Here is a 55,462-nt window from a genome sequence, read left to right on the forward strand (position 1 = left end):
GTCACGCGTCGATCGCGGATGGACCCTGTTCGGTCGCGTGCGGATGACCTCGCAGGAGCTCGGCGATGGTGTCGAGGGCCCCTCCCGCCTTCTCAGCGAGAGGTGAGTCGGTGGAGACGAGGGCGACGATCATGTCCCGCGCCGCGCGACCGCGCGAGGTGATGTCGATCACCCGCTGCCGCTGATCGGTCGGCGACGTCCTGCGCTCGACCAGCCCCCGCGCCTCGAGCTGCTGGCACATGAACGTCACGTTCTGGGGCGTGCAGTGCGCACGGAGGGCGGCCTCGCGCATGGACGGGGCCGGTTCGTCCGGGTCGATGACCCACAGCAGGTGGGCGGTGGTCGCGGTGATGCCGTACTCGCGCAGAGCGGGAGCAAGCGCCTCATCAGTGCGCGCGACGACGTCATAGACCGCGAACAGCGCCTCGGACAGCTGCTGCTCTCGAGAGGACGCCATGCGGGCATCCTACCGCTCTTTACTTCAAGCGCTGTAGTACCTACCATCAAAGCTTCAAGACTTGAATGGAAGGTCGATCCTTGTTCCAGGAGAAGCACGTGCTGTGGGTGGCGCTCTGGCCCAGGCGATGCTCGCCATCGACAGCACGGTGATGAACGTCGCGCTGCCTGCGATGCAGGCGGAGCTCGGATTCGCCGACGGAGCCCGGCACTGGGTGATCACGGCCTACGCGTTGACCTTCGGGGCGCTCCTCCTCCCCGGGTCTCGGGTGGGGGCGAGGATGGGAGCACGCCGCGCCCTGATGTGGGGAGGCACGCTGTTCGCCGTGTCGTCGCTGGCAGGTGGCATCGCAGAGTCGTTCGACGTCGTGATAGCCGCTCGCGCGGCGCAGGGCACCGCAGCGGCACTGATCGCCCCGGCATCGCTGACGGCACTCGGCGCGGCGTTCCCCGCTGGCGCGGCACGCGTTCGGGCGTTCGGGATCTACGGAGCGGTCGGCGTCGCCGGAACGGCTGCCGGGCTGTTGCTCGGTGGTCCGCTGACGCAGCTCCTCTTCTGGCGGTCGCCTCTGCTGATGCTGATGATCCTGGCGGCGGTCGTGATCTCGGGCGCCGGGCTGACGCTGCCCATCTCCACGTCGAGCCGTCCTCGTTCACTCCCCGTGCGCAGCGCGGCGCTGAGCACGGCGGCGCTGTTCGCGGTCGTGCTGTCGTTGTCGTCGTGGGAGAGCGCGGGCCCTGCGGCAGCCCTCGGGCTGTTCGCGGGCGGATCGCTCCTGTCGGTCCTCTTCGCCCGATCAGAGAGCAGGGGATCCGATCCGCTCCTGCCCCCGATCCTCTTCAGCGATCGGTCCCGTGTCGGCTCGCTCGTGGTCCTCGGCGTGGGCGCGGCGGGGCTCTTCTCCGTGTCCCTGTTCGTCGTGTACTTCCTGCAGGGCCCGCTCGGACTCGATCCGATCGGGTCGAGCCTGGCGATCCTGCCGTTCCCGGTCGTCGCAGCGGCGTCGTCCATCTTCGCCGCCCCGCGTCTGAGCCGCTCCATGGGCACGGAAGGGGCGCTCGCGTCGGCGGCGCTGCTCGCCGCGGGAGGAATGGGATGGGTAGCGGTCGGAGCTCACGACCCGGACTACGCGACGTCCCTCTTGCCGGGCATCGTCCTGGCTGCCGCGGGAATGGGGGCCATCTTCGCGATGGCGCCTGATGCCGCGACGATCGGACTCACAGCACCGGATCAGGACGCAGGCTCGTCGATGGTGCACGTCGTGCAGCAAGTGGGTGGAGCGCTCGGAGTCGCCGTCCTCACGTCCATCGCGTCGCTGGTCGACACGGGTACCCCCTCCGGCGTCTTCCCGCTGGTCTTCACCGCTAGAGGCGCGGTCTTCCTGACGGCCGCGTGCACAGGGGCACTCGCCTTCTGGCTACCCATCCACCGGCGCGACACCCGTCGCACTCCCGCTTGACAGCAGAAAGGTCATCATGCCTGCATCACGACTCGACGGACGAACGATCCTGGTCACCGGCGCCAGCAGCGGCATCGGCTACTTCGTCGCGGAAGGGCTCGCCGGGCTCGGCGCACGCATCATCATCGCTGCACGCTCTGCGGAGAGAGCACGAGCCGCCATCGAGCTGCTTCCCGAGCCGGGCCGGCACCGTCACCTCGAGCTGGACCTGTCGGATCTCGAATCGATCCGGTCAGCGGGGACCCGTGCCGGTGACAGCGGCGCGCTCGACGGGCTCATCATGAACGCCGGGATCATCGCCGCCTCCCCCGCCTACTCGACGGGCCCGTTCGGCGTCGAGGCGACCGTCGACGTGAATGTCCTGGCGCACCTGGAGTTCCTGCGCCTCACGCTGCCCGCGCTCCGACGGTCACCGTCCGCGCGCATCGTCAGCACCGGCAGCATGCTCACGAAGAAGGTCCCGTTCGACATCGACAACTGGGTCGCGCAGAGCTCGTACCGTCCACGCATCGCGTATGCGATGTCCAAGCACGCTGCTGAGATCCTCGGATTCGAACTCGATCGTCGTCTCGTCGCCTCCGGCTCGCGCATCCGATCGGTCGTCACGCACCCCGGCGGCGCCATCGATGCGCTCACCCCGGACAGACCCCCACTCCACCGACGCCCGTTCCCGATCCGCCTGGTCGCGGCCGCTGCTGCGCCCCTCTTCTCACCGCTCGTGCAAGGCAAGCAATCCGCAGCCCAGTCCGCCATCGCAGCCCTCACGGCACCATCGCTACCAGCGCGGCCGTACATCGGCCCGCGGCGCGGCGCCAGCGGTGAGCCGGTGTTCGCCGATCCGGTGCCCAGCTCGATCGATGGACGGCTGGGCGGAAGGCTCTGGACTCACGTCGAATCCCTGCTGGCCAACCCGGTCTTGACGTCGTAGGGGTCCCTGCCCGGACGTGACCATCACGACCACCAGGAAGGCATCCCGGACTACGAGCTCGATGCCGTTCGCCGGCGTCCGACGGAGCCCGTATCGACCGGGTGCATCGCGGGCCGCGCATCGCATCGCCGTGCGGGCGCGACGCGGAGATCGCTTTCGAGGGTGCGTGCCAATACCGTGCTGCGGGGCGTCTTGGGTGCACGACGGCGGGGGCAGGTGCGTTCCTAGAGCCCCCGTCTGCCGGTCGCCCCGTAGGGCCTGCTCGAGATGGTGCGGCGATCGAGGACCTGCCCGTCGAGGAGGGTTCGACGTCGTCTCTGGATCGACTGAGCGTGCCCGAGCAGGTGAGCGCCAGCCCTGGGCGCGACAGCTCCTTCCTCCACTGCGGCATGCAGCCACGCCTGCAGGGCATCTCCGGTGACACCCGTGGCACCGACGAAGCGGATGCGCGGGAAGAGGGGGGCGAGGCTGGCGATGGCCTCTGCCGGCACTTCGATGACCGCGAGGGCCTGGTGAGCGTCACGCGCGAGCGCGTCGATGGTCCCGAGGGTCGAGCCGTCACCGAGGCAGAGGCGCCCGTCCTCTGCTCCACGGAGGGGTGCGTGTCGTCCGGCGAGCAGCGTGATCTCGGCACCTGGCCGGAGGCCGCGAACCCAGCTCGTGCCCGGTCCGTCTGCTTCGGTGGCGGCGAGGATGCTGATTCGATCGTGGGTCACTCCGCTCACGGTGTGCACGGTGTAGCGGCGTCCCTCAGTGGGTGTGACACGGAATTGGATCTCGTGTCCGGCGTGCCAGCCCCTGCGGGCGCGTCGGCGCGCAGGGCGATGTTGGGGAACCCGGGCGCGAGCTCGGTGGTGGTGAGGACTCCGGCACGACGGCCGAGGCTTGCTTCCAGGAGATTGCCGAGGAGTGCGGATGATCGTGGCACGGAGGTGCTCCTGTCGCTGCTCGCGGGGTGAGGGAGCGCGCCGGTGCCATCCAGCCCGGCGCGCTCCCTGACCCTCAGTGGACGGGCTCCGGCTTCTTCGCCCCGGGGAGGAAGAGCGCGAGGACGAGGGGGACCGCGCTGAGGGCGAAGGTCCACCAGAACGCCCCGGAGTAGGCGGTGGCGGTCGTGCCCGCTCCGTCGGCGAGGCGCTGCAGGATCACGGCGATGACCGCGACGCCGAAGGGGGCGCCGACGCGTTGCACGACGCTGAACGCGGCGCTGCCGCGGGGTGCTTCCTCGTGGCTGAGGCCGGCCAGGGCGAGCGTCATGACGGGGAAGGTGATGGCGCCGAAGCCGACGCCCTGCAGGATCTGCCCGGCCAGGAGCAGGGCCGTGCCCCCGTCTGCTCCGGCCAGGGCGAAGGGCAGGATGCCCATCATCGTGAGCACGACGCCTCCCGCGACGACGATGCGGCCGTCGAGTCGCGCGACGAGCCCACGCAGCAGGACGAAGAACAGCATCGTGCCGAGCCCCTGCGGGATCAGCAGCAGGCCCGTGCTCAGCACCGATTCGCCACGGATCTGCTGGTAGAAGAGCGGGAGCAGGAACATGACGGCGTAGACGGAGAACCCGCTCGCGAACGTGATGACGCTGGTCAGCCCGAAGCTGCGACGGGCGAAGATGCGCACATCGATCAGAGCCGACTGGCGGGCACGAAGCGAGTGGATGATGAACCCGGCCATGAGGACCGCGCCGATCGCGAGCGGCAGCCAGGTCCGAGGGGCGTCGAATCCCGCCTCAGGCGCCTGGGTGATCCCGTACGCGATGGCCACGAGCGCGGGCGGCAGCAGCACGGACCCGAGCACGTCCAGGCGGTGACCGCGCACCCCGGCGGTGACCGGGAGGAAGACGGGGCCGAGCACGAGCGCCGCGACACAGAACGGCACGTTCACGAAGAACAACCAGTTCCAGTTCAGCGACTGCAGGATGACGCCGCCGAGGACGGAGCCCAGGATCGGTGCGATCTGCGCCGGGAGCGCGACCGCGACCATGGCGCGGCCGATCTGCCCCTGGCCGGCCGCGCGAGTCAGGATCGAGATCGTGATCGGGAGCACCATGCCCCCGCCGATGCCCTGCAGCACCCGGAACGCGATCAGCGCCGGGAGGGATGTGGCGAAGCCGCAGAGGATCGATCCCAGGAGGAACGTCGCGACCGCGAACATCCACGTGCTGCGGGACCCGAACCGTTCCGATGCCCACCCGGTCACGGGGATCACGGCGACGAACGCGAGCAGATAGCCGGTCACGACCCACTGCGTCTCCGCTACGGACGCCCCGAACACCGTATGCAGGTGGTCGAGCGCGATGTTCACGATCGTGGTGTCGAGGAGCGTCGTGAACGCGCCGAGGACCAGCACGAAGCTGATGATGTCGAGTCGGCGCTTCGCCAGAGATGCTGGCGGATCGGCCTTCAGTGTCGTTGTCATGCGAACAAACTAAACCGTTTAGTACAGCGTTGTCCATACCGTACCGTTCAGTTCGCTTCGGATAGGGTGGTGGCCATGAGAGCGAGTGCGGGCACGGACCGGGCAGTGCGAGAGGGATCCCAGCTGAAGCGTGCCGCGATCCTCGAGGCGGCACGAGAGCTGTTCGCCCGGCTCGGGGTGGACGGGGTGAGCATGGACGCCGTCGCCGCCAAGGCGGGCGTGTCCAAGGTCACCGTGTACGACTACTTCGGCGACAAGAAGCGCTTGTTCGCCGCGATCCTCAGTGCCGCGTCCGAGTCCCTGGACACGTCCGCCCGGAAGGTGCTGGACCAGCACATCTCGGACACCGCGGGCATCACGACCGTCGCCGAGCTGGAAGCCGCGCTCGTCGCCGTCGCCGTCGATCTCGGCACCACGGTCGTCGCCTCAGCGGAGTACGCGACCGCATTCGCTCTGGTGGCTCAGCAGCGGATGCAGACCGGTTCAGCAGAGGACGACGTCGCGACCGAGGGCCTCGAGGATGCGCTCGCGGAACGCATGGCCCACTTCGCCGGCATCGGACTCCTCGACACCGAGCATCCCCGCGTCGCTGCCGACCACTTCGCCGCGCTGACCGTCCTGCTGGCGTACAACCATCAACCGGTGCCGGCGAAGGCGACGCCGGAACGCATCCGCGGGATCATGATCGATGGAGCTCGAGCGTTCATCCGCGCCTACGCGACCCGACCGGACTCACCGAAGCGGGTCTGACACCGGAGGAGCCCGGCACCGGCGACGGGCGGAACACCGCCGCCTGACAGTGGCCACGCGGGAAGGGAGCCGCGGCGCATCCCACCACGAGCTCCGCGCCCACATCCTCGCCACGCACGGCACGCTCATGCGGCTGGCGCAGCCCTCCGCCACCTCCTGCCCATCGAACGGAGACACCCATGACCGTGCCGCTGCCGGGCCTTCTCGCGGACCGCGTCCCGGTCTTCGCCGCGCCGATGGCCGGCGGGGCCTCGACACCTGCGCTCGTCAGCGCGGCCGCGCAGGCTGGGCACCTCGGCCAGCTCGCCGCGGGCTACCGCACTCCCGCCACGCTGAAGCAGCACATCGACGCCGTCCGAGCGCGGACGGCGGTCTTCGGCGTGAACCTCTTCGTCCCGAATGCCTCGTCGGTGTCGGCGCAGGAGTTCGAGCGGTTTCGGGCGAGCCTGCAACCGACGGCGGAGCGCTTGGGGGTGCTCCAGCTGCCTGACCTCATCGAGGACGACGACTCCTGGGAGGAGAAGGTCGACCTCCTCCTCGCCGATCCCGTGCCGCTGGTCAGCTTCACGTTCGGGTTCCCCCACCCGGACGTGGTCCGAGCCATGCGTGCTCGCGGGACGATCACGGCTCAGACCGTGACGTCTGCTGCGGAAGCGCGAGCGGCGGAGGATCTCGGGGTCGACGTGCTGATCGTGCAGTCCGCCGATGCGGGAGGACACTCCGGGGTCATCGACCCGCTGGGGGCGCCGTCCGCGCTGTCCCTCCCGGAGCTCGTGACGCAGATCGCTCACGCGTCCGACGTGCCTCTCATCGGCGCGGGCGGCATCTCGTCGTCAGCAGCGGTCCAGGCCGTCCTGGGCGCCGGTGCGAGCGCTGTCGGGGTGGGTACCGTGCTGCTGCGCACCCCGGAGAGCGGAGCGTCGTCCGTCCACAAGGACGCCCTGGTCGATCCCGCGTTCGATCGCACGGTCCTCACGCGGGCCTTCACCGGGCGCCTCGCGCGCGCACTCGCCAACCGCTTCATCGAGGACCACGCGCCCGATGCCCCAGCTGCCTATCCCGCCCTGCACCACCTCACCAAGCCGATCCGCGCCGCAGCAGTCGCGGCCGGAGACCCCAGCGCCGTGCATCTCTGGGCAGGCGCTGGCTGGCGGCAGGCCGATCGCCGTCCCGCTGCCGAAGTGCTCGGCTCCCTCGCCGGCCGGCTCTGACGGCGACCCGTCGCGCGCGAGCCGGCAGGCGAGTCGAGGACGGGCTCGCCGTGGACATCGGCGGACACCGCACCCACCCCATCCCGGCATGGTCGCAGTGGTCCCCCGACGTATCGACGATGGAGTGCGTGCTCGCCCAGGTCGCCGAACGCGACGTGCCAGAAGGCCCCCGTGAGCACGTGCTGGGCTCAGCACATCCTGTCGTCCGTCCGGAGGGCCCGAGAGCTCCTGGACCGGCATGCCGGCGACGCGCGTGGACGAGTCGGACAGTCCGTGCCCCGGCACCTCGCCCACCCGCCTCGAGCCGTGGGGCGCCGCGGAGGACGCCCTCGATCCGGCTGCCCCGCGCCGCCGGCACGCCTGGCGGCCCTCAGCCGCTGCTGATGCCCGCTGGACACCGTGCATGCATCTCGAGGGGGAACGGCTGTGCGGCTGCCGCGTCTTCGGGCAGGAGCTCCGCCCGTAGGATCGACGGCATGAGCCACTCGCACCGGAGACATTTCGTGGTCGGCGGCATCGTCCTCGCCGTAGCCGGTCTGCTGAGCGGCGCCGGTCTCGTCCTCGATCTCCTGACCGCCGCGAATCCGGATGCGAACATCGGGGCGGGGATCCTCGTGCTGGCCGGTCTGCCTGTCGCTCTCATCGGCCTGCTGCTGCTGCTCGTCGATCTGGTCCTCCACATCCGGGCGCGGGCCAGCAGGGGGACCGCGTCTCGTTAGGACCTGGGCTACCGGGCATCGCCATGGACCCCTGGCCGTGCGCTCGGTGGAAGCGGACTCCGGCGGAGTCGAGCTCGCCAGAGAGCACCCGGATGCTCGTGCGCGTCTCGTCGCGGTCCGGAGCTCAATCCGGCCCCCAGGTGCGCGCGATGGACATGCCCTCCTCGGACGGGGTGATCGCTCGGACGCGACCGCCGGGCTCGAGATCAGGGACGTCCACCGGCTGATCCTTCCTCATGTCGACGCGACACGGAGGTCGTGCCGGGCAGCCGAACGGGCGTGCCCGATGCGCACCTGTCCGGCCGACCCGACCTCCTGAGGCTGGATGCGTGGACGAAGCCAGCCACGAGCTTCAGCGTGCTGACGATGACCTCGGCGTGCGGGAGGGTCCCATCTTCGACGGATTCGGCAGACCCCGTGCATTCACTCGACGCGCTCGTGTCGGGGGCCCAGCAGCAGACCGTCGACCGCGACCCGTCACATGGGAGAGCTTGTCGCGATCGATGGAGATCTCCACGGTCGAGGAGCCGAAGCGGACACGACGACCCCACGTCCGCTGGCTCGGTGGACGACATCGGTCATCACGGTGACGCCCCGGAGGCCGGCCGTCGGCGTGAACCGGTCCGCCTTCGTCCGCTCGATCGCCTCGCGCGTGGCTTCCCGCGGCACGACCGGGTCCAGCGGTCACGCCGTCGACCGGCGACCCGGATCGGCCCCTGGCCCACCCCGCCGGACGGGCCCGAGGCATCTCCCGGACGAGATCGGGTTTGCACGTGCCGCGACGTCATGTGTTCTGCTCGATGCATACCCCGTTCCGATCCGAGAGGTCAGCCATGCACTCGTTCCCCACTCCGCCCCGAGAGGTCCTGATCGGCGACGCCGCGGCGTTCGTCGGCATCACTCCCCGGGCGATCCGCCACTACCAGCAGATCGGCCTCCTGCCGGAGCGGGAGCGGGGCGGTGACGGCCGACGACGGTACGGCTACGAGGAGATCATCCGGCTGCTCTGGATCCGCCGCATGGCCGACGCCGGGATCGCCCTCGACGACATCCGCGACGCCTTCGACGGCGCCGCACCAGGCGGTGCCGACGGCGAGGACGAGGTCGCCGGCGTCCTCGCGCGGCTCGAGCGCACCCTCGCCGCGCAGGACGACGAGCTGCAGCGGCAGCGGGCCTCGGTGCAGCGCATGCGAGCCCTCGGCGGCCGGCTGGGACTGCTCGACGGTCTCGTCTCCCGTCGCCTCGAGGGCGCGCCCGCGGGTTCACTGCGCCAGGACGACCTGGACGTCTTGCTGGTCACCGAGCGGATCTTCGGTCCGCTCGGCGCGGCCGTCCAAGCCGGCCGGTTCCTCGCCCTGGCCGCCGATCCGGCGCTGCGAGCGGAGTCCGACCGGATCGACGCCGCCGAGGAGGCCCTGGACGACACGGTTCCCGTCGACGACCCACGGGTGGCGCAGTTGGCGGCCGAGCGGGCCGCCTTCGAGACCGCTCTCATGGGCGCCATCGAGGAGTCCGGTCAGCCGGAGGAGGATGACGCGCTCTTCGACGCCTGGGACGAGCAGCACCCGACCGAGGACGCCGACGCGGCGACCCGACCCCGGTCGACGGACGGCTCCCGCGCCCGGAACGCGGCGGACGTCATCCGGAGCATGCCCTACGACTTCTCCCCTGCCCGCGTGCGCTGCATGGAGCTGGCGGTGCGCCTCGGCGCGGAGTCCGCACCGACGACCTGAGCGGAGCCCGCACCCTCGACGAGTCGGCGTCCGGCAGGGGATCCCCTGCCGGACGCCGACTCGTCTTCCCCCGCACCGGTGCGAGGCTCAGCGCATGACCGAGCGGTCGGCGGCCGGCTGCGCGTCGGCTCCGCCCGCATCGGGACGCCGGCCTCCTGCCGGGCCGACGGACCCGCTCGATCGTCCGCGAGCTCACCTCGAACCGCTCCGCGACCTGGATGGCCGCGCGGTACAGCCGCGCGGCGGTCCCGAGAGCTCCGCCCGTGCGGGATCGTCTCCCGCGACCACGGCACGAGCCGGAGGGACGTGGCGCCGGACGCTGGTCGTCCAGGATCCAGATGCAGACAAGACCCTCACATCCTCTTGCCAGGGCCCTCACGATCCGGCCGTAGCGTCGAGCCCCATGGACATGACGAGACCCGCTACCGCGTCGCCGCCGGCGCGCTCCCACCACCGTGGCAGGCGCATGCGTCGCATGTGGCCGACCCTCCTGGTAGCGCTCAGCATCGTGGGGTTCGCGGGAAGCGCCACCTCCGGCGCGACCGCCGGCGAACGGGAACCGAGGCGATCGGCGACCACGCTGGACTACGACTTCGGGCCGAGGTCCTTCTCCGTCCCGGACCTGACCGACTCGACGGGCCGCCCGTCGCCCATGGAGCTGCAGGGACGCGTGCACCTGCCACCCGGTGCGGCGAAGGGCCTCCACCCTGTCGTCGTGCTCGTTCCCGGCTACTGGCCGACGTGCGCTGACGCCGAAGCCCAGAGGATCACCGAAGATCCGAAGAGCTCCGAGGAAGCCGTCGTCGCCGCATACGACCGCCTGAATCAGTGGCCCTGCGCGAAAGGCATCTCACAGATCCCCAGCCACCGGGGATTCGACCACCTCGCCCGCGCGCTCTCCGACTCAGGCAACATCGTCATCTCCATCGGCGCCAACGGCGCCAACGCCATCGACACCCGCAGCTTCGAGGGCGACCAAGCGCGCGCCGCTCTGATCACCAAGCACCTGGAAATGTGGCAGGAGTTCGTGGCGACGGGAAAGGGCCCCCTGTCGGCGGTCCTGCCGGCAGACATCCGCACCCACGTCGACATGAAGGACGTCGGGCTCGCCGGTCACTCTCGCGCCGGTCGCGCTGTCCTCCAGTACGCGGCCGACGCCAACCGAGCCAAGTGGCCAAAGGGGGTCACGATCCGTGCTGTCCTGGGTCTGGCACCGGCCTCCGCCTTCGGCACCGATCCAGCCACCCTCACCAACACAGGCACCGACGTCGGGATCATCGGGGGTTCGTGCGACGGCGTCAGCAATCCGCCCTTCGACCCGTACTTCGCAGCCGCGGTCACCGGCAGCCACCACCCCGCGTACCGGTGGATGTTCCGGGGGGCGAACCACAACTACTCCAACATGCAGTGGTCCCCTTCCAGCGGCCAGGTCGCCGCACACGACGACGCCGTGCACCCGCCGGGCCAGCCCGACCGGTGCTACGACGCATGGAGCACCGTCGAGCAGCTCTCTGAAGACCGACAGCGGCTCCTCACGCGCAGGTACGTCAGCGCCTTCTTCGCCAGCGCGCTTCACGACGACCGCCGCGGGATCGCCCTCCTCGACGGGAGCCGCCCCGCAGCCGGGGTCACGACGGAGAAGGCGGGCGGGAAGCAGCACTCTCCGACGACATCCCTGTGACCCCGTGCGCAGGGGTCAGGGTGGCGATGCGCCCCGGCCGGAGCGCGTGGTGTGCCGGTCGGACTGCACCAGGGCGCTGCGCCGGATGACGGCCCACCCTCCGGCCACGTGGGTACGGCCTCTCACCTGCGTCCGACGGGGATCCCCACCCGGACGGCCTCCCTCACTCCCGTGAACGGCTCGCGTGCGCGCGGGCCTTCATCCGATTCCCGCACGTCGCCATCGAGCACCACTTCGCGGTGCCGGGCCGGCTGCGGTCGAGGAGGAAGAGGTTGCACTCGTCGTTCGCGCACGCACGGAGACGCCCCGGGAACCGTCCACTCACGTTCGACCACGCGAGGACGACCTCCACCGGGAGACGGTCCTCCTCGGGTGCTCGCAGCTCCCAGGTGATGCCGTCGGAGGTCAGGCACGGTGTGCGCACGGCTTCCCCGATGACGTCCGCGAGCTCGTCCACGGCGGCGGGCGCGTCTCCGCGGACGACGGCCTGGAGCGCATCGCGTGCACGACGGAGCCGCACGATCTCGCGCTCCGTGCCGGCCCCACCCCAGCGGCGCACGAGCTCCCGACCGGACTCCCCGTCGAGGACGTCCCTCGGTCGGCCGTCGACCACGGGGGTGCTGTTCAGCACCGCCAGCAGCAGCTCCTCGTCGTGTCCCACCACTCCCCGATCCCTCGCGCCGTGCGGCTCGATGGATCCATGCTACCGTCACGCTAACCAGTACAACAACTCAAAGGGGTTAGCCATGGCCATCGTCCATCACCGCACCGTCTCCGTCGACGGGCTCGACGTGTTCTGGCGGGAAGCCGGACCCGTCGATGCCCCCGTGCTCCTGCTCCTGCACGGGTACCCGACCAGCTCGCACATGTTCCGCCACCTCATCCCCGCCCTCGCAGAGCGCTATCGCGTCATCGCCCCCGACCACATCGGCTTCGGGCGCTCGTCCGCACCCTCCGTCGACGACTTCGACTACACGTTCGCGCGCCTGACCGAGATGACCCGCCGCTTCCTCGAGACCATCGGAGTGTCCCGGTACGCGATCTACGTGCAGGACTACGGCGCACCCATCGGCTGGCGCCTCGCCCTCGCCGACCCCTCCGCCGTCGTGGGCGTCATCTCCCAGAACGGCAACGCCTACGAGGAGGGCTTCGTGCCCGGGTTCTGGGACCCGATCTGGGCCGACGCAGCGGAGCGGACGACCGCGACCCGCGACGCGCTCCGTCCGGCCCTCGGTCGCGAGGCCGTCGAGTGGCAGTACACCCACGGCGTACCGGACCCGACGACCGTCGACCCCGACGCCTGGGAGCACGACCTCGCGCTCCTCTCCCGCCCCGGGCAGGACGACGTGCAGCTGGCCCTGTTCCGCGACTACGCCACGAACCGCGAGCTCTACCCCGCCGTGCACGAATGGCTCCGCACCTCCCGGGTGCCCGTCCTCGCCATCTGGGGACGAGACGACGAGATCTTCGCCGCGGCCGGAGCCGAAGCGTTCCGTCGTGACGCAGCGGACGCCCGCGTGGAGCTCGTCGACGGCGGGCACTTCCTCCTCGAGTCGAACCTCGACCACGTCGTCGACTCGATCACCGACTGGCTCCCCCGCGCGTAGGACAGCCGCAGGTCGGACGGACGAGCCGGGGCGCTCGCCTGTCCGGCCGGGCATCCGCACCCGGACGCCGCGTGCGTCAGTAGCGGATCGCGTCGATGACGGAGACGCGCACCGCCACGAGAGCAGGGAGGAGGCCCGCGATCGCGCCGACGGCGAGCGAGGCGCCGAGGCCGAGGAGGGCCGCCGAGAGGGGGAACGGCGGGAAGTCGGTGACGCCCGAGGCGACGAACGAGAGGATCCACGGGTTCTTCACGATCGCGACCGCCGCCATCACGCCGACCACGCCCGCGGCCACCGTCGCCACGACGCTCTCCATCATCACGGCGAAGAACACCCGGCCCGCGCTCGCCCCGAAGCTGCGCCGCACGCCGATCTCGCGGATCCGCTGCTTCACCGTCACGAGCGAGATGTTCACGAGGCCGAGCGCGCCCAGCAGGAGCACGAGGCCCGCCACTCCCCCGACGAGGATCTTCACCGACAGCAGCGGGTCGTAGTCGTACGTCCCCCAGTCGCTGCGGCCGACGCTCACCTCCAGGCCCTCGGGCGCGGTCGCCGCCACCTGCGAGGTGATGGCCGCGGTGAGCGCGTCGGCCTCCGCCTCGGGCACCCAGAACTCGGACTGCGGCGCCATGGCGTCGAGCGCGTCGTCGGTCATCAGGCGCTCGGCGTCGGACGCCTGCAGGTAGACGGTCGGCGGCTCCTCCGCGTACTGCGCGGGTACGGTGCCCACGACGACGCCCACGAGGTCCGACCGCTCGCCGTGCAGCACGGCGGAGGGGTGCGCGGCGATCTCGGGCGACCCGAGCTCCGCGAGGAACGCGGGGTTGACGACGAGCGCGGGTGCGAGGCGGTCGGCGTCCCGCTCATCGAACCAGCGGCCGTCCGTCACGTCGACGCGGCGCATCTCGCCGTAGTCCCGGTCGACCACGACGGTCTGGACCTGCGCCTGCCCGCGCGCGAAGTCGACCGGCACCGTCGTGGAGCCGATGATCGTCGACCAGGTGATGCCGTACCGGTCGGCGACGTCCGCGAGGAGCGTGCGCTGCTCGGCGTAGGTCAGGCCGTCCCCGGTCGCGGAGTACGCGGACACCGACAGCGCAGCCGGGCGGCCCGACTGGCGCTCCATCTGCTCGGTCTGCGACTGCTGCACGACCGCGCCGAGGCCGACGACCGAGGTGATCGCCGCCACCGCGACCGCGACGCCGACGAGGGACAGCATCACGCGCGTGCGGTGGATCCGCAGCTCGGCCCATGCCTCCACGACCGCGCCCACGAGACCGGTCGCCGTGCGCGACAGCCAGCCGGTCACGCGAGGACCTCCCGCGTGAGGGCCTTGGACGGCGCGAGCACGCCCATCTCGAGGCGGTGGTGCCGGTCCGCGCGGGCCGCGACGGTCGGGTCGTGCGTGATCGTGACGAGCGCCGCGCCGGACGCGTGCGCGACCTCGGCGAGCAGCGTCATCACGGTCGCGCCGGTCTCGATGTCGAGGGCGCCCGTGGGCTCATCCGCGAGGATCAAGCGCGGCGACCGCACGAGGGCGCGGGCGATGGCGACGCGCTGCTGCTCGCCGCCGGACATGGTCTCCGGCATGGAGTCGATCCGGTGACCGAGTCCGACCCGCTCGAGCATGTCGGCCGCGATCGACGCCCGGCGCCAGAAGGTGCGGCCCGTGGAGTAGAGGAGCGGGGTCATGACGTTCTCCCGCGCCGTGCGTCCCTGCAGCAGGTTGAACTGCTGGAAGATGAAGCCGATGTCGCCCCCGCGGGCCCGGTCGCGCCGGGAGCCGGAGACGCGCGCCATGGGCACGTCGTCGAGGAACACCTCGCCGGTCGTCGGGGTGTCGAGCAGGCCGAGGATGTTCAGCAGGGTCGACTTCCCGGATCCGGACCGGCCCACGATCGACACGTGGTCGCCCACGGACACGTCGAGGTCGACGCCGTGCAGGATCGTCAAGGGCTCGTCGTCCGGCCGCTCGACCGTGCGGGTCACCTGCTCGAGGCGGATGAGGCTCATCCGCCGTACCCGCCCTGCATCGTCATGCCCTCCTCCTCGGGGACGGGCGCACCGGGCACGAACTCGAGCACCATGTCGCCCTCCGCGAGACCCGAGGTGATCTGCACGACCTTGCCGTCGCTGATGCCCAGGCCGACCGCGCGCTCCTCCGGCTCGCCGGAGTCCGACGCGAGCCATACGTTGCCCGTGTCGGCGAGGCCCTCGACCGCGGTGGTCGGCAGGGTCAGCACGTCGGGCGCCTCGCCGGCGGGGATCGTGATCTCGGCCGCGAGGCCCGGGAAGACGCGCGTGCCCCCGGGCACGGCGCAGGAGACGGTGGCGCCCGTGGACGCGGACTCCGCGGCACCGGCGGATCCCGCGTCGCCCCCGGTGCCCGCGCTGCCCGCGCCGACGCCGCCCGCGGCCGCCTGCTGGCCGATCCGGAGATCCGAGCACTCGAAGGGCGCGGGGCCCGACGTGATGGCGACCGTCGCGGCCGTCGGCTGCGTGACGAGGCGGTACTGCTCCTCCGCCGTCAGCGGGGCCGTCGCGCGGAAGGTGGGCGGCGCGATGCGTCCCACGGCGTCGCCGACGGCAACCTCCTGGCCGACCAGCACGCCGAGCTCCGTCAGCGACCCGGCCGCGGTCGCGGTGACCGTCTCGGTGACGACCTTGGGCTTCGGCTGCGAGACCGTGCCGTCGGCGGCGACCACCGGGTCCGCCGGCGTCTCCTGGCGGATGACGACGATCGGGTCGCCGGCCCGGAGGGTCGCGCCCTGGCCGGCGACGACCTTCGAGACCTTCCCCTGCAACGTCGCCTTGACCGGCACGTCCGGGTCCGGCTGGATGCTGCCCTTCACGGCCACGTCGTTGACCACCGTGGCGATGGAGGCGGGCACCTGCGACTCCACGACGGAACCCGTCGGCACCTGGGAGGCCTCCTCGGCCGTCGTCCCGAAGAACGCCATGCGCACGAGGGCCACGGCGATGGCGGCCAGCACGACCAGCCTCGTGATCGGGAGGATCCATCTCCGCCAGACGCCCACAGCCGCTCCTTCCCCGGCGTCCCCCAGCGGTCCGTCCGGTCGCCTTCGACGCTAGGGGCGGCACCCGGCGCGGCGGGTCGGCCGCGGGGATGACACGGTCACCCCCGAGCGGGGGCCGCGGGAGGAGGGCGACCGGGACGACGGAGGGGGTGCGGCAGGAGGAGACGACGGAGGGGGCGGGGTCTCCCCCGCCCCCTCCGGGACCCGCTGCACCGCCTCGCGGCGGCCGTGGCGCTACGCCTCGATGACCACCGGGATGATCATCGGACGGCGGCGGTGCGACGAGTTGACCCAGCGGCCGACCGTGCGGCGGACGACCTGCGCGTACGCGTGCGTGTCGCGCGTGCCGTTGGCCGCGGCCTCCGCGAGCGCCTTGATGACGAGCGGCTTGACGCTGTCGAACACCTTCGGGTCCTCGGCGAAGCCGCGGGCCTCGATCTCGGGGCCGACGACGACCTTGCCGGTCTGCGCCTCGACGACCGCGATGATCGTGACGAAGCCCTCCTCGGAGAGGATGCGGCGGTCCTTGAGGTCGGCCTCCGTGATCTCGCCCACGGTGGATCCGTCGACGTACACGTAGCCGATGTCGAGCTGGCCGGTGACGCGCACCTTGCCGGCCGTCATGTCGAGGACGGTGCCGTCCTCCGCGAGGAACGTGTTGCGCTCCGGCACGCCGGTCTGGATCGCCAGCTGCTGGTTCGCGACCAGGTGGCGGTACTCGCCGTGCACCGGGAGGACGTTCCGCGGCTTCAGGATGTTGTAGCAGTAGAGCAGCTCGCCGGCGGCCGCGTGGCCCGAGACGTGGACCTTCGCGTTGGCCTTGTGCACGACGTTCGCGCCGAGCTTCGTGAGCCCGTTGATGATCCGGTAGACCGCGTTCTCGTTGCCGGGGATGAGGCTCGACGCGAGGATGACGGTGTCGTCCTGGCCGATCTCGATCTGGTGCTCCGAGTTGACCATGCGGCTGAGCACCGCCATCGGCTCGCCCTGCGACCCCGTGCTCATGTACACGATCTGGTTGTCGGGCAGGTTGACGGCCTTCTTGGAGTCGATGAGGACACCGTCCGGCACCTTCAGGTAGCCGAGCTCGGCCGCGATCGTCATGTTGCGGATCATCGAGCGGCCGATGAAGGCCACGCGGCGCTTGTTGGCGGCGGCGGCGTCGAGCACCTGCTGCACGCGGTGCACGTGGCTGGAGAAGCTCGCGACGATGACGCGGCGCGGCGCCTTCGAGATGACGGCCTCGAGGACCGGGCCGATCGACCGCTCGGTGGGCGTGAAGCCGGGGACGTCCGCGTTGGTGGAGTCCGACATGAAGAGGTCGATGCCCGCCTCGCCGAGGCGCGCGAAGGCGCGCAGGTCGGTGATGCGGTCGTCGAGCGGCAGCTGGTCCATCTTGAAGTCGCCGGTGTGCAGGACGCTGCCCGCCTCCGTCTTGATGGCGACGGCCAGCGCGTCCGGGATGGAGTGGTTGACGGCCACGAACTCGAGCTCGAACGGCCCGAGGCGCTCGCGGTCGCCCTCCTTCACCTGGAACGTGTAGGGCTTGATCCGGTGCTCCTTGAGCTTCGCCTCGATGAGGGCGAGCGTGAGGCCGGAGCCGATCAGCGGGATGTCCTGCTTCAGCTTGAGGAGGTACGGCACCGCGCCGATGTGGTCCTCGTGGCCGTGCGTGAGGACGATGCCCACGACGTCGTCGAGGCGGCCCGCGATGGAGGAGAAGTCGGGGAGGATCAGGTCGACGCCCGGCTGGTGCTCCTCGGGGAAGAGCACGCCGCAGTCGACGACGAGGATCTTGCCGTCGATCTCGAACGTGGTCATGTTGCGCCCGATCTCGCCCAGGCCGCCGATGGGCGTGATGCGCAGGGTGCCCGGCTTGAGGGCGGGGGGATCGTAGATGGTCTGGGGCATGGGACTCCTAGTTGACGGTGCGGCCCGATGGGGCCGGCGATGGGAAGTGCGGGACGCGCGTCAGCGCGTGGTGCCGGCGACCTGCGGCAGGGCACCGCCGGCCGCGGCGTTGCGGTCGGGGCGGAAGTTGCGGAAGTCGACGCCGGGCACGTCGCGGACGAGGTCGATCTCGTCCTCGATCTGCGCGGCCTCCCACTCCTCCGGCCCCACGAGGGGCAGGCGGACGCGGGGGCTGCCGATGCGGCCGAGGCCGTGGAGGATGTACTTCGCCGCGACCGTGCCGGGGACGTGGGTCATGACCGCGCGGACCAGCGGCTCGAGCTGCTGGTGCGCGTGCGTCGCGGCACCGAGGTCGCCCGCGTTCACGGCGTCGACCATGGTGCGGTACGGCGTGGCCGTGATGTTCGCGGTGACCCCGATGAGGCCGGTGCCGCCGATCGCGAGCGTCGGCAGCGCGTTGGCGTCGTCGCCCGCGAAGTACATGAGGCCGGTCTGGTTGAGCACGCGGCTGGCCTGCGCGAGGTCGCCCTTGGCGTCCTTCACGGCGAGGATGTTCGGGTGCTTGGCGGCCCGCAGGATCGTCTCGTACTGGATGGGGATGCCGGTGCGGCCGGGGATGTCGTAGAGGATGACCGGCAGGTCGGTGGCGTCCGCGATCATCCGGAAGTGCGTGAGGACGCCGGCCTGCGTGGGCTTGTTGTAGTACGGCGTGACGATCATGTTGCCGTCGGCGCCGGCCTTCTCGCTCTGCCGCGCCAGCTGCATGGCGTGCGCGGTCTCGTTCGACCCGCCGCCGGTGATGATCTTCGCGCGGCCCGCGCTCACCGAGCGGCCGACCTCGACGAGCTTGATCTTCTCCGGGTCGGTCAGCGTGCTCGTCTCGCCCGTGGTGCCCGTGACGACGATGCCGTCCGCGCCCGCGACGATCACGTCGTCGATGTGCTTCTCGACGCCCGCCCAGTCCACCTCGCCGTCGGCCGTGAAGGGGGTGACGAGCGCCACCAGTACCTGGCCGAAGGGGTTCTCTGTGGACACGGCTCCCATCGTAACGGTCGGCGGCGCTTCGATCCGGGCGCGCTAGGGCGCGACGCGGCCGTTCTTCTGGAACGCCGCGTGCGTGAGGGGCATGAGCCGCTCGAACTCGGTCTCCATCTTCTCGGCGCACATCTCGATCTCGCGCTGCGGGAAGCTCGGGAACGTCGAGTCCTCGTGCTTGGTGCGCAGCGAGAGGAAGTTCATCAGCGCGCGCGCGTTGAGCGTCACGTACATCGACGAGTAGATGTTGAGCGGGAGGACGATGCGGGCGACCTCGCGGGCCACGCCCTGCTCGAGCATCCGCTGGTAGGAGGCGTAGGCCTCGGCGGACGTGCGGCGGGTCTCCTCCTGCACGAGAGCGGTCTGCTCCGGGGTGCCCGCGTGGAACTCGTAGGCACCCGGCTTGCCGACCTGCACGAGGTTGCGCTCGGGGCCGGGCACGTAGAAGACGGCGTCGAGCTCCTTGTAGCGGCCCGACTCCTCGTTGTAGGAGGCCATGCGGTGCCGCATGAACTCGCGGAACACGAAGATCGGCGCCTGCACGTAGAAGGTCATCGAATTGTGCTCGAACGGCGAGCCGTGGCGGTCGCGCATGAGGTAGTTGATGAGGCCGCGGTCGCGCTTGGCCCGCTTCTCCTCCGCCTCCGTATCGACGTCGCCCTCGAGGGCGCGGTCCTGGCCGTCCGGCTCGTCGAGCGCGCGCTCGAGGGTCTTCTCGCCGGCGGTGGAGACGCGGGCGGCGAAGATCACGTCGGAGTCGTGGGCGCTCGAGCGGACGAGCTCCACGGTCATGTCGGATCGGAAGGCGATGTCGTCGTGGGGCACGACCGTCACTGTACGCGACGGCCGCCCCTCGCCCGGCCGGGCTCCCCGCGGGACCGGGTCCTAGGCTGATGGGCACCGACGAAGGGCTCGACCATGTCCGACAGCACCGCATCCCCCGCCGCGCTCACCGTCCTGATCTCGGGCGCGGGCGGCACCATCGGCACCGAGCTGCAGGCGCAGCTGCACGCCGCCGGGCATCGCGTGCAGACGCTCGTGCGCCACGCGCCGTCGTCCCCCGACGAGCACGAGTGGCAGCCCGCGGACGGACGCCTGGATCCCGCGGTGCTCGACGGCGTCGACGCCGTCGTCAACCTGTCGGGCGCCTCGATCAGCCGCCTGCCGTGGACGAAGCCGTACCAGGAGGAGATCCGCTCCTCGCGTGTGCACGCGACGCGGACGATCGTCGGGGCGATGGCGTCGGCGGCGAACCCGCCGCGCACGCTGCTGAACGGATCCGCCGTCGGCTTCTACGGCGACCGACCGGCTGAGCGCCTCACCGAGGACTCGCCGCGCGGGGCGGGCTTCCTCGCCGAGGTCGTGGAGGCGTGGGAGGCCGAGGCGTTCCAGGCGTCCGCCGACGTGCGCGTCGCGACCCTGCGCACGGGCCTCGTGCTCGCGCAGGCCGGCGCGCTCGCTCCTCTTCGCCTCCTCACCAAGCTGGGGCTCGCCGGGAAGCTCGGCACGGGCGGCCAGGTGTGGCCGTGGATCTCGCTCCGCGACGAGGCCGCGGCGATCGTCCACCTGCTGACCTCGTCCGTCGCAGGACCCGTGAACCTCACCGGCCCCGAGCCCGTGATGGCCGACCGGCTCATGCGTCACCTCGCGAAGCGCATGCACCGGCCCTACCTCGTGCCGGCGCCGGAGGCCCTCATTCGGCTCGCGCTCCGGGACGCCGGCCAGGAGCTGCTGCTCTCCAGCCAGCCGGCGCGACCCGAGAAGCTCCTCGCGGACGGCTTCGCGTTCCGCGACCCCACCGTCGAGCTGGCGATCGACCGGCTGCTCGCGAAGGCCTGAGGCGCGGGCCCGGGCCCGGTCGCGAGGCGCGGTCAGGCCGCGGGCTCGCGCGTGCCGTGCAGCGCGATCGCGCGGCGGATCGCCCCGCGCGCCCGGCGACGGTCACCGCTCGCGTCGTAGGCGAGGCCGAGCCGGAACCACGCGCGCCAGCTGGCCGGATCCTGCTCCACCTCGGCCTGGTACGCGGGGAAGGCCGCGTCGGCCGCGTCCCGGAGGGGGCGGCCGCTGGCCCGCGTCGGCAGGTCGGCGACGGGCAGGCCGCCCTCCCCGTCGAGGATCCGCGCGAGGCGCGCGCTGCGCACGCCGAACGACAGCTCGCGGACGAGCGCCCAGATGCCGACGAGCGGGAGGACCAGGAGCGCGAGGCCGAACACCACGCCGACGGGCTCGCCGGAGATCAGGAGCAGGATGGCGATCTGGCCGGCCAGCGCCAGGTACAGCACCATGAGCACGGCCATGAGTCCGACGCCGATGCGCGTGCCCATCAGGCGCTCGTGACGGTGGCGGCCTGACCGCTCGGGCCGCCGTCGTCGACCGGCCCGGTCGTCGCCGGGGCGTCGGCGGACTGCGCCGCGCGCTCGCGCGAGCCGTCGAGGTCGATGAGGCGGTCGAGGCCGACGCTCACGCCGCGCGCGCTGCGGGTCGCGCGGAGGGCGAGCAGGATCCCGGCCTCGTACGCGCTCGGTGCGAGCGTGTCGTGGCTGATGGTGAGGACCTCGCCGTTGCCGCCGAAGACCACGTCCTGCTTGGCAACGACCCCCTGCATGCGGAGGCTGTGCACGGGGATGCTCGCGACCTGCTGGCCGCGGGCGCGCTGGTCGGTGTGCGGCGCCTGCACCGGGCCGCGGCTGCCGCGCGCCTGCGACATGAGCTCGGCGGTGCGCACCGCCGTGCCCGACGGCGAGTCGATCTTGGTCGCGCCGTGCGCCTCGACGATCTCGATGGAGTCGTAGAACCGCGCGGCCATCTGCGCGAAGGAGGTGGCGAGGACGCTGCCGACGGAGAAGTTGGGGATGATGACGACCCCCACGGCGAGGTTGCCCGTGATGCGGCGCTCGAGGGACTGGATCCGCTCGCCCGTCCAGCCGCTCGTGCCCACCAGCACGTTCATGCCGTGCGCGATCGCGTACTCGACGACGCCCTGGCTGACCGCGGGGAGCGTCACGTCCACCGCGATGTCGGCGCCGAGCATGTCGGACAGCTCGCCCTTCGAGTCGAGGCTGGCGACGAGCTCGAACTCGCTGCTCGCCTCGACGATCTGCGTGATCAGCTGGCCCATGCGTCCCGTTGCGCCGACGACGGCGACCGTGGTTGTCATCCCGCAAGCGTACCGGCGCGCCCCGGGACGGCGCTGGCCGATGCGGGACCCGCGGCTAGTAGGGCTGCTGCTCCGGGAGCCCGGTGCGCAGCTCGACCGGCAGGTGCCCGAGGTCGTTGTGCACCACGAGCACGGGCGGCTTCGCCGAGCGCACCCGGATGATGGTGAGGCCGCAGTTGGCCTGGTTGATGCCCATCCACCGCCACTCGGGCGCGTCGAACACGTGCCGCACGAACCAGGCGATGACGAAGTTGTGGGTGATGAGCAGGTCGTGCCGGTCCTCGCGCGCGGGCGCGAGGAACTCGCTCACGGCGTCCGCCATCTGGGCGCTCCCCGCGTCGATCTCCTCCTCGGTGATCCCGCCGAAGAACGACTCGAACGCGTGCGGCATGTCGGGGACGGGCCCGGACGGGATGCAGTCGAACAGCAGGGACGACGGCTCCGGCTCCATCGCCGGCATGCGCTCGGCCATGATCGCGGCCGTCTCCTCCGCGCGCGCGAGCGGCGAGTGGCGGACCGACGTGAAGGGCACGCCGCTCAGCCGGTCGGCGATGCAGTGCGCCTGGCGCTTGCCCCGCCCGGAGAGCGGGCCGTCGGGCAGGCCGTGCTCGGCGTCCTGCTGCTCGCCGTGGCGGACGAGGTAGATGTAGTGGGACACGGTTCCTCCTAGAGGAGCGAGGGGGTCGCGAGCAGCGGGGCGAACGCGTCGGCGCCGACGGTGCCCACTGCGGCGATCGAGAGCGGACGGGAGACGAGGTCCGCCGCGAGGGCGCGGACGTCCTCGGCGGTGACGCGGGACAGGCGCGAGAGCGTCTCGTCGAGGTCGACGTACTCCCCCGTGGTGATCTCGGATCGGCCGAGCCGCGACATGCGGGTGTCCGAGTCCTCGAGGGCGAGCGCGGACTGGCCGGAGAGCTGGCCGAACGCGCGCGACAGCTCCTCCTCGGTGACGTGCTCGTCGGCGAGCCTCTGGAACTCCTCGACCATGAGGCGCGAGACCTGCGCGGTCTTCGCCGCCGTGCATCCGGCGTAGAGGCCGAACACGCCCGCGTCCGAATAGGAGGCGCCGAAGGAGTAGACGGAGTACGCGAGGCCGCGCTTCTCGCGCACCTCCTGGAAGAGGCGCGACGACATGCCGCCGCCCAGCACCGAGTTGAGCATCGCGAGGGCAGGCCGGCGGTCGTCGGACGCGGCGAGGCCCGGGACGCCCAGCAGGATGTTCGTCTGCTCGATGGGCCGGTCGACCACGACGAGCTCGCTGCCGCGCGTGATGACCGGGGTGGCGCCGGTGCGACGGGCGACCGGGGCCGCCTGGACGGCGAGGTCCCATCCGGCGCGCTCGAGGCCCGCGGTGACGCGCGCGACGAGGGCGTCGTGATCCACCGCGCCCGCGGCCGTGATGACGAGGTCCTGCGGACGGTAGTTGCGGCGGTAGTGCGCCACGACGGCGTCGCGTTCGGCGGCCTCGATGTCCGCGGGGCTCCCGCCGATGGGACGGCCGAGCGGGTGGTCGCCGAGGACGGCCTCGAAGAAGCGCTCGCTCGTGACGTCGCCCGGGTCGTCGTCCGCCATCGCGAGCTCCTCGAGGATGACCCCGCGCTCGGTCTCGAACTCCTCGGCGTCGATGAGGCTGGAGGTGACCATGTCGGCGAGCACGTCGACGGCCATGCCGAGGTCGCGGTCCCGCACCTTGGCGTAGTAGCAGGTGTACTCCTTGGCGGTGACGGCGTTGTGCTCGCCGCCGACCGCGTCGAAGGCCACGGCGATGTCGAGCGCCGAGCGCGACGGGGTGCCCTTGAAGAGCAGGTGCTCGAGGAAGTGGGTGGAGCCGAGGTCGCCGGGCTGCTCGTCGCGGGATCCCACGGCGACCCACATGCCGATGGTCGCGCTGCTGCTGCCGGGCACGTCCTCGCTGAGGATGCGCACGCCGGACGGCAGGACCGAGCGCCGGACGCGTGCTCCGCCCGCCGACTGCACGGTGAGCTCGGGGAGGTCGAGGGGGAGTTCTACGGCGCGGGACATCAGCGTCACCCTACGCCACGGGACCGACGCGGCCGCGGGTCGCCGGGCCCTCCGCGCGCGTCAGCATCCGGGTCCGGCGTTCCTCGTCCCGCACGCCCCGCCGACCAGGACTGTCGACCCCTGCAGCACGTGGATCGTCACCGGCCCCACCTGCACGGGCAACGTGCCCGGGATCTGCTGCCACCCACCCCCGTCGAACCGGTAGCTGGGCGAGTACGCGATCGTCACCGCCATCCGCCGATCCCCGACGCTCGGATACGTGTGGCTCGTGTCCGTGGACGTGAAGTCCTGCTGCCCCAGCTGCTTCCACGACGCCCCCGGCCCGACCGTGGTGCTGACGGTCCCGTCGCCGTGATCCCACGTGAACGACACCGGTACGAACCGCACCTGCGCCGGCCGACCCAACAACGTCCCGTCGACCACCTGCGCGCTCGCGTCGGTGAGGAAGTTCACCGGCGCCCCGACCAGCGCCCACCCGTTGGGCTGCGACCGGATCGACGCCGACCGCGGCACGAACTGCGCCACATCCTGCAATGACACCCCCGGCGTCACAGGCGCCGCGGGCGCCGGATCCGCCGGCTTGGCCGGCTTGGCCGGCCACCTCGCCGGCGGCAGGAACGCATGATGCCCATCGAAGCAGGCACCGATCCCGGGCTGACAAGGGACATCCACATCCGCCGCCACACGACCCCGCGGAACCGGCGGCACGATCCGAGGGGCAGAGACATCATCTGGAGCTGCCTGAATGGTCACGGCGGGCAGAGCCGGCGCAGGCGCGGCGCTGCCGCTCAACCCCTCCTGAGCACGCACGTTGACTGCCCCTGCGCCGATTCCACCAGACGCACATGCGCCTGTCTGTCCGTGCGTGACCAAGCAACCGGAATCGGAGGCGCCAGCCGTCGAGACGGGCACGACGACCAGTGCGATCACCAGCAGGACTGATGCCGACGAGGTAGCTGCTGCCCTCATCCGCATGCGTGCACGTCCTCGTTGCGCACGATGTCGCTGATGCGCCACAGCGCGTCCTCGGATCTGATCGCCTTGACCTGAAGCGACAGGCGCGGATCCCGAACTGGCGTGATGTCCGCACCTGTCGAGTCGATGAGTCGGGCGCCGCTGACATCGAGGCATACCTGCGCCGTCATGTACTCCGCGCCGGCAGGATCCAGGCCACGGTCCGTCACCTCGAAGCCGGACATGACGTCCATCCCGCTCGTACGGACGCCTTTCCGCCGTTCGTCGGCCAAGCCCGACTTCTCGTTATCCAAGACGCTTCCGGTGAGCAGCTGCGCGAGATCGTCCTCCGTGTCGGTGTTCGCATCCAAGTCAACGTACCTGGCGAAGACGTCATGGAAGGCCTGGTCGTCCTGCTGCTGCTGGGTCATCGACGGGGTGGGGGCGGGCTCAGGATCCAGGTCCGGCGGTGCCGTGCATCCGCTCGCTACGGAGGCCGACAGCGCGATCATGAGCAGACCCACCACCGCTCCCCCTCGTCGTCGCTTCGGAATGCGCGGTCGCTCGTGCAAGGTCGTCTCCCCCGGGCCGTACGGACCCCGCGCGGAAGCCGGCGGATCAGTGCCGGGCGGCGCAGGTCCAGGAAAGGTAGCCGGGGAGGGGCTGACCCGACCGCTGCCCTCCACATCGCGGGACGGAGAAGCGGAGCGGAGCCCTGGGGACGACTACTCGGACGCGCGGTCGAGCCGGGACACGTCGTGCCGCGAGAGCTGGACGTGCGCGGCCTGCACCAGGTCGTGCACCTGCTCCGGACGGCTCGCGCTCGCCACGGGCGCGACCACGCCGGGCTTGGCGAGGAGCCAGGCCAGGGCGATCGTCGCGACGCTCGTGGAGTGGTGCTCGGCGATCTCGTCCAAGGCGGTCAGCACGCGGAGTCCGCGGCGGTTGAGGTACTTCGCGGCGCGCTGGCCGCGTGCGCCCTCGCGCACGGAGTCGCGCGTGCGGTACTTCCCCGTGAGGAAGCCGTTGGCGAGAGCGAAGTACGGCATCACGGCGAGCTGCTGCCCGCGTACCACGTCGAGGTACGCGGACTCGTACGGCGTCCGGTTGACGAGGTTGTAGTGGGTCTGCAGCGCGACGAACCGCGGTGCGTCGTACAGGCCGCCCATGATCCGGGCGTGCAGCAGCCGCTCGGCGGCGTAGTTCGACGCCGCGAGGTGCCGGACCTTGCCCGACTGGATGAGGCGACCCGCGGCGGCGAGGCTCTCCTCGAGCGGCACGTCCAGGTCGTCCCAGTGGAAGTAGAGGACGTCGACGAAGTCGGTGCCGAGCCGCGACAGGCTCGCGTCGACCGCGCGCTCGATGCGGGATCCGCCGAGTCCGGGGAAGTCCTCGCTCTTCCCGATCTTGGTGGCGACGACCATGGAGTCGCGATTGCGGCGCTCGCGCATCCACGTGCCGATCATGTGCTCGCTGCGACCGCTCGCGTAGGAGTCGGCGGTGTCGATGAAGTTCCCGCCCGCCTCCTGGTACCGGTCGAGGATCGCGGACGTGTCGTCGGGTCCGGCCGTCCAGCCGAAGACGTTGCCGCCGAGCGCGAGGGGGAAGACGCGGAGGTCGGTGTCGGCGATGGCGCGTCGCATCGCGGGGTGCGGGAGGCTCCCGCCCGCGCGCAGCCCGGGCTCGACGGCCTCCAGGACGATGGCTCCGGCCGCCTGCACCGTGGACTCGACGATGGCCGCGGGCTGGGCGGCGGTCGCGCCGGGACGCATGCGGTGGATGCCCGCGGATCCGCCGCGATGACGCCGCGGCTGCGGGCCGGGCGCGACGTCCGAGGCGGTGGGAGGGGACGACTTCACGAGGCCCAGCGTACCGTCCGGCAGACGAAAGGTTTGGGTACCAAGGAATCCTCGTCACGGTCGTTCGTCGGCAGGACAGGCGGTCCCGGCTGCGGTGCGCGGAGAGGCGGCGGAGCCGGAAGGGGTGCCGTGGATCCCCCGACCCCGGCACCCCTCGGCGGCCTGCATCCCCCGATGCGTCCCCCGGAGGCGGGCGGTCGCGTGGACCGTCCCGCACGGACAACGCTAGCGAGACGGCCGCACCGGCCCCCAGCCCCTCTTCGGGGGTCCGTCGTCGCACCGCCGACATGCGCGCTCCGCTCGTCCCGACGCGAGCCCGCGCACCCGGGGATGACTCCCGGTCGCGTCCCGGTGCGTCGTGCGAGGCTGGTGCGTCCGCCCCTTCGAGAGGAACCCCCGTGACCAACGACCCGCTGCACCGCCTGCCGGATGCCGCTCCCTTCCACGTCACCAGCCCCGACTTCGCCGACGGTGCGCCGCTGCCCCTCGCGGCGCGCGGCGCCAGCCAGGGCGGGCAGGACATGTCCCCCGCCCTCGCCTGGACGGGCGCGCCCGCGGAGACCCGCAGCTACGTGCTGACCGCCTACGACCCCGACGCCCCCACCGGCAGCGGCTACTGGCACTGGGCCGTGCGCGACATCCCCGCGTCCACCACGTCGCTCCCCGCCGGAGCGGGCGACCCCGACTCGGGGCTCCTCCCGGAGGGCGCCGTGACGATGCACAACGAGTCGCGCGAGAAGCGGTTCGCCGGTGCCACGCCGCCCGCGGGCCACGGCACGCACCGGTACTTCTTCACGGTGACCGCGCTCGACGTCGAGACGCTCGACATCCCGGAGGGCGTGACCCCCGCTGTCCTCGGCTTCCTGATGCTGCCGCACGTCGTCGGACGCGCGCAGCTCGTGGGCACCGCGATCACCGTCGCGGACTGACCGGATCGAGGCGATGACATGGCGCAGGACGACGACCGACGTCCGGATGCGGGCCCGGGCGACGACGTCCGGACCCGGCGCAGGCGGCTCGCGCTGATCCTCGCCCTGGTCGCAGCCGTGCTCGTGGTGGCCGGCGTCGTCGCGGCCATCGCGATGTCGCAGGGCGGTGCGGAGCCCGCACCGCCCGCCTCCCCCGTCCCGTCGACGGTCGAGCCCGGCACGACGCCGGGCACCACGCCGACGCCGACGCCGACGCCGACGGACGAGGGCGTCCCGGCGCCCACGCCCGCCCCGAGCCCGTCGGCGACGCCGGCCCCGGAGCCGTCCCTGTCCGTCCCGCCGGCGTCCCAGGTCCCGTACCCGTCGGACCCGAACCACGGCAGGTAGCCCGCACACGACGGATGCCCGCCCCACCGAGGTGGGACGGGCATCCGGTTCGTGCGGGTGCGGGAGGGCCTAGCCCTCCGCGGGGCCCTCGGGGCCGTCGCTCGCGGCGGCGGAGCCCTCCTGATCGGCGGCCTCCTCCATCACGGGAGCGAGGGACAGCTTGCCGCGGTCGTCGATCTTGGTGATCTCCACCAGGATCTTCTGGCCGACGCCGAGCACGTCCTCGACGTTCTCGACGCGCTTGCCGCCGGCGAGCTTGCGGACCTCGCTGATGTGCAGCAGGCCGTCCTTGCCGGGGAGCAGCGAGACGAACGCGCCGAACGTCGCGATCTTGACGACGGTGCCGAGGAAGGACTCGCCGACCTCCGGGTTCGTCGGGTTCGCGATGGCGTTGACCTGCGCACGCGCGGCCTCCGCCGACGGGCCGTCGACGGCGCCGATGTAGACGGTGCCGTCCTCCTCGATGGAGATGTCGGCGCCGGTCTCGTCCTGGATGGCGTTGATCGTCTTGCCCTTGGGGCCGATGAGCTCGCCGATCTTGTCGACGGGGATGTTGACCGAGATCACGCGGGGCGCGGTCGGGGCCATCTCGTCGGGGGCGTCGATGGCCTGGTTCAGCACGCCGAGGATGGCCGTGCGGGCCTCCTTCGCCTGCTTGAGCGCGCCGTCGAGGACCGACGTGGGGATGCCGTCGAGCTTCGTGTCCAGCTGGATGGCCGTGACGAACTCCGACGTGCCGGCGACCTTGAAGTCCATGTCGCCGAGCGCGTCCTCCGCACCGAGGATGTCGGTGAGGGCCGCGTAGCGGACCTGGCCGTCGACGGTGTCGGAGACGAGGCCCATGGCGATGCCGGCGACGGGCGCGCGCAGCGGCACACCCGCGTTCAGCAGCGACAGGGTCGAGGCGCAGACGGAGCCCATCGACGTGGAGCCGTTGGACCCGAGGGCCTCCGACACCTGGCGGATCGCGTAGGGGAAGTCCTCGCGGCTCGGCAGCACCGGCACGAGCGCGCGCTCGGCGAGGAAGCCGTGCCCGATCTCGCGACGCTTCGGCGACCCGACGCGACCGGTCTCACCGGTGGAGTAGGGCGGGAAGTTGTAGTGGTGCAGGTAGCGCTTCTTCGTGATGGGGCTCAGCGAGTCGATCTGCTGCTCCATCTTGAGCATGTTCAGCGTGGTGACGCCCAGGATCTGGGTCTCGCCGCGCTGGAAGATGGCCGAGCCGTGGACGCGCGGGATGACCTGCACCTCGGCGTCGAGCGGACGGATGTCGGCGAGGCCGCGGCCGTCCATGCGGATGCCGTCGCGGAGGATCCGGCCGCGGACGACCGTCTTCGTGACCGACTTGTAGGCGGCGGAGAACTCGGTGAGCGCCGACTGCGGCAGCTCGCCGGCCTCGACCTTGGCGGCCACGGCCTCCTTGGTGCGGGTCTTGAGGGCGTCGTCCGCGTCCTGGCGCTCGATCTTGTCGGCGATCTGGTACACGGTGCCCAGCTCGTCGAGGGCGAGCGCGCTGACGGCGTCGTAGCTCTCCTGCGCGTACGGCAGGAAGACGGGGTAGTCGACCGTCGGCTTCGCGGCCTGCTGCGCGAGCGATGCCTGCGCGGCGACGAGCTGCTGGATGAACGGCTTCGCGGCCTCGAGGCCCTGCGCGACGATGGCCTCGTCGGGCTTCGTGGCGCCGCCCTGGATGAGGTCCCAGGCACCCTCGGTGGCCTCGGCCTCGACCATCATGATCGCGACGTCCTCGTTGCCCTCGGAGTCGGTGACGACGCGGCCGGCGACGGTGATGTCGAAGACGGCCTCCTTGAGCTGCGAGTGCTTCGGGAAGACGACCCACTGGTCGCCGATGAGCGCGAGGCGCACACCCGCGATGGGGCCGGAGAACGGGATGCCCGAGAGCATGCTCGAGGCGCTCGCCGCGTTGATGGCGAGGCTGTCGTAGAACTCGTCCGGCGCGATGCTGAGGACGGTGATGACGACCTGGACCTCGTTGCGGAGGCCCGTGATGAACGACGGGCGCAGCGGCCGGTCGATGAGGCGGCAGACGAGGATCGCCTCGGTGGAGGGGCGGCCCTCGCGACGGAAGAACGAGCCGGGGATCTTGCCGGCGGCGTAGCTGCGCTCCTCGACGTCGATGGTCAGGGGGAAGAAGTCGAAGTTGTCCTTCGGGTGCTTGCCCACCGAGGTGGCGGACAGCAGCATCGTGTCCTCGTCGAGGTACGCGGCGACCGCGCCCTGCGCCTGCTGCGCGAGGCGGCCGGCCTCGAACCGGACCGTGCGCGTTCCGTACTTGCCGTTGTCGAGGACTGCCTCGGCGAACTTGATCTCTGGACCTTCCATTGAGGTCTCTCTCCTTCGTGTTGCGCCTCTCGGCGACGCCCGTCGGGCGCTCGTCCTGCATCCCGTGTGGATGCGGACCTCCTGCGACAGAGGAGGAGCGGGCGAGGCGACACGTCGGTGTCCGCCTGATGCGGATCCCGGGTGCACGTGCGCGGCTGGTTCCGCGCATCGGCCGGTGGCCGACGGCGGCGGGCGCATGTCTGGCCATCAGTGGGAATGCTCCGAGCGACTCGGAATACCACCACCAACGACCAGCTCCTGCCGGCCAGCTCCATCTGTCGTGATCGCATCGTGACGCTGGGCGCCCGCTGGATCACTGCGGCCATGGTAGCACCCGGGCCCTTCCGGGCCCCGGAGGAGGCGGGCTCCCGGGTGTCGGGCGGATGACGCACCCCTTAACGGGGACGAGCCGCCACCCCGGAGGGTGACGGCTCGTCCGTTCGTCGTGATGCGATCAGCGACGCGTGGTGCGTGTCAGCGGCGGATGCCCAGGCGGACGATCAGGGCGCGGTAGCGCTCGATGTCGACGTTGGACAGGTAGCCGAGGAGACGACGACGCTGGCCGACCAGGAGGAGCAGGCCACGACGCGTGTGGTGGTCGTGCTTGTGCTCCTTGAGGTGCTCGGTGAGGCCCGTGATCCGCTTGGTGAGGAGCGCGATCTGCACCTCGGGGGATCCGGTGTCACCGGGGTGGGTCGCGTACTCGTCGATGATCGCCTTCTTGACGTCTGCTTCCAGAGCCATGTGATGATCCCCTCTCGTGTTCGTTGCGCGGCGCCCGTCACAGGATGTGCGAGCTCTCTTGATCCGCGGCCGTTCAGACGGCAACCGCACGAGCATACCAGGGGGCGGGGCTCACGGGGACCGGCCGGTCGGGCGGCGGCCGCCCGCGCGATCCGGCGGCGTCGCCCGTCTCGGCTAGCGTGGAAATCCACTCTAGAGAGACGACGCAGCGACACGTGAGCACCCCGCCCGAGACCTCCCCCATCCCGATCCCCGACGAGCGGCAGGTCCGCGCCAGCCACTTCGTCGACCTGTCGCCGCTCAGGGAGAGCCCGGCGTTCGCCCGGCTCTGGGCCGGCAACGCGATCGCCGGCATCGGCAGCCAGATGACGATCGTGGCGATCGGGCTGCACGTGTACGAGCTGACGGGATCCACCGGCGCCGTCGCGCTCGTGGGCGTGCTGTCGCTGGTGCCGATGATCCTCGCGGGCCTCTACGGCGGCATGCTCGCCGACGCGTTCGACCGGCGGAAGGTCGCGCTCATCGCGTCGTGCGCGGCGTGGGGATCGACCATCGCGCTGGCGCTGCTCGCCTGGACGCACGCGGAGACGGTGTGGTCGCTCTACGCGCTGAGCATCCTCAACGCAGTGGCGGCGACGGTCATCGGGACGAGCCGGCAGGCGATCCTCCCCCGAATCCTGCCGCCGCACCTGCTGCCCGCGGCCAGCGCGCTCGGCGGGATCAGCCTGGGCGTCATGGTCACGGTCGGACCGGCGCTCGCGGGCGTGCTCGTCGCGTCGGTCGGGTTCCAGTGGACCTACACGGTCGACGCCGTGCTGTTCCTCGCGGCGTTCACGGGCGTGCTCGCGCTGCCGCGGATCGCGCCCGAGGGCGAGGTGCAGCGGCCGGGGCTGGCGTCGATCAGGTACGGGCTCGGCTTCTTGAGGACGGCGCCGAACATCCGCATGTCCTTCATCGTCGACATCATCGCCATGACGCTCGGGCAGCCCCGCGTGCTGTTCCCCGCGGTGGGCGCCGTGGTGCTCGGCGGCGGGCCGGTGACCGTGGGGATCCTCACGGCGGCCGGCGCCGTCGGGAGCCTCGTGAGCAGCGTGCTGAGCGGATCCGTGGGCCGGGTCACGCGGCACGGCCGGGCGATCCGCCTCGCCATCGTCGCGTACGGCCTCTCCACCGCCGGCTTCGGCGTCGTGCTCCTCCTCGCCTCGCAGCCGGGCGTGCTGCACGGCATCGGCTCCCGCATCGAGGACGCGAGCGTGCCCGGCATCGTCGCCGCCTCGGTGCTGCTCGCCTGCACGGGCGCGGCCGACAACATCTCCTCGATCTTCCGCAACACGATGCTGCAGACCGCGGTGCCCGACAACATGCGCGGGCGGCTGCAGGGCATCTTCATCGTCGTGGTGACGGGCGGGCCGCGGCTCGGCGACGCGTACATCGGCATCGTCACCGCCTTCGCCGCGCTGTGGGTGCCGTCGCTCGTGGGCGGGCTGCTGATCGCGGTGGTGGTGTGGATCCTCATCCGCTCGCTGCCCTCCTTCGAGCGCTACGACGCGCGGAATCCCACTCCGTGACGCGGCGGCGACGGAGGCGGACGCCCGCGCTCGTGACGCTGGCGGCCCTCGTGCTGGTGATCGTGGCGGCGGTCTTGCAGTGGCGCGGGGACCCGGGATCCGGATCGGGCGCGGCGGGCGGGCCGGCGGCGCCGGGGTCGGGTCTCGGCGCGGAGCCGGGGTCGTACGGATCCGCGCGCCTCGCCCTCGACGCGCTCGAGGTGCGCACCGACGCGCGCGTGCCCGGCTACGACCGCGAGTCGTTCGCATGGCGCACTGACGTCGACCGCAACGGCTGCGACACCCGCAACGACGTGCTGCGGCGCGACCTCGCCGACGTGGGGATCCGGGGCGGGACGCGCGGCTGCGTGGTGCAGGCCGGCACGCTGGAGGACCCGTACTCGGGCGCGCGCGTGGGATTCGACCGGTCGCGGGATCCCGAGGCGGTGCAGATCGACCACGTGGTGTCGCTGTCGGACGCGTGGTCCTCCGGCGCGTGGCGCTGGGACGCCGACTACCGCGCCGCATTCGCGAACGACCCGCTCGAGCTGGTCGCCGCGTCCGCCGCCGAGAACAACGCCAAGTCGGACGCGACGGCCGACGAGTGGCTGCCCGCGGATCCCGCCGACGCCTGCGCGCTCGTGGCCAGGCAGGTGGCGATCAAGGTGCGCACCGAGCTCAGCGTCACGCGGGCCGAGCACGACGCGATGGCGCGCGTGCTCGACGGGTGCGGGGACGTGCCGCTCCTCACGTCCGACGACGTGCGCTGGCCGGCGCCCGCGCGCTGACGGCCGGGCGGCCCGCGTCCGGCGACCCGTCATGACCCCGGGCGATCCGGTCGGCCGCCCGCTCCGAAGAGACTGCAATGCGCCGGACCACCAGAGACGCGATGCACCACGGGTCCGGATGTCATGGGGAGAGCGGTCGCACGGACGGCGCACGGAGAGGGGTCTCGGCGCCGGGACCACGACCGCAGGGCCGGCCCGTCATCGGGTCGGCCCATCTCCCTGCCCTCCGCGGGTGAGCGTCAGGCGAGGAGGCCGAGCACGCCCATCCACGCGGTGCCGACGACGCCCCAGATGACGATGAGCACCACGGCCATCACGAAGCCGACGCGGAACCACTCCCTCGTCGTGACGTAGCCGGATCCGAAGACCACGCCCGACGGCCCCGACGCGTAGTGCGAGATGCCGCCGAACAGGTTTCCGATGAAGCCGAGCACGAGCGCGGCGAACAGCGGCGGCGTGCCGGTCGCGACCGCGGCGCCGAGGAAGACCGCGTACATCGCGACGATGTGCGCCGTGTTCGACGCGAACAGGTAGTGCGAGAAGAAGTAGACGAGCGCGAGCACCGCGAAGGCCCACGGCCAGGGCAGGCCGCCGACGGATCCGGACACGGCGCCGCCCACGAGGTCGATGACGCCGAGCGCGTCGAGCTGGTCGGCCATGCCCACGAGCACCGCGAAGAAGATGAGCGTCGACCAGGCCGACGCGTTCGCGGCGAGGTGCGACCACCTGAGGACGCCCGTGACGAGCAGCACGGCGATGCCGCCGAAGGCCGCGGCGGTCGCGGGGATGCCGAGCAGGGATCCGCCGCACCAGAGCACGAGCAGCAGCACGAACGTCGTCGCCATGATCCGCTCGTGGCCCGACATGCGTCCGAGCCCGCGCAGCTCCTCGCGCGCGTGCGCCGGCGCCTCCGGGGTGCGGGTGAGCGTCGGCGGGTAGACGCGCGACATCGCCCACGGCACGACCACCAGGCTGAGGAGCCCGGGCACGAGCGCCGCGAGGGCCCAGCCGCCCCAGGTGACCTCGATGCCGAGGTCGGCGGCGGCCTTCTGCGCGACGGGGTTGCCGGCCATGGCCGTGACGAACATGGCCGAGGTGACGGTGTTGACCTGGACGCTCGTGAGCGCCAGGTAGGAGCCGAGGCGGCGACGCGAGGCGTCCGAGTCGGGGGTGGATCCCTGCACCCGGCTGAGCGACGCGACGATCGGGTAGACGACGCCGCCGGCGCGTGCGGTGTTCGACGGCGTCGCGGGCGCGAGCACGAGGTCGGTGAGCGCCATGCCGTACGCGAGGCCGAGGCTGGATCCGCCGAGCCGCGACACGAACGCCAGCGCGATGCGGCGGCCGAGGCCCGTGACGAGGAAGCCGTCGGCGATGAAGAACGACGCGACGATGAGCCAGATGGTGGGGTTCGCGAAGCCCTCGAGCGCCTCGCCGTCGGTGCGCATGGTGCCCGTGAACATGGCGACCGCGAGGCCCGTGAGCGCGACGGGCGCGGTGGGCAGCGGCTGGAGGATGAGCGCGAGGACGGTGCCGACGAAGATCCCGGCCATGTGCATGCCGCGCGGGTCGACCCCGGCGGGCGGCGGCACGAGCGCGATGCCGACCGCGACGGCCACGATCACGACGACCTGGATGAGGCGCGTGCGGCGGATCCGGCGGGCGGCGGCGGTTGCGTCAGCCGGCGAGGCAGGCGAGGCCGGCGAGTCCGCCACGGAGGCGACGCCGTCCGGCGCGGGATCCGCCTCGTCGCCGGCCCGGCCGCCCGGCACGGGATCCGTCCCAGTTCCGGGGGCGGACGAGGGGCCGGAGGCTGCGGGAGGAGGGGTCATGACCGGCCCATCCTCCGCGCGTGCGCGGCCGGATGCCACTTGTCTTCATAGTGTTCACGAGGCCGCCGCCGCGGCGTCCCCGTCGCGCGCGGGGCGCCCCGGATCAGGCCGAGAAGCCCGTGGACGTGACGATGTGCAGGCGCTGCGTGGGCCGGGTCATGGCGACGTAGAGGCCGGCGGCCCCGCGCGACGTGTGGGCGAGGATCTCGTCCGGCTCGGCGATGACCACGACGTCGAACTCCAAGCCCTTGGCCTCCTGCGAGCCGAGCACCGCGATGGGCCCGCCGAGGCCGCCCACGCCGATGCCGACCGCGGATCCGAACCGCTCGGCGAGCGCGCGGTGCAGCTCCTCCACGCGGTCGTCGCGGGCGATGACCGCGAGCGTGCCCGCCTCGTCGCCCTCGCGCTCCTCGTCGACCACGTCGACGACCGCCGCGACGACCTCGTCGGCCGCCACCGCGACGGTGTCGATCGGGTGCTCGCCCTCGCGGACGGCGCGCGAGCGGGTGACCGGGAGGCCGTGCGCGATGGCCATGCGCTCGGCGGCCTCGGCGATCCGGGCGGGCGTGCGGTAGTTGACGGTGAGCTCCTCGAGGCGCCACTCCCGGCCGAGCACCGGGCCGAGCGCGTCCTGCCAGCTGGTGACGCCCACGGCCGAGCTGGCCTGGGCGACGTCGCCGACGATCGTGAACGAGCGCAGCGGGCAGCGGCGGAGGAGCACGCGCCACTGCATGGGGCTGAGCTCCTGCGCCTCGTCGACCACGATGTGGCCGTAGGTCCACGTGCGGTCGGATGCGGCGCGCTCGGCGGTCGTGCGCCGCGCGGCCTGCTCGGCGAAGCCCTCCGCGAGGCGCTCGGCCGTGACCATGCCGCCGACGCCCATGTTCTCGATGGCCTGCTCGGCGTTCTCGATGTCGCGGAGGCGCTGCTGCTCGCGCTCCTGCGCGCTCGCGTCGGCCTGCGCGCTGAACTCGCCGAGGAGCTCGGCGGCCTCGTCGAGGAGCGGCACGTCGGCGATCGTTAACGGCGCGTCGCGGTCGCGGCGGAGGAGCGCGCGCTTCTCGGGGCTCCACCGCGGGGTGAGGGAGGCGAGCCAGTTCGGGCGCGCGTAGAGGTCCTGGATGAGCTTCTCGGGGGTGAGCGGAAGCCAGGCGGTGTTGAGCGCGACCTTCACGTCGTACGAGGTGCGGAGGTCCTCGCGGAGCATGGCGAGGTCGCTGTCGTCGAGGGCGCTGCCGTTGCGGCGCATCTGCGAGGCGAGGACCTGGGCGAGGGATCCGAGGGCCGCCTTGTTGAAGACGACGCGCGCCTCGTTGTGCGGCTTCCGGCTGTCCTGCGCGCGGCGGAGCGCGCCCGCCACGAGCGACGGCTCGAGCACGATGCGCTCGCCGTTCACGTCGAGGGTCACGGGCTCGGTGGGGACGACCTGGCGGGAGCGCACGGCGCGCTGCAGGAGGCCGGCCATCTCGGATCCGCCCTTGACGGCCGCGACCTCGGGCTCGTCCTCCGCGGACGCCTCGATGCCGGGGAACAGCTGGCCGACGCTCGCGAGCACGACTCCCGTCTCGCCGAGGGACGGGAGGACGGCCTCGATGTACTGGAGGAAGGAGCGGCTGGGGCCGACGACGAGCACGCCCGAGGACGCGAGGCGGTCGCGGTGCGAGTAGAGGAGGTACGCCGCGCGGTGCAGCGCGACCGCGGTCTTGCCCGTGCCCGGCCCGCCCTGCACGACGAGGACGCCGCGGAGGTCGGAGCGGATGATGCGGTCCTGCTCGGCCTGGATCGTGGCGACGATGTCGTTCATCCGGCCGGTGCGTCCCGCGGCGAGCGCGGCGAGCAGCGCGCCCTCGCCCTGGAGGCTGGTGCGGCCCTCGTCGAGCAGCGTGGGGTCGAAGACCTCGTCCTCGACGTGCACGACCTCGCGGCCGCGCGTGGTGAGGTGCCGGCGCGCGCGGGCGCCGAGCGGGGTGGCGGCGGTGGCCTGGTAGAACGCGCTCGCCTGCGGCACGCGCCAGTCGAGGAGGAGGGGCTGGAGGTCGTCGTCGCGGAGGCCGATGCGGCCGATGTAGCGGTAGACGGGATCCCCGTCGCCCGCCGGGCGCACGGGCGCGGCGTCGCGCGGCTCGTCCTCCGGCAGGTGCCCGTCCTCGAACTCGAGGCGGCCGAACACCAGGCGCTCGTCGACCTCGCGGAGCGCCTGCAGGCGGTCCTCGTAGATGCGGGCGAACGCGTCGCGCTCCGAGCGGTTCTGGTGCGTGCCGCCCGTGGGGCTGTCCCGCACCGCCGTCAGCTGCTCGCGGGTCTCCGCGCGCACCGCGTCGAGTCGTCCGTAGAGGCGGCCGACGTACGCCCGCTCGCGATCCAGCTCCGTACCGGTCACCTGCACACACCCCTCGGGAATCCGGCGTCAATCCTACCGAGCCGAGGGGGTCGTCCCGGACCGCGGCCGGGGCGCCCGGCCCGGCCGGCGGGAGGGTCGGGCGGGGTCAGCGGGGTGTGCCGACCAGGCGCCGCGCGGCAGGTGCGGAGGCCTGCGGGCGCCGACGGAGCGCGCGGCGGCGGGCGTTCTCGGAGCGGGCCGTGAGGATCAGGACCAGCACCACGCCGATGAGCGCGCCCAGCCCGTTGTGCAGGAGGTCGCGGACGTCCGAGACGCGCGTGGGGAGGAACGCCTGCGCGGTCTCGATGAGCGCGGAGAGGCCCACGCCGATCGCGACGGCGAGCCACCAGCGCGACCGGCCGAGGAGCAGCACCAGGAACATGCCGACGGGCAGGAACATGACGACGTTCGCGGCGCCCTCCACGAGCGAGTACGTGATCCACGAGGTGCCGTCGTGCCGGTGCAGGGAGCGCAGGGCGCGGAACAGGAAGCCGTCGATGCGGCGGTCGTAGGGCTCCGGCGACAGCGTGATCCACGCGACGAGCCCCAGGTACAGGGCGGTCGCGGTTCCGAGGACGGGGTGGCGGAGGAGCATCCGTCCATCATCCGGGCATTCCCCTGGGTGCCGGATCCGCCGGAGGTGCCGGTTCCGTGACCTCCTGTTGCGATCCGCCCGTCCTCGGGGATGACGCCGTGCCACCATGTGCCTGCAGCGCACCCGCGAAGCCTCGCGTCCCGCCCGCATCCGCGGTCCGGACACCGCCTGCGATCAGTTCCCGCTCGCCGCGGGCGGTCGTGCGAGGCCGCCCGACGGCATGAGAGACCCGCGGAGGTCCACATGCTCGACAGCACCGACTCGATCCAGACGTCCCACGCCGGCAGCCTGCCGCGGACGGACGCGCTCATCGCCGCCAACGCGGCCCGCGCCGAGGCGCGCGCGGCCGTGCTCACGGGCGGCGGCGGCAGCGGCCACGGCGGCGCTCCCGCTCCCGCCGACGACGGCCTCGACGCCGTGCTCGCCGACGCGGTCGACGGCCTCGTCGCCCGCCAGCGCGAGGTCGGGATCACCGTCCCCGGCGACGGCGAGTACGGCAAGGCCATGTCGAGCGCGATCGACTACGGCGCCTGGTGGTCGTACTCGTTCCAGCGCCTCAGCGGCCTCGAGCTCGTGCCCGGCGGCCCCTTCTCGTCGGAACCCGTGCGCAGCTCGCCGGGCGACGTGCGCCTCACGACCTTCCCCGACCGCCGCGACTGGACGATCTTCGCCGAGGCGTACCGCGACCCGTCGAGCGGCATCACGGTCGGCGACGCCCCCATCGCGTTCCCGAGCGCCACCGGGCCGGTCTCCTACACGGGGCACGACGCGATCCAGGCGGACATCGCGCACCTGAGACACGCGCTCGACGCGAACGGGTACGAGGAGGGCTTCATCACGTCCCTCTCCCCCGGCAGCGCGTCGCGCATCGGCAACCTGCACTACGCGACGGAGGAGGAGTTCATCTGGGCGTGCGCCGACGCGATGCGCGAGGAGTACGTCGCGATCCTCGACGCGGGGCTCGTGCTCCAGATCGACGACCCGTCCATCGCGGAGAACTGGGACCAGATCAACCCGGAGCCGAGCGTGGAGGACTACCTGGCGTTCACGCGCATCCGGGTGGAGGCGCTCAACCACGCGCTGCGCGGGCTGCCGCAGGAGCGGATCCGGTTCCACCTGTGTTGGGGCTCGTGGCACGGGCCGCACACGACCGACATCGAGTTCCGGCACATCGTGCGGACGATGCTCGACATCGACGCGGGCGCCTACTCGTTCGAGGGCGCGAACGCGCGGCACGAGCACGAGTGGCGTGTGTGGGAGGACGTGGAGCTGCCGGACGGGAAGCTGATCGTGCCGGGCGTCGTCGGGCACGCGACCAACGTGGTCGAGCACCCGGAGCTCGTCGCCGACCGGATCGAGCGCTACGCGCGGCTCGTGGGGCGGGAGCGCGTGATCGCGTCGACGGACTGCGGGCTCGGCGGGCGGATCCACCCGCAGATCGCGTGGGCGAAGCTCGAGAGCCTGGCGCAGGGCGCGGAGATCGCGACGCGGCGGCTCTGGCGCTGAGCCCCGCGTGACGACAGGAGGGCCGGACGCGTGACGCGTCCGGCCCTCCTGTCGTCCACGCGTCGCGTCAGAGCGTGAGGATGGCGTGCACGTCGCGGCCCCCGAGGCGCTCCCGGCCGCCGAGGCCGTCGAGCTCGAGCACCACGCCGATGCCCGCGACCTCGTAGCCGGCGCGCTCCAGCAGGCGGGCGGCCGCCTCGAGGGTGCCGCCGGTCGCGAGGACGTCGTCGAGGAGCAGCACGCGGGATCCGGGCATGAGCTGTCCCGGGTGCAGCTCGATGGCGGCCTCGCCGTACTCCAGGTCGTAGGTCTCGCGCAGCACCTCGCCGGGGAGCTTGCCGGCCTTGCGCACCGCGAGGGTGCCGACGCCGGACGCGTACGCGGCCGCCGCGGCGAGCAGGAAGCCGCGCGCCTCGACGCCCGCCACCGCGTCGACGGGTCCTCCGGCGGCCACGAGGTCGTCGACCACGGCGCGGAGGGCCGTGCCGTCCGCGAGCACGGGGGTGAGGTCCCGGAAGAGGATCCCGGGCTGCGGGAAGTCGGGGACGGTGAGCAGGAGGGTCGCGACGAGGTCGGAGACGGGGGTGTCAGGCACCCGACAACGGTAGTCGGTGCCCGGGCGGCGGCGGTCCGTCAGGCGGATGTGGTGGGCTGGGCGCTCCCCCGCCCGACCCCGCATGCCGCCCTGAGGAGCCCATGGACGTCGTCGAGATCCTGCGCGACCTCGTCGCGCGCGCCACCGCCGTCGAGGCGCCGCTGGAGACGGGACCCGCGCTCGCGGCCGTCGCGCTCGCCGCGGTCCTCGTGCTCCTGCCGCCCGCGTGGCGGCTGACCCGGCACGCCGTGACGATCGTGCACGAGGGCGGCCACGGGCTCGCGGCGACGCTGAGCGGGCGGCGGCTCGCGGGGATCCGGCTGCACTCCGACACCTCGGGCCTCACCGTGAGCGTCGGCCGTCCGCGCGGCCCGGGCATGGTCGTGACCCTGCTCGCCGGCTACCCGGCCCCGGCGCTCGCGGGCCTCGGCGCCGCGTGGCTCGCCGGGCAGGGTCGCTCGGCCGCCGTGCTCTGGCTGTGGCTCGTGCTGCTGGCGCTCGTCGTGATCCAGGTGCGCAACTGGTTCGGGCTGTGGTCGTGCCTCGTCGCCGGGGTCGTGGTCGGCGTCGTCGCGGGCGCCGCGCCGGTCGTCGTGCAGGGCGTCGCCGCGCACGCGCTGGCGCTCTTCCTGCTGCTCGGGGCCCTGCGCGCGACGCTCGAGCTGCAGCGGTCGCGATCCCGACGCGGCGGCGGCGCGTCCGACGCCGACCAGCTCGGTCGGCTCACGCACCTGCCGGGGATCCTGTGGGTCGGCGTGCTCGCCCTGGTCGCGGCCGCGTGCCTCGTCGGCGGCGTCGTGCTGCTCGGGATCCCCGCGCTGCTCGGCCGCTGACCAGACCCGGAGACGACGCGGCCGCCGCGCCCGGGTGGGACGCGACGGCCGCGGACCTAAGGAGGGCCCTACATCTCCTCGTGCGTGTCCGGGTCGCCGTCCCAGAGGCGCGACTGCGGCCCGGAACCGATCGCGCGCACCTCCTCCTCGGTGAGCTCGAAGCCGAAGACGTCGAGGTTCTGGCGCTGGCGCTCGGGATCCGTCGACCGCGGGATGGGCAGCGCGCCCGACTGGACGTGCCAGCGGAGCACCGCCTGCGTCGGGGTCACGCCGTGGGCCTCGGCGGCGGCGACCACGTGCGGGTCCTGCATGAGCTGCTCGCGCGTCCCCAGCGGCGACCAGCTCTCCGTGACGATGCCGTGCTCGGCGTGGAAGGCCCGCAGCGCGCCTTGCGCGAAGGTCGGGTGCAGCTCCACCTGGTTCACGACGGGCAGGACGCCCGTCTCCTCCTGGAGGCGCGTGAGGTGCGCGGGCGTGAAGTTCGAGACGCCGATGGAGCGGACGAGGCCGCGCTCCTTCAGCTCGATGAACGCGCGCCAGCTGTCGACGTACCTGTCGACGCTCGGGTTCGGCCAGTGGATGAGGTACAGGTCCACGTGGTCGACGCCGAGCGACGCGCGCGACTCCTCGAAGGAGGCGAGCGTCTCCTCGTAGCCGTGGTGGCGGCCGGGCAGCTTGGTGGTGAGGAAGAGCTCTTCGCGCGGGACGCCGGAGCGGCGCATCCCCTCGCCCACCGCGGCCTCGTTGCCGTAGTTGAGGGCCGTGTCGAGCAGGCGGTAGCCGGCGCCGATCGCGCCGGACACGAGCTCGGCGCCCGCGTCGTCGTTCAACCCGTAGGTGCCGAGGCCGATGGCGGGGATGCGGTTCCCGTCGGACAGTTCCAGTGTGGGGATCGTGGTCATCCCCTCACGCTACGCCGGGGCGTCAGGCGCGGTCGGTGGGAGCGGATCCGGCGTCGGCGGGGGCCGTGACGGCCGCGTCGTCCGCGTCGGCGTCACGCGCGTCGGCCGCGTGGTCGCGCCCGAAGACCGTGGTGATCGCCCACGCGATCATGCCGCAGACGGTGAGGATGTCGGCCACGTTGAAGACCGCGAACCACTCCACCGCGATGAAGTCGACGACGTGCCCGGACAGCGGGCCGTCCTCCGCGCGCGTGATCCGGTCGAAGAGGTTGCCGAGCGCGCCCGCGAGCACCGCGGAGAGCAGCAGCACCTGCAGGAGCGAGGCGCGGTGGCGGATCTGCCAGCCCACCCAGACCGCGAGGCCGAGCGCGAGCGCGATGATCCCGATGGTGAGCACCGGGCCCACCTCGGCGCCCATGCCGAAGGAGACGCCCGGGTTGTAGACGAGGGCGAAGCGCGCGGTCGGGAACAGCTCGATCTGCCGACCGCCGCCGAGGGCGTCGACGGCCCAGCGCTTGCTGAGCTGGTCGAGCACGAAGCCCACCACCACCACGACCGCCGCGAGCGCCACGACGACGGGGCGGGAGATGCGGGGACGGCGTGCGGCGGGGGGTGCGGTGGTCACGCGACGAGCCTAGGCGGTGGGCGCGGCCGGATCCTCCGGGTCGTCGGCGACGGACGGCGCGAGCGGCGCGGCGGCGGCGCGATCGCGGATCCTGGTGGCGGCCTCCCGCGGGAAGGTGCTTCGGACGAGGTGGCGCGTGCCGTCGGCCGACTCGATCGCGACCGCGGGCCCGGCGTCGAGCAGGATCGCGGCGCCGCCGCCCGGCAGCGACCGGACGCCGAGGCCGCCGACGGTCCGCGGCCGGAGGTGGTCGACGACGGTGCAGTCCGCGATGGCCGAGTACGGGATCCGGATGCGCTTCAGCGGCACGAGCGCCACCTCCACGTCGTCGGGGTCCAGCGTGATGCGGATCCGCAGCGAGCCCACCACCGCTCCCGCGACCAGGAGCACCAGGGCCGCGACGACGCCGGCCGCGGAGGCGCCGGTCGCGACCAGGACGACGACGCCCGCCGCCGCGATCGCGAGCCCGCCGATGCGGATCGCGCGCGGGGCGGGCGTGGTCTGGCGGAAGCGCGCGTCGGGTGAGGGCGTGGTCACGCCCTCACCCTAGGTGCGCGGGGTACCGGACGGGTCAGGCGCGACGGGTCAGGCGTGCTGCTCGTCGTGCTCGCCCTCGGCGATCTCCTCGATCAGCTTCGCGTTGAACGCGGGCAGGTCGTCGGGGTTGCGGCTCGTGACGAAGCCGCTGTCGACCACGACCTCCTCGTCGACCCACTCGGCGCCCGCGTTGCGGAGGTCGGTGGCGAGGGTCGGGTACGAGGTCATGCGGCGGCCGTCGACCACGCCGGCCTCGATGAGGATCCACGGCGCGTGGCAGATGGACGCGACGGGCTTGCCCGCCGTGAAGAAGGCCTTCGCGAAGGCGACCGAGTCGGCGTCCACGCGGAGGTCGTCCGCGTTCACGACGCCGCCGGGCAGCACGAGGCCGTCGTACTCGGACGCGTCGGCGTCCGCCACCTGCACGTCCACGTCGAACGTGTCCGCCTTGTCGATGTGGTTGAGACCCTGCACGGTGTCCGACTTCGGGGACACGAGCACGGGCGTGCCGCCGGCCTCCTGCACGGCCTTCCACGGCTCCGTCAGCTCGACCTGCTCGAAGCCGTCGGTCAGCAGGAAGGCCACCTTGCGGCCCTGGATGCTCTCTCCGGTCATGTGCGTTCCTCCTCGTGAGAGTGTCGCCGCCCGGTCGGACGGCCTCTTCGACGCTACGCTCGCGCGCCGTCGGCGACCGCGGTGCGGAAGACGTTCACAGGGCGTCCGGAGACGGCGGTGTCGATCGCGAAGACGCCGCCCGAGAGCGGGTGCTCCTCGAGCTGCTCCTCCGTGAGGTTCTCGCGCGCGGTGCCGATGACGAGGGTGCGGAGGTCGGGCCCCGCGAAGGCGACCGACGTGACGTTCGGGGCCGGGATCTCGATCTCGAGGTCCTTCGTGCCGTCGGGCGCCCAGCGGACGACCTTGCCCGCGCCGTAGATCCCGTTCCACGCGTACCCGTCGGCGTCGAGGGTGAGGCCGTCGCTCATCTCGCCGTGGATCCAGTGCTCCGGCTCCCCCAGCTCGCCGTCGGCCGAGTAGGGCGCGCGGTAGACGGTCTGCTCGGACGTGTCGGTGAGGATCATGGTGCGGCCGCCGTCAGTCCACTCGAAGCCGTTGGTGATGGCGAAGCCGCCGAGGAGCGTGCGCAGGGCGCCCGACCCGTCGACCGAGTAGACGGCCGCGTCGGGCTCGCCGTCGGTCACGTCCATGGAGCCGATGACGAAGCGGCCCGCGGGGTCGACCTTGCCCTCGTTGAGGCGCATGCCGTCGTGCGCGTGGTCGACCTTGGCGAGCTCGCGCGTGATGCGGCCGGCGGCGTCGACGAGCACGATGCGGTCGCCGAGCCCCGCGACGAAGCCGCCGTCGTCGGCCGGCTGGAAGGACGCGAGCGGCGGCGGCAGCTCGAGCACGGTGTCGTCGGATCCGTCGGCCGCGCCCGTCCACGGGCTCCGGTGCAGCGTGCCCGCGGTGATGTCGTTCCACATCACGTCGCCGGCGGGATCCCACCAGAGGCTCTCGACGAGGATCGCGCGGGCGTCGCGGAGGACGCGGAGGTCGGACGTGAGGACGGTCATGGATCCAGCCAAGCACCGGCGGCGCCCGGTCGTCGGCCGGGCGAACCGGCGGCCCGCGACCCTGGACGCGGACTGTGAGCGCACTCACCGTTCGTGCGACACGGATGCGCCGGGCGTACCGTCGAGGGGAGGCCGGATGACGTGCGCACGCACGCCCGGCCCGCGGGGCCCCATCCCACCGGATGCCGCCCCGCACGGATCGGGAACCCCCGACCCCACGAACGAACAGAACGAGGAGTCGCACATGACCACGACCGTCGAACGCCCCACCCGCGCATCCGAGAAGGCCACCCAGCCCGAGGGCTCCAAGCCCACCAAGCGCCAGAACGCGGAGCGCGGGTTCAAGGCCTCCGAGCAGCTGCACGAGAACATGCAGAAGGTGCTCGTCGACCTGATCGAGCTCCACATCCAGGGCAAGCAGGCGCACTGGAACGTCGTCGGCAAGAACTTCCGCGACCTGCACCTGCAGCTCGACGAGATCATCGAGTCGGCGCGCGAGTTCAGCGACGACCTGGCCGAGCGCATGCGCGCCCTGCACGCCACGCCGGACGGCCGCAGCGACACCGTCGCCGAGACCACGACGCTCCCCGAGTACCCGCAGGGCGAGGTCGACACGGCCGAGACCGTGGACCTCGTCACCCAGCGCCTCGAGGCCGCCGTGCACACCATGCGCGAGGTGCACGACGACGTCGACGAGGAGGACCCGACCACCGCGGACCTGCTTCACGGCTTCATCACCGCGCTCGAGCAGTACGCGTGGATGGTTTCCGCGGAGAACCGCCGCGTCGGCTCGGCCGCCGAGTAGCGCCACCACCATCACGGACCGAGGGCCGCGCCGCCAGGTGCGGCCCTCGGCATGTCCGCCACCGCACGACGACGCCCGCAGGGGCAGTGAGGAGATCGACATGGATCTCGGCATCACCGGCAGGACCGCGCTCATCACGGGCGCCGACTCGGGGATCGGGTGGGAGACCGCCCGCATCCTCCTCAGCGAGGGCGCGACCGTCGTCCTCAGCGACCAGGACCAGGGCGCGCTCGACGAGGCCGCCGCGAAGCTCGACGGCGGGGACCGCGTGCACGCGTTCGCGGCCGACGTGACGAGCGTCGACTCGCTCGCCGCGCTCCACGAGAAGGTGCAGGAGGCGGTCGGCGACATCGACATCCTCGTGCAGTCCGCGGGCATCACCGGCGCGCAGGGCCTCTTCCACGAGATCGACGACGCGGGCTGGACGAACACCATCGAGGTCGACCTCCTCGGACCCGTGCGCCTCGTGAAGCAGTTCCTCCCCTCGCTCCGGAAGGGCGGCTGGGGCCGGATCGTGTTCCTCGCCTCCGAGGACGCGGTGCAGCCGTACGACGACGAGCTCCCCTACTGCGCCGCCAAGGCCGGGATCCTCGCGCTGTCGAAGGGCCTCTCGCGCAGCTACGCGAAGGAGGGCCTGCTGGTGAACGCGGTGTCGCCCGCCTTCATCCACACGCCCATGACCGACGCGATGATGGACAAGCGCGCCGACCAGCTGGGCACGTCCAAGGACGAGGCCATCGAGTCGTTCCTCGACGAGGAGCGCCCCTACATGGAGCTGAAGCGCCGCGGCGAGCCGGCCGAGGTCGCGAACGTCGTCGCCTTCCTCTGCTCCGACCTCGCGTCGTTCGTCAACGGCTCGAACTACCGCGTCGACTCCGGATCGGTGGCGACGATCTGATGGCGGGCCTCGAGAAGGGCGACCACGTCACCTGGAACACGCCCCAGGGCGAGACCCACGGCAAGGTCGTCGAGGAGAGGACGAAGGACTTCCAGCACGACGGGCAGCACTTCCGCGCGTCCGAGGACGAGCCGGCGTACATCGTGGAGAGCGACAAGTCCGGCAAGACCGCGGCCCACAAGGGATCCGCGCTGACGAAGAGGAAGTAGGGATCCTCCCCCGCGGGTACCGGCGACCGGTACCCGCGGGGGGCGTCCCGCCCGGGAGCCCGCGCCTAGGCTGTGGCCGATGGACACCGGGACCGCCGCCGCGACGCGCTCGACGTCGACGCGGGCGCCTCGGCACCGCGACGGCGCCGAGATCGCCGTCGACGCCGTCCTCGGGATCGTGCTCGCCGGCCTGGCCCTCGCCCCGCCGGTGGACGTGCAGGAGGCCGGCTTCCTCGTCGCGGTCCTGGCCCTGGCGGCCGTCGTCGTCCGGTCGATCTCCCCGAGCGCGGCGCTCGTCCTGGCCTGGGCCATGGCGCTCATCCAGTGGCAGCACGGGGAGCGGCCCGGCTTCGCCGACCTCGCGCTCCTGCTCGTCCTCTACTCGACCGCCCGCCGCGGGGCGCGCGCGACGGCCGTCCTCGGGGCCGCGTCGGCGGTCGTGGGCGGATCGATGGCCACGGTCTACCTGCTGCACACGGGCGCCCGCTACTCGCTCCTGATCAACCCGGGCGGGCCCGGCTCGGTGATCTTCGTGCTGGCCCCGGTCCTGATGCTGCTGCTCGCGTGGCTGACCGGCCTCGTCGTGCGCGTGGTCCGCGCCCGTGGATCCGAGTCCCGCCTCCGCGTCCAGGCCGAGGACACCGCCGTCCGCGCCGTCGACCTCGCGCAGGCCGAGACGCTGCGGGCGAGCATGGCGCGCGACGTGCACGACATCGTCGGGCACTCGCTCGCCGTGATCATCGCCCAGGCCGACTCCGTGCAGTTCCTCGACGACGAGGAGCGGATCCGCGGCGTCTCCGCCACCATCGCCGACACCGCGCGCCGCTCGCTCGCCGAGGTGCGCGAGGTGCTGAGCGGCACGAGCACGACCGAGGCCGACGACGGGCCCGAGGACCTCGACGCGGTGGTCGCGCAGGTGCGGGCGGCGGGCGTCGACCTCGCGCACGAGCTGCGCGGCACACGGCGGGCGGTGGATCCCGCGCGCCAGGTGGTCATCCGCCGCGTCGCACAGGAGATGACCACGAACGCCATGCGGCACGGCGAACCGGGCGGACGGATCCGCCTGCGGGAGACCTGGCGCGCCGCGGACCTCGTGCTCGAGGTCGAGAACCCGGTCGCCCGACGCGGCGCCGTCACCGACCGCACCGGCCCGCTCGGCATCGAGGCGCTGCGCGTCGGCACCGGGGTCGAGGGCATGCGCGCCCGTCTCGCCGCCGTCGGCGGCGACCTCGAGGCCGAGCCCGTCGACGACCTCTTCACCGCCCGCGCCCGCATCCCGCTGCCGGGCGCCCACCCGATCCCCGTGCCCGGAGGCCGCCCGTGATCCGCATCGTGCTCGTCGACGACCAGGAGCTGTTCCGCGGCGGCGTGCGCGTCGCCCTCGACGCCCAGCCCGACCTCGAGGTGGTCGGCGAGGCCGGCGACGGGCGCGAGGGGCTCGCCGTGATCGACGCGGCCCGGCCGGACGTCGTGCTCCTCGACATGCGCATGCCCGTCATGGACGGACTGGAGACCGTGCGCGCGCTCTTCGACGGGAGCCGCGCGGATCCGCCCCGCGTCATCGTCCTGACGACGTTCGCGCTCGACCGGGCCTCGGCCACCGCGATCCGCGGCGGGGCGAGCGGGTTCCTCCTCAAGGACGCGACGCCCGCCTTCCTCGCCGCCGCGATCCGCGCCGTGCACGCCGGCAGCGCCGTGCTCGCGCCGGACGAGCTCACGCAGCTGTTCACGCCGGACGCCGCCGCCGCGCCCGCTCCCCCGGCGCCGCCCGCGTTCCGCTCGCTGAGCGCGCGCGAGAAGGACGTCTTCGGGCACGTGGCCCGCGGTCTGTCGAACGCGGAGGTCGCGGCCCTGGAGTTCGTGAGCGAGTCGACCGTGAAGACGCACGTCAGCAGCATCCTCGCGAAGCTCGCGCTCCGGGACCGCGTGCAGCTCGTCGTGTACGCGCACGACCACCGGCTCGTGGAGCGGTCGGGGGCGTAGGCGCCGTCCGCGTCCGCGGGGTGCCCGCCGGTCAGCCGCCGAGCGCGCCGCCGCAGCGGTGGATGCCGGTCGCGAGGGCGTCGATCTCGGCGCGCGCGGACTCCGCTAGGACGGACGGGTCCACGTCCTCCGCCCAGATCGTGAAGGCCACCTCGGTGCCGTCCTCGGCGTCGGCGATGCCGGTGAGGCCGTGCATCCGCTCGAGCGTGCCCGTCTTGCCGCGGATCCGACCCGCCGCCGCGTCCGCGTCGCCGGTGAACCGGCCGCCCTCCGCGAGCGTGCCCGTGCGCCCCGCGACGGCGAGACCGGCGTCGACGATGGCGAGGTCGCCGCGGTGCTCCGCGATGCGCACCATGAGCCGGGTGAGGAGCGCGGCCGGCACGCGGTTCGCGTCCGACAGGCCCGAGCCGTCGACCAGGACGGCCCCGTCGGCGGGCAGGTCGAGGTCCGCGAGGGCGGCCGGCGTGCCGCGCTGGATGTCGGCGGCCGCGCTGCCCGCGCCGGTCTCGATCGCGACGAGCCGCGCGAGGGTCTCCGCGAGCGTGTCGTCCGAGTGCGTGAGCATGTGGCCGACGAGCTCGCGGACGGGCGCCGACTCCACGGTGCCGAGCACGGCGGATCCGGGCGCCGCGGTGACGAGCGGGCCGCCAGCCGCCACGTCGTCGCCGAGGAGCGGCGCGAAGGCCTCGGCCGCCCGCGCGACGGCCGCCTCGCCGCGGCGCGAGTAGGGCTCGGCCGGGTCGTCGCGGTCGCCGTCGACCATGAGCGCCGTGATGTTCGACATGGATCCGCCGCGTCGAGCCTCGAGCGGCCACTCCGGCAGCCAGGCCGGCCCGGTGAAGAGCGAGCTGTCCACCTGCAGGCGCCGGATGGGGACGTCCGCGAGGTCGGGATCCCGTCGCCGCGCGTCGAGCACCTGCCGCGCGAGGTCGTCGAGGTGCGGGGCGTCCGGGTAGACGCCGTCCGTGCCGGACGGGAGGCGGCTGAGCGTGGGATCGCCGCCGCCGACGAGGACGACCGTGTCGGCGCGCGCCCCCTGGACGACGCGCGTGGCCACGCGGCGGTCGGGGCCGAGCGCCTCGACGGCGGCCGCCGCCGTGAGGACCTTCATGGTGCTGGCCGTGACCGCGGGCTCGTCGGCGCGCACGGCGATCAGCTGCTCGCCGGCGCCGCCGTCGACCTCCGCCGCGGAGAGGTGCAGCGTGCCCGTGGACCAGCCGCCGGTGAGCGCCTCCACGGTGCACGACGCGGGATCCGCCGACGCGCCGCCGACGGGCGACGGGAGGATCCCCGTGACGAGGCCCGTGCCCACGACGGCGGTCGCGACCACGGCCGCGAGCAGCGCGCGCCGACGCCGGGCGACGCGCGCGCTGGGGCGCGGGGTCCGGCGCACGGGCGCGGGGCGGGATCCGTTCATCTCCCCAGGGTAGGAAACGCAGGGATCCACCGCCTCCGCCGCGGGTGCCGGCGGCTCCCCCGAGCGGACGACCCGCCGGGCGGACGCCTGCGCTCAGCGCAGCAGGCCGCCCTGCCGCCCCGACTCGGCCCACGCGAGCGCGCGCGTGACGACGCGCTCGCTCACGTCGAGCACGCGCGCGATCTCCGCGGTGTCGCGGCCCTTCGAGCGCTCCTCGACGGCGATCATCAGCTTGCGGCGCGTGATGCCCTTCGGCAGCGACGGCGGCGCGGGCGCGGCGGGCGCGACGGCGACCTCGGGCACGGACGTCCCGCCGGAGCGGCGCCGGCGCCGCTCGGACTCGGTCGTCGCCTCGACCGTGGCGAGCGCGAGCGTGACGGCGAAGAGCCCGCGGCCGGCCTCGGTGCCCGCCTCCAGACCGTCGCGGATGGCACGGAAGGCGATGCCGCGGGCCTCGAGCCCGTTGAGGATCCGCACCACGTCGGCCGTGCCGGGCCCCAGCCGGTCGAGGCTCACGACGAGGAGCTCGTCGTTCTCGCGGAGGTAGTCGAGCGCGTCCTGCAGGCCGGGGCGCGCGACCTTCGGGCCGCCCGCGACGTCGACGAAGATCCGCTCGCAGCCGGCCGCGTCGAGGGCGTCGACCTGGTCCTGGTACGGCTCCTCGGAGCGCGCGACGCGGACGTACCCGACGAGCGTGGTCATGCGTGGTCCCTCCCCGCGTGCGCCCCCGCGTCACGCGACGACGGACGGGCGCCGAGATGGCGCCCGTCCGTCGCGTTCATGCGTCGATCAGCTCGCGTCGTCCGACTGCGGCGACGCGGTCTCCTTCTTCTCCTGCAGGCGCTCGATCTGCTCGCTCGCCTCGGCCTTGTTGAGGTCGGCGGGGATCTCCTCGCCGGCCTGGCTCGCGAGCGAGTCGAGGTAGCTGCGCTGCGCGCCCGTCATCGGCTCGTCGCCCGTGACCCACGTGCTCGGGTCCTTCTCGGCGCTCTGGGGCGGCGTGGGCGTGGAGGAGCCGAGCATCTCCTTGTCGTCGCCGGTGGTGTCCTGGTTCGCATCGCTCATGGTCGTGCCTCCTCGTGGTGGTGCCTCCGACGCTACTCGCGACGGACGACAGGGGACGGGGCCGCGGGGGCTCCGCGGACGCTCGGCGGCTAGCGCCGACCGCCGCGCAGGAGCGCCTCGCGGTGCTCGGTGACCGCCTGGAGCAGGCGGCGCTCGTCGTCCAGGTGCCCGGCCTCCGATCGCCCGGACGCCGCGGGCCGCTCGGACAGCATCCGCTGCCGGGCGAACGCCAGCCGGGTCGCGTCGCGGGTGAACAGGACCATCGCCCGGCCCGCGTCGCCGCCGCGCGTGCGCGCCCAGAGGCGAGCGCGGCGGCGGCCCTGCCAGGTGCTCAGCATCTCTACCTCGGCGGGCGTGAACCAGCCGACGGCCGCGTACTCCCGGAGGCGCCGGCGCGTGAGGTGGATCTCGTAGCGGCGCAGCAGGATCACGACCACCACGAGGAACGCGAAGATCGGCACCTGCAGCAGCACGTAGAAGGAGAGGAAGTCGCCCGTGATGGTGACGCCCGTATTCCAGAGGGCGTGCAGCACGATCGCGCCGACGAGCCCGATCGCGCCGAACCCGAGCGCCGCGCCCGGCCCGCGTCGGGCGCCGTAGCCGATGGCGATGCCGGTGATCATCGTGAAGGTCACGTGCGCGAACGGCGAGAACAGGCCCCGCAGCACGAAGGTGCCGACGAGCGTGCCGGCCGTGCCCGAGACGAGCGGGCCGCCGAAGTAGACGATGTTCTCGGTGAAGGCGAACCCGGCCGCGATGGTGGCGCCGTAGACGATGCCGTCGACGGGCCCGTCGAAGTGGCGCCGGGCGACCCAGAAGATGAGGAGCAGGCCGATGGCCTTCGCGGACTCCTCCACCACGGGCGCCTGGACGGCGAGCTGCAGGAACTCGGTGTACCGCGTGGGCACGCCCACGGCCAGGCGCGCGTACTGCACGACCAGGTCGAAGAGCAGCGCGATCGCGACCGACGCGGCGGCGCCCCACAGCAGCGCGAAGAGGAGGGCGAGGCGCGGTTCGGGCTCCCACCTGTCGACCCAGCGGATCGCGAGGAGCACGCCGGCGAGCGGGATGAGGGCGAGGACCGCGCAGATCGCGACGGCCTCGATCCCGAGGCTGAGCACGAGGTACGCCGCGACGACGAGGCCGACGAGCAGCAGCACGGCGACCCCGACGACGCCGAGCACGGCCGACGCGGTGATGCGCGACGGCCCGTGCGGGGTCGGCAGCTCCATGGCGGCGGGCGGCGAGGCCGGCGAGGGGCGGTGGACGGTCACGGGGACGGACGGGTCGGTCACGACGGCCCTCTCTTCGGCGGATCGGCGTCGCCAGCCTACCGACGGGATCCGCGGCCGTCCGGGCCGGTGACGCACGCGGACACGACGGGCGCGGCGGGCGCGACGCCGCCCGGTCAGGCCGCCTTGCCCGGGTTGAGGATCCCCTGCGGGTCGAACACGCGGCGGATCCCGGCGGCCAGCCCCATGACGTCGTCGCCCAGCTCGTCGGCCAGCCACCGCCGCTTGAGGAGGCCCACGCCGTGCTCGCCCGTGAGCGTGCCGCCGAGGTGGACGGCCGCGCGGAAGAGGAGGTCGGCCGCGCGCCAGACGTCGTCGGGGATGCCGGTCGCGTCGCCGTCGGGCGTGGTCGGGTCCTCCGGGATGCAGAAGTTCGGGTGCAGGTTGCCGTCGCCCGCGTGCGCGACGGTCGGGATGGCGAGGCCCGTCTCCCGCTCGATCTCCCGGATCCGCGTGAGCATGTCGGCGAGGCGCGAGCGCGGCACGGCCACGTCCTCGATGAGCACGCGACCGCGGGCGGCGAGCGCCGGGTGGAACGCACGGCGGATCGCGAGGAGGCGCTCGCCCTCGTCGGCGTCGTCGGTCACGTCGGCCGTGCCGCCGCCGGCCACGACGACCTCGACCACGCGCGCGGCCTCCTCCGCGGCGTCCGGGCCGTCGCAGCGCACGAGGAGGTGCGCGGATCCCCGGGAGGAGTGGTCGGTGCCGAGGAACGCGTCGATGGCCTGGAGCGCGCCCGCGTCGATCAGCTCCATGGCGGCCGGCCGGATCCTGGCGGCCGTGATGGCGGACGACGCGGCCGCCGCCGAGGTCGCGTCGGGGAAGAAGGCGGCGACGGTCGACGGCGTCGCGGTCGGCAGCGGGCGCAGCCGCACGGTCGCGCGCACGATGACGCCGAGCGTGCCCTCCGAGCCGATCATGAGGGCCGTGAGGTCGTACCCCGTGACGCCCTTCACGGTGCGGTGGCCGGTGTCGATCACGCGCCCGTCCGCGAGCACGACCGTGAGCGCGAGGACGGCCTCGCGGGTCACGCCGTACTTGGCGCACAGCAGGCCGCCCGCGTTGGTGGCGATGTTGCCGCCGATGGTGGAGATGGCCTTGCTGGCGGGATCCGGGGAGTACCAGAGGCCGAGCGGGGCGAGCGCGGCGTTGAGGTCGTCGTTGAGGACGCCGGGCTCGACGATCGCGAGCTCGTCGGCCTCGCTGACCTCGAGGATCCGGTCCATGCCCCGCACCGACAGCACGATCTCGCCCGCGGTGGCCGTCGCGCCACCCGCGAGGCCCGTGCCGGCGCCGCGCGTGACGACCGGGGTGCCGGTGGCGCTCGCGATGCGGAGGGTCGCGACCACGTGCTCGACCTCGGTCGCGCGCACGACGGCGATGGGGTCGGCCGGGCTGCGGTAGCCGGAGCGATCGCTGCGCGCGTCCTCGAGGGAGGCGGGGTCGGTGGCGACGACGACGCCGAGGGCCCGGACGAGCTCGGCGCGGACGGCGTCGGCGGAGGGGGCGTGGACCACGTCGTCGATCATGCGATCCACCCTAGGTCGCGCGCCCGCCGCCGTCGGGGGCGTCGGGCAGGCTGGGCGCATGGACTCCCCCGGCGCCGCCGCGCCCGCGCACGTCGCCCGCACGGTGCTCGAGGTCCCGGCGCCCTTCGACGGCGGCGGCGTGATCCGCTTCCTCTCCTGGCACGCCGTCACGGGCGCCGAGGAGGGCGACGCGACGTCGTTCACGCAGTCGGCGCGGCTCACGCACGGCGCGGGGACGGTGACCGTGCGGCTCCTCGACGCGGAGACACCTGGCCGCGCGCCGGACGCGCCGACCCGCATCGAGGTGACCACCCGCGTCGAGCACGCTGAGGACGCCGCCGAGCTCCTCGCGGGCACGCGCCGCCTGCTCGGCCTCGACGTGGACGCGGCCCGCATCGACGCCGACCTCGCCCGCGACCCCGCGCTCGCCGCGGCCGTCCGCGGGACGCCCGGCCTCCGCATCCCCGGCACGCTGGATCCGCGCAGCACCCTGTTCCGCACCGTCGTCGGCCAGCAGATCTCGGTCGCCTCCGCCCGCGCCACCCACGGCCGCATGACGGCGGACCTCGGCGAGGACCTGCCCGCGTCCGTCGCGCACGGATCCGTCACGCGCCTGCCGCCGACCGCGGCCCGCATCGCGCGCGACGGCGCGGAGCTCCTGCGCGGGCCCGCGCGTCGGACGGCGACGCTGATCCGCATCGCCGAGGCTCTGGAGACCGGCGAGCTGGTGATCGCGCACGGCATGCCGCGCGCGGAGCTCCGGGCCGCGCTCGTCGCCTTCCACGGCGTCGGCCCGTGGACCGCCGACTACGTCGCGATGCGCGCGCTCGGCGAGCCCGACATCCTGCTCTCGGGCGACCTCATCGTCCGCCGCGGCGCCGCCGCCCTCGGCCTCCCGGACGAGGCCCGCGCGCTCGACGCGCGCGCCGGCGCGTGGTCGCCGTGGCGCTCCTACGCGACCCTGCACCTCTGGCGCGTCATGACCGACGGGATGCCGGGGGCGGGCTGATCCGCCCGATCAGCGCCGACGACGCGCGGGCCGCCGGCCGATGAGCGCGCCGACGACCACGAGCAGCACGAGGGCGACCCCGAGGATCACCCCGAGGGCGACGGGTGAGGCCCCCTGCGTCGCGAGGACCGCGGAGACCGCGGCGAGGACCGCGGCGAGCGACGCGAGGACGGGGACGAGGGGTGAGCGGGTGGCGTTCTTCGCA

Annotated in this window: 55 protein-coding genes (1 of these 55 only partly in view); 21 read left to right on the forward strand and 34 right to left on the reverse strand. The window is 72.8% G+C overall.

Annotation, left to right across the window (positions count from 1 at the left end; translation table 11 throughout):
- Window position 1: 1 nt before the first annotated feature.
- Window positions 2-457, reverse strand: coding sequence for a MarR family winged helix-turn-helix transcriptional regulator (locus ACMT9T_RS12985; protein ID WP_414745939.1), 456 nt, complete (start codon window positions 455-457; stop codon window positions 2-4).
- A 103-nt stretch (window positions 458-560) separates the two neighbouring features.
- Here ACMT9T_RS12985 and ACMT9T_RS12990 point away from each other — a divergent pair, with 103 nt between their 5' ends.
- Together ACMT9T_RS12990 and ACMT9T_RS12995 are read left to right on the forward strand one after the other, a co-directional pair.
- The gene (locus tag ACMT9T_RS12990) at window positions 561-1,916 is read left to right on the forward strand and encodes an MFS transporter (RefSeq protein ID WP_414745940.1); all 1,356 of its coding nucleotides are present in this window, start codon (window positions 561-563) and stop codon (window positions 1,914-1,916) included.
- Window positions 1,917-1,932: 16 nt separating this feature from the next.
- Entirely contained in the window at window positions 1,933-2,844 is a 912-nt protein-coding gene (locus tag ACMT9T_RS12995) for an SDR family NAD(P)-dependent oxidoreductase (RefSeq protein WP_414745941.1), read from the forward strand.
- A 224-nt stretch (window positions 2,845-3,068) separates the two neighbouring features.
- On the opposite strand, the gene ACMT9T_RS13000 is transcribed toward ACMT9T_RS12995, so the two are convergent.
- Together ACMT9T_RS13000 and ACMT9T_RS13005 are read right to left on the reverse strand one after the other, a co-directional pair.
- Entirely contained in the window at window positions 3,069-3,569 is a 501-nt protein-coding gene (locus ACMT9T_RS13000) for an SIP domain-containing protein (protein ID WP_414745942.1), read from the reverse strand.
- Window positions 3,570-3,846: 277 nt separating this feature from the next.
- Window positions 3,847-5,259 carry an MDR family MFS transporter gene (locus tag ACMT9T_RS13005; RefSeq protein ID WP_414745943.1) on the reverse strand — a complete coding sequence of 471 codons (1,413 nt, stop codon included), beginning with the start codon at window positions 5,257-5,259 and terminating at the stop codon, window positions 3,847-3,849.
- A gap of 75 nt (window positions 5,260-5,334) precedes the next feature.
- Here ACMT9T_RS13005 and ACMT9T_RS13010 point away from each other — a divergent pair, with 75 nt between their 5' ends.
- From ACMT9T_RS13010 to ACMT9T_RS13030, 5 genes are all read left to right on the forward strand, one after another.
- Window positions 5,335-6,009: a TetR/AcrR family transcriptional regulator gene (locus tag ACMT9T_RS13010; protein ID WP_414745944.1), complete on the forward strand. Its 675-nt coding sequence runs from the start codon at window positions 5,335-5,337 to the stop codon at window positions 6,007-6,009.
- A 179-nt stretch (window positions 6,010-6,188) separates the two neighbouring features.
- Window positions 6,189-7,220 (forward strand): NAD(P)H-dependent flavin oxidoreductase, encoded by a 1,032-nt coding sequence (locus tag ACMT9T_RS13015; protein ID WP_414745945.1) that lies wholly within the window; start codon window positions 6,189-6,191, stop codon window positions 7,218-7,220.
- A gap of 476 nt (window positions 7,221-7,696) precedes the next feature.
- Window positions 7,697-7,939, forward strand: coding sequence for a hypothetical protein (locus ACMT9T_RS13020; RefSeq protein ID WP_414745946.1), 243 nt, complete (start codon window positions 7,697-7,699; stop codon window positions 7,937-7,939).
- Between the two features lie 833 nt (window positions 7,940-8,772).
- Window positions 8,773-9,672 carry a MerR family transcriptional regulator gene (locus ACMT9T_RS13025; RefSeq protein WP_414745947.1) on the forward strand — a complete coding sequence of 300 codons (900 nt, stop codon included), beginning with the start codon at window positions 8,773-8,775 and terminating at the stop codon, window positions 9,670-9,672.
- A 475-nt stretch (window positions 9,673-10,147) separates the two neighbouring features.
- A complete protein-coding gene (locus ACMT9T_RS13030; protein ID WP_414745948.1) occupies window positions 10,148-11,353 on the forward strand; it encodes an alpha/beta hydrolase in 1,206 nt (401 codons plus the stop codon).
- Between the two features lie 163 nt (window positions 11,354-11,516).
- Here ACMT9T_RS13030 and ACMT9T_RS13035 read toward each other — a convergent pair whose 3' ends face one another.
- Window positions 11,517-12,017, reverse strand: a complete 501-nt coding sequence (locus tag ACMT9T_RS13035; RefSeq protein ID WP_414745949.1) for a CGNR zinc finger domain-containing protein — start codon at window positions 12,015-12,017, stop codon at window positions 11,517-11,519.
- Window positions 12,018-12,099: 82 nt separating this feature from the next.
- On the opposite strand from ACMT9T_RS13035, the gene ACMT9T_RS13040 reads away from it, so the two are divergent.
- Complete coding sequence (locus ACMT9T_RS13040; RefSeq protein WP_414745950.1) at window positions 12,100-12,960, forward strand: alpha/beta fold hydrolase; 861 nt, start codon at window positions 12,100-12,102, stop codon at window positions 12,958-12,960.
- Between the two features lie 76 nt (window positions 12,961-13,036).
- Here the strand turns inward: ACMT9T_RS13040 and ACMT9T_RS13045 are convergent, their stop codons facing one another.
- The 6 genes from ACMT9T_RS13045 to thyX form a co-directional block, all read right to left on the reverse strand.
- A complete protein-coding gene (locus ACMT9T_RS13045; protein ID WP_414745951.1) occupies window positions 13,037-14,269 on the reverse strand; it encodes an ABC transporter permease in 1,233 nt (410 codons plus the stop codon).
- A complete protein-coding gene (locus tag ACMT9T_RS13050) occupies window positions 14,266-14,973 on the reverse strand; it encodes an ABC transporter ATP-binding protein (protein WP_414745952.1) in 708 nt (235 codons plus the stop codon). The genes ACMT9T_RS13045 and ACMT9T_RS13050 overlap by 4 nt, the downstream gene beginning before the upstream one ends.
- Window positions 14,970-15,998 carry a permuted SH3 domain-containing protein gene (locus ACMT9T_RS13055; protein ID WP_414745953.1) on the reverse strand — a complete coding sequence of 343 codons (1,029 nt, stop codon included), beginning with the start codon at window positions 15,996-15,998 and terminating at the stop codon, window positions 14,970-14,972. Before ACMT9T_RS13055 ends, ACMT9T_RS13050 begins: the two co-directional genes overlap by 4 nt.
- A gap of 234 nt (window positions 15,999-16,232) precedes the next feature.
- Window positions 16,233-17,909, reverse strand: coding sequence for a ribonuclease J (locus ACMT9T_RS13060; RefSeq protein ID WP_414745954.1), 1,677 nt, complete (start codon window positions 17,907-17,909; stop codon window positions 16,233-16,235).
- A 60-nt stretch (window positions 17,910-17,969) separates the two neighbouring features.
- Window positions 17,970-18,953, reverse strand: coding sequence for a 4-hydroxy-tetrahydrodipicolinate synthase (dapA, locus tag ACMT9T_RS13065; RefSeq protein ID WP_116056167.1), 984 nt, complete (start codon window positions 18,951-18,953; stop codon window positions 17,970-17,972).
- 33 nt (window positions 18,954-18,986) lie between these two features.
- Window positions 18,987-19,778 (reverse strand): FAD-dependent thymidylate synthase, encoded by a 792-nt coding sequence (gene thyX, locus ACMT9T_RS13070; RefSeq protein WP_414745955.1) that lies wholly within the window; start codon window positions 19,776-19,778, stop codon window positions 18,987-18,989.
- Window positions 19,779-19,862: 84 nt separating this feature from the next.
- On the opposite strand from thyX, the gene ACMT9T_RS13075 reads away from it, so the two are divergent.
- Window positions 19,863-20,783 (forward strand): TIGR01777 family oxidoreductase, encoded by a 921-nt coding sequence (locus ACMT9T_RS13075; protein WP_414745956.1) that lies wholly within the window; start codon window positions 19,863-19,865, stop codon window positions 20,781-20,783.
- A gap of 32 nt (window positions 20,784-20,815) precedes the next feature.
- Here the strand turns inward: ACMT9T_RS13075 and ACMT9T_RS13080 are convergent, their stop codons facing one another.
- From ACMT9T_RS13080 to ACMT9T_RS13110, 7 genes are all read right to left on the reverse strand, one after another.
- Window positions 20,816-21,268 carry a hypothetical protein gene (locus tag ACMT9T_RS13080; RefSeq protein ID WP_414745957.1) on the reverse strand — a complete coding sequence of 151 codons (453 nt, stop codon included), beginning with the start codon at window positions 21,266-21,268 and terminating at the stop codon, window positions 20,816-20,818.
- A complete protein-coding gene (gene dapB, locus ACMT9T_RS13085) occupies window positions 21,268-22,101 on the reverse strand; it encodes a 4-hydroxy-tetrahydrodipicolinate reductase (RefSeq protein ID WP_414745958.1) in 834 nt (277 codons plus the stop codon). The genes ACMT9T_RS13080 and dapB overlap by 1 nt, the downstream gene beginning before the upstream one ends.
- 55 nt (window positions 22,102-22,156) lie before the next feature.
- Window positions 22,157-22,759 (reverse strand): histidine phosphatase family protein, encoded by a 603-nt coding sequence (locus ACMT9T_RS13090; protein ID WP_053774824.1) that lies wholly within the window; start codon window positions 22,757-22,759, stop codon window positions 22,157-22,159.
- A gap of 8 nt (window positions 22,760-22,767) precedes the next feature.
- Window positions 22,768-24,123, reverse strand: a complete 1,356-nt coding sequence (locus ACMT9T_RS13095; RefSeq protein ID WP_414745959.1) for a M16 family metallopeptidase — start codon at window positions 24,121-24,123, stop codon at window positions 22,768-22,770.
- 60 nt (window positions 24,124-24,183) lie between these two features.
- Window positions 24,184-24,663 (reverse strand): hypothetical protein, encoded by a 480-nt coding sequence (locus ACMT9T_RS13100; RefSeq protein WP_414745960.1) that lies wholly within the window; start codon window positions 24,661-24,663, stop codon window positions 24,184-24,186.
- A 425-nt stretch (window positions 24,664-25,088) separates the two neighbouring features.
- Complete coding sequence (locus ACMT9T_RS13105; RefSeq protein ID WP_414745961.1) at window positions 25,089-25,601, reverse strand: hypothetical protein; 513 nt, start codon at window positions 25,599-25,601, stop codon at window positions 25,089-25,091.
- Window positions 25,602-25,802: 201 nt separating this feature from the next.
- Window positions 25,803-26,936 carry an aldo/keto reductase gene (locus ACMT9T_RS13110; protein WP_414745962.1) on the reverse strand — a complete coding sequence of 378 codons (1,134 nt, stop codon included), beginning with the start codon at window positions 26,934-26,936 and terminating at the stop codon, window positions 25,803-25,805.
- A gap of 398 nt (window positions 26,937-27,334) precedes the next feature.
- On the opposite strand from ACMT9T_RS13110, the gene ACMT9T_RS13115 reads away from it, so the two are divergent.
- Together ACMT9T_RS13115 and ACMT9T_RS13120 are read left to right on the forward strand one after the other, a co-directional pair.
- Window positions 27,335-27,865, forward strand: a complete 531-nt coding sequence (locus ACMT9T_RS13115; protein ID WP_414745963.1) for a YbhB/YbcL family Raf kinase inhibitor-like protein — start codon at window positions 27,335-27,337, stop codon at window positions 27,863-27,865.
- Between the two features lie 18 nt (window positions 27,866-27,883).
- Window positions 27,884-28,252 (forward strand): hypothetical protein, encoded by a 369-nt coding sequence (locus ACMT9T_RS13120; RefSeq protein ID WP_414745964.1) that lies wholly within the window; start codon window positions 27,884-27,886, stop codon window positions 28,250-28,252.
- A gap of 69 nt (window positions 28,253-28,321) precedes the next feature.
- Here ACMT9T_RS13120 and ACMT9T_RS13125 read toward each other — a convergent pair whose 3' ends face one another.
- Together ACMT9T_RS13125 and rpsO are read right to left on the reverse strand one after the other, a co-directional pair.
- Window positions 28,322-30,595 carry a polyribonucleotide nucleotidyltransferase gene (locus tag ACMT9T_RS13125; protein ID WP_414745965.1) on the reverse strand — a complete coding sequence of 758 codons (2,274 nt, stop codon included), beginning with the start codon at window positions 30,593-30,595 and terminating at the stop codon, window positions 28,322-28,324.
- A 474-nt stretch (window positions 30,596-31,069) separates the two neighbouring features.
- Window positions 31,070-31,339, reverse strand: a complete 270-nt coding sequence (gene rpsO / locus ACMT9T_RS13130; RefSeq protein WP_086514442.1) for a 30S ribosomal protein S15 — start codon at window positions 31,337-31,339, stop codon at window positions 31,070-31,072.
- 215 nt (window positions 31,340-31,554) lie between these two features.
- Here rpsO and ACMT9T_RS13135 point away from each other — a divergent pair, with 215 nt between their 5' ends.
- Together ACMT9T_RS13135 and ACMT9T_RS13140 are read left to right on the forward strand one after the other, a co-directional pair.
- Window positions 31,555-32,907, forward strand: a complete 1,353-nt coding sequence (locus tag ACMT9T_RS13135) for an MFS transporter (RefSeq protein ID WP_414745966.1) — start codon at window positions 31,555-31,557, stop codon at window positions 32,905-32,907.
- A gap of 32 nt (window positions 32,908-32,939) precedes the next feature.
- Complete coding sequence (locus ACMT9T_RS13140) at window positions 32,940-33,674, forward strand: HNH endonuclease family protein (protein ID WP_414745967.1); 735 nt, start codon at window positions 32,940-32,942, stop codon at window positions 33,672-33,674.
- Between the two features lie 239 nt (window positions 33,675-33,913).
- Here ACMT9T_RS13140 and ACMT9T_RS13145 read toward each other — a convergent pair whose 3' ends face one another.
- The 3 genes from ACMT9T_RS13145 to ACMT9T_RS13155 all read right to left on the reverse strand — a co-directional run bounded on the left by ACMT9T_RS13145 (window position 33,914) and on the right by ACMT9T_RS13155 (window position 38,481).
- Entirely contained in the window at window positions 33,914-35,506 is a 1,593-nt protein-coding gene (locus ACMT9T_RS13145; RefSeq protein WP_414745968.1) for a DASS family sodium-coupled anion symporter, read from the reverse strand.
- 103 nt (window positions 35,507-35,609) lie between these two features.
- Window positions 35,610-37,886: a HelD family protein gene (locus ACMT9T_RS13150; RefSeq protein WP_414745969.1), complete on the reverse strand. Its 2,277-nt coding sequence runs from the start codon at window positions 37,884-37,886 to the stop codon at window positions 35,610-35,612.
- 106 nt (window positions 37,887-37,992) lie between these two features.
- Window positions 37,993-38,481, reverse strand: a complete 489-nt coding sequence (locus ACMT9T_RS13155) for a VanZ family protein (RefSeq protein WP_414745970.1) — start codon at window positions 38,479-38,481, stop codon at window positions 37,993-37,995.
- 243 nt (window positions 38,482-38,724) lie between these two features.
- Between ACMT9T_RS13155 and ACMT9T_RS13160 the strand changes: the two genes are divergently transcribed.
- Complete coding sequence (locus ACMT9T_RS13160) at window positions 38,725-39,987, forward strand: cobalamin-independent methionine synthase II family protein (RefSeq protein ID WP_414745971.1); 1,263 nt, start codon at window positions 38,725-38,727, stop codon at window positions 39,985-39,987.
- A gap of 67 nt (window positions 39,988-40,054) precedes the next feature.
- Here the strand turns inward: ACMT9T_RS13160 and ACMT9T_RS13165 are convergent, their stop codons facing one another.
- Window positions 40,055-40,582 (reverse strand): adenine phosphoribosyltransferase, encoded by a 528-nt coding sequence (locus ACMT9T_RS13165; RefSeq protein ID WP_414745972.1) that lies wholly within the window; start codon window positions 40,580-40,582, stop codon window positions 40,055-40,057.
- A gap of 101 nt (window positions 40,583-40,683) precedes the next feature.
- Between ACMT9T_RS13165 and ACMT9T_RS13170 the strand changes: the two genes are divergently transcribed.
- Window positions 40,684-41,415 (forward strand): M50 family metallopeptidase, encoded by a 732-nt coding sequence (locus ACMT9T_RS13170; RefSeq protein WP_414745973.1) that lies wholly within the window; start codon window positions 40,684-40,686, stop codon window positions 41,413-41,415.
- Between the two features lie 68 nt (window positions 41,416-41,483).
- On the opposite strand, the gene ACMT9T_RS13175 is transcribed toward ACMT9T_RS13170, so the two are convergent.
- The 5 genes from ACMT9T_RS13175 to ACMT9T_RS13195 are packed head-to-tail and all read right to left on the reverse strand — an operon-like array spanning window position 41,484 to window position 45,050.
- Window positions 41,484-42,317: an aldo/keto reductase gene (locus tag ACMT9T_RS13175; protein ID WP_414745974.1), complete on the reverse strand. Its 834-nt coding sequence runs from the start codon at window positions 42,315-42,317 to the stop codon at window positions 41,484-41,486.
- A gap of 22 nt (window positions 42,318-42,339) precedes the next feature.
- The gene (locus ACMT9T_RS13180) at window positions 42,340-42,942 is read right to left on the reverse strand and encodes a signal peptidase II (RefSeq protein WP_414745975.1); all 603 of its coding nucleotides are present in this window, start codon (window positions 42,940-42,942) and stop codon (window positions 42,340-42,342) included.
- A gap of 9 nt (window positions 42,943-42,951) precedes the next feature.
- Entirely contained in the window at window positions 42,952-43,479 is a 528-nt protein-coding gene (locus ACMT9T_RS13185; RefSeq protein ID WP_414745976.1) for a hypothetical protein, read from the reverse strand.
- A 48-nt stretch (window positions 43,480-43,527) separates the two neighbouring features.
- Window positions 43,528-44,094 (reverse strand): type 1 glutamine amidotransferase domain-containing protein, encoded by a 567-nt coding sequence (locus ACMT9T_RS13190; protein WP_414745977.1) that lies wholly within the window; start codon window positions 44,092-44,094, stop codon window positions 43,528-43,530.
- Between the two features lie 53 nt (window positions 44,095-44,147).
- Complete coding sequence (locus ACMT9T_RS13195) at window positions 44,148-45,050, reverse strand: SMP-30/gluconolactonase/LRE family protein (RefSeq protein ID WP_414745978.1); 903 nt, start codon at window positions 45,048-45,050, stop codon at window positions 44,148-44,150.
- A gap of 244 nt (window positions 45,051-45,294) precedes the next feature.
- Here ACMT9T_RS13195 and ACMT9T_RS13200 point away from each other — a divergent pair, with 244 nt between their 5' ends.
- From ACMT9T_RS13200 to ACMT9T_RS13220, 5 genes are all read left to right on the forward strand, one after another.
- Window positions 45,295-45,855, forward strand: coding sequence for a Dps family protein (locus ACMT9T_RS13200; protein WP_414745979.1), 561 nt, complete (start codon window positions 45,295-45,297; stop codon window positions 45,853-45,855).
- Window positions 45,856-45,955: 100 nt separating this feature from the next.
- Window positions 45,956-46,753 (forward strand): SDR family NAD(P)-dependent oxidoreductase, encoded by a 798-nt coding sequence (locus ACMT9T_RS13205; RefSeq protein ID WP_414745980.1) that lies wholly within the window; start codon window positions 45,956-45,958, stop codon window positions 46,751-46,753.
- Entirely contained in the window at window positions 46,753-46,962 is a 210-nt protein-coding gene (locus ACMT9T_RS13210; protein WP_414745981.1) for a hypervirulence associated TUDOR domain-containing protein, read from the forward strand. The genes ACMT9T_RS13205 and ACMT9T_RS13210 overlap by 1 nt, the downstream gene beginning before the upstream one ends.
- Window positions 46,963-47,041: 79 nt before the next feature.
- Window positions 47,042-48,286 (forward strand): sensor histidine kinase, encoded by a 1,245-nt coding sequence (locus ACMT9T_RS13215; protein ID WP_414745982.1) that lies wholly within the window; start codon window positions 47,042-47,044, stop codon window positions 48,284-48,286.
- A complete protein-coding gene (locus ACMT9T_RS13220; protein WP_414745983.1) occupies window positions 48,283-48,945 on the forward strand; it encodes a response regulator in 663 nt (220 codons plus the stop codon). Before ACMT9T_RS13215 ends, ACMT9T_RS13220 begins: the two co-directional genes overlap by 4 nt.
- 31 nt (window positions 48,946-48,976) lie before the next feature.
- Here ACMT9T_RS13220 and ACMT9T_RS13225 read toward each other — a convergent pair whose 3' ends face one another.
- From ACMT9T_RS13225 to ACMT9T_RS13245, 5 genes are all read right to left on the reverse strand, one after another.
- The gene (locus tag ACMT9T_RS13225; protein WP_414745984.1) at window positions 48,977-50,362 is read right to left on the reverse strand and encodes a D-alanyl-D-alanine carboxypeptidase/D-alanyl-D-alanine-endopeptidase; all 1,386 of its coding nucleotides are present in this window, start codon (window positions 50,360-50,362) and stop codon (window positions 48,977-48,979) included.
- 93 nt (window positions 50,363-50,455) lie between these two features.
- Window positions 50,456-51,064 (reverse strand): recombinase family protein, encoded by a 609-nt coding sequence (locus tag ACMT9T_RS13230; RefSeq protein WP_414745985.1) that lies wholly within the window; start codon window positions 51,062-51,064, stop codon window positions 50,456-50,458.
- A gap of 87 nt (window positions 51,065-51,151) precedes the next feature.
- Window positions 51,152-51,427 carry a DUF3072 domain-containing protein gene (locus ACMT9T_RS13235; protein WP_414745986.1) on the reverse strand — a complete coding sequence of 92 codons (276 nt, stop codon included), beginning with the start codon at window positions 51,425-51,427 and terminating at the stop codon, window positions 51,152-51,154.
- Window positions 51,428-51,516: 89 nt separating this feature from the next.
- Window positions 51,517-52,722, reverse strand: a complete 1,206-nt coding sequence (locus ACMT9T_RS13240) for a PrsW family intramembrane metalloprotease (protein WP_414745987.1) — start codon at window positions 52,720-52,722, stop codon at window positions 51,517-51,519.
- A 113-nt stretch (window positions 52,723-52,835) separates the two neighbouring features.
- Window positions 52,836-54,248 (reverse strand): FAD-binding oxidoreductase, encoded by a 1,413-nt coding sequence (locus ACMT9T_RS13245; protein ID WP_414745988.1) that lies wholly within the window; start codon window positions 54,246-54,248, stop codon window positions 52,836-52,838.
- 58 nt (window positions 54,249-54,306) lie between these two features.
- Between ACMT9T_RS13245 and ACMT9T_RS13250 the strand changes: the two genes are divergently transcribed.
- A complete protein-coding gene (locus ACMT9T_RS13250; RefSeq protein WP_414745989.1) occupies window positions 54,307-55,257 on the forward strand; it encodes a DNA-3-methyladenine glycosylase family protein in 951 nt (316 codons plus the stop codon).
- Between the two features lie 9 nt (window positions 55,258-55,266).
- Here ACMT9T_RS13250 and ACMT9T_RS13255 read toward each other — a convergent pair whose 3' ends face one another.
- A protein-coding gene (locus tag ACMT9T_RS13255; RefSeq protein WP_414745990.1) for a hypothetical protein crosses the window boundary here: on the reverse strand, window positions 55,267-55,462 show its 3' portion. 8 nt of this gene lie beyond the right edge of the window; the window shows 196 of its 204 coding nt (coding positions 9-204); its start codon lies beyond the right edge, outside the window; the stop codon is at window positions 55,267-55,269.

Origin of the sequence: Clavibacter vidaverae, from assembly GCF_047529985.1 — a bacterium.
GTDB classification, from domain to species: domain Bacteria; phylum Actinomycetota; class Actinomycetes; order Actinomycetales; family Microbacteriaceae; genus Clavibacter; species Clavibacter nebraskensis_A.

Bases quoted from the DNA above. Each gene is read 5' to 3' on its own strand.
- rpsO (WP_086514442.1), bottom strand. From the start codon at position 31,339: ATGGCTCTGGAAGCAGACGTCAAGAAGGCGATCATCGACGAGTACGCG.
- ACMT9T_RS13125 (WP_414745965.1), bottom strand. From the start codon at position 30,595: ATGGAAGGTCCAGAGATCAAGTTCGCCGAGGCAGTCCTCGACAACGGC.
- ACMT9T_RS13040 (WP_414745950.1), top strand. From the start codon at position 12,100: ATGGCCATCGTCCATCACCGCACCGTCTCCGTCGACGGGCTCGACGTG.
- ACMT9T_RS13190 (WP_414745977.1), bottom strand. From the start codon at position 44,094: ATGACCGGAGAGAGCATCCAGGGCCGCAAGGTGGCCTTCCTGCTGACC.
- ACMT9T_RS13120 (WP_414745964.1), top strand. From the start codon at position 27,884: ATGGCGCAGGACGACGACCGACGTCCGGATGCGGGCCCGGGCGACGAC.
- ACMT9T_RS13230 (WP_414745985.1), bottom strand. From the start codon at position 51,064: ATGACCACGCTCGTCGGGTACGTCCGCGTCGCGCGCTCCGAGGAGCCG.
- ACMT9T_RS13200 (WP_414745979.1), top strand. From the start codon at position 45,295: ATGACCACGACCGTCGAACGCCCCACCCGCGCATCCGAGAAGGCCACC.
- dapA (WP_116056167.1), bottom strand. From the start codon at position 18,953: ATGGGAGCCGTGTCCACAGAGAACCCCTTCGGCCAGGTACTGGTGGCG.
- ACMT9T_RS13245 (WP_414745988.1), bottom strand. From the start codon at position 54,248: ATGATCGACGACGTGGTCCACGCCCCCTCCGCCGACGCCGTCCGCGCC.
- ACMT9T_RS13145 (WP_414745968.1), bottom strand. From the start codon at position 35,506: ATGACCCCTCCTCCCGCAGCCTCCGGCCCCTCGTCCGCCCCCGGAACT.
- ACMT9T_RS13205 (WP_414745980.1), top strand. From the start codon at position 45,956: ATGGATCTCGGCATCACCGGCAGGACCGCGCTCATCACGGGCGCCGAC.
- ACMT9T_RS13095 (WP_414745959.1), bottom strand. From the start codon at position 24,123: ATGTCCCGCGCCGTAGAACTCCCCCTCGACCTCCCCGAGCTCACCGTG.
- ACMT9T_RS12985 (WP_414745939.1), bottom strand. From the start codon at position 457: ATGGCGTCCTCTCGAGAGCAGCAGCTGTCCGAGGCGCTGTTCGCGGTC.
- ACMT9T_RS13235 (WP_414745986.1), bottom strand. From the start codon at position 51,427: ATGAGCGATGCGAACCAGGACACCACCGGCGACGACAAGGAGATGCTC.
- ACMT9T_RS13250 (WP_414745989.1), top strand. From the start codon at position 54,307: ATGGACTCCCCCGGCGCCGCCGCGCCCGCGCACGTCGCCCGCACGGTG.
- ACMT9T_RS13025 (WP_414745947.1), top strand. From the start codon at position 8,773: ATGCACTCGTTCCCCACTCCGCCCCGAGAGGTCCTGATCGGCGACGCC.
- ACMT9T_RS13155 (WP_414745970.1), bottom strand. From the start codon at position 38,481: ATGCTCCTCCGCCACCCCGTCCTCGGAACCGCGACCGCCCTGTACCTG.
- ACMT9T_RS13215 (WP_414745982.1), top strand. From the start codon at position 47,042: ATGGACACCGGGACCGCCGCCGCGACGCGCTCGACGTCGACGCGGGCG.
- ACMT9T_RS13175 (WP_414745974.1), bottom strand. From the start codon at position 42,317: ATGACCACGATCCCCACACTGGAACTGTCCGACGGGAACCGCATCCCC.
- ACMT9T_RS13005 (WP_414745943.1), bottom strand. From the start codon at position 5,259: ATGACAACGACACTGAAGGCCGATCCGCCAGCATCTCTGGCGAAGCGC.
- ACMT9T_RS13210 (WP_414745981.1), top strand. From the start codon at position 46,753: ATGGCGGGCCTCGAGAAGGGCGACCACGTCACCTGGAACACGCCCCAG.
- ACMT9T_RS13060 (WP_414745954.1), bottom strand. From the start codon at position 17,909: ATGCCCCAGACCATCTACGATCCCCCCGCCCTCAAGCCGGGCACCCTG.
- ACMT9T_RS13075 (WP_414745956.1), top strand. From the start codon at position 19,863: ATGTCCGACAGCACCGCATCCCCCGCCGCGCTCACCGTCCTGATCTCG.
- ACMT9T_RS12995 (WP_414745941.1), top strand. From the start codon at position 1,933: ATGCCTGCATCACGACTCGACGGACGAACGATCCTGGTCACCGGCGCC.
- dapB (WP_414745958.1), bottom strand. From the start codon at position 22,101: ATGACAACCACGGTCGCCGTCGTCGGCGCAACGGGACGCATGGGCCAG.
- ACMT9T_RS13170 (WP_414745973.1), top strand. From the start codon at position 40,684: ATGGACGTCGTCGAGATCCTGCGCGACCTCGTCGCGCGCGCCACCGCC.
- ACMT9T_RS13080 (WP_414745957.1), bottom strand. From the start codon at position 21,268: ATGGGCACGCGCATCGGCGTCGGACTCATGGCCGTGCTCATGGTGCTG.
- ACMT9T_RS13050 (WP_414745952.1), bottom strand. From the start codon at position 14,973: ATGAGCCTCATCCGCCTCGAGCAGGTGACCCGCACGGTCGAGCGGCCG.
- ACMT9T_RS13030 (WP_414745948.1), top strand. From the start codon at position 10,148: ATGTGGCCGACCCTCCTGGTAGCGCTCAGCATCGTGGGGTTCGCGGGA.
- ACMT9T_RS13020 (WP_414745946.1), top strand. From the start codon at position 7,697: ATGAGCCACTCGCACCGGAGACATTTCGTGGTCGGCGGCATCGTCCTC.
- ACMT9T_RS13195 (WP_414745978.1), bottom strand. From the start codon at position 45,050: ATGACCGTCCTCACGTCCGACCTCCGCGTCCTCCGCGACGCCCGCGCG.
- ACMT9T_RS13225 (WP_414745984.1), bottom strand. From the start codon at position 50,362: ATGAACGGATCCCGCCCCGCGCCCGTGCGCCGGACCCCGCGCCCCAGC.
- ACMT9T_RS13010 (WP_414745944.1), top strand. From the start codon at position 5,335: ATGAGAGCGAGTGCGGGCACGGACCGGGCAGTGCGAGAGGGATCCCAG.
- ACMT9T_RS13015 (WP_414745945.1), top strand. From the start codon at position 6,189: ATGACCGTGCCGCTGCCGGGCCTTCTCGCGGACCGCGTCCCGGTCTTC.
- ACMT9T_RS13160 (WP_414745971.1), top strand. From the start codon at position 38,725: ATGCTCGACAGCACCGACTCGATCCAGACGTCCCACGCCGGCAGCCTG.